Origin of the sequence: Kitasatospora sp. NPDC086791, assembly GCF_040685975.1 — a bacterium.
Classification (GTDB): domain Bacteria; phylum Actinomycetota; class Actinomycetes; order Streptomycetales; family Streptomycetaceae; genus Kitasatospora.
In genome coordinates this window covers 83,860-139,307 of the sequence record NZ_JBFBOC010000014.1, presented here as the reverse complement: position 1 = coordinate 139,307, position 55,448 = coordinate 83,860, and the positions used below count along the sequence as shown (strand labels likewise).

Below are 55,448 nucleotides of genomic sequence, written 5' to 3'. Positions count from 1 at the left end.
TTGCAGAGCAGGCTCCAGCCCTGCTCCGGGTGGCAAGCCACCGACTCGGCCGCTTCGCGGTCCTCGGACTCGGCCGACGGGCACTCAGGACGGTGCTGGCACATACGCGTACCCTCGCTTCGCTCTGCGATCCTCCCCGTGGTGCGGCCGCCGGAGGTCGTGCCGTCCGGGGCCGCCGCGGTGGTCGGATCCTGTCCGCACGCCGACCAGGTGTTGACCGGCGCTCAAGTGGGTAGGACAGGTGGTCCTTCCACGCTGGTTCCCAGTGTCGGCATCTCCGGACGTGCGCGCAGGTATTTCGTGACATGCGCCACAACTCCCGGGCAGAGATCACCCGTTCAGGTGGGGCCGGAGGGAAATCGCGCACCGGTGGGTCACTCGCAGGATGACCCGAACGGGCCATGGCGGGTGCCTCGTTCGGGTGGTCGCCGTTCGGGTGAAGCGCTCCGGGCCCGGGTGACGCTCCCCGGGCCCGGACGTGCGGACACGGCTGAGGGCCGCCGGGCGGGTGGTCCGGCGGCCCGTGCGGAGGTGGGTGCTTCAGGAGGAGCCGAGCAGCAGCGGCCTGACGAGCGGGGCGCGGGCGAGCAGCGGCAGCAGCTCGGCGGCCGGGTAGGCGCGGTGGGCCGTGACGCCGAGCGGGGCCGGGGCGAGCGGGATCAGCAGGTCGGCGGCCGGGCCGGTGTCGGGGCTGTGCAGCCAGAGCGCCGTCGCGTACTGGCCGGGGAAGGTCAGCAGTCGGGGCTGTCGGCGGATCCGGGAGCTCTGGGCGAGCTGCCAGGCCTCGCGCAGCGCCCGGACCGTCGAGTCGAGGTAGGGGCCGGCGGTGAAGTGGGAGAAGGTGTGGCCCTCGACGGCCTGGACCACCTCGGCGGCGGCGGCCACGTCGGCGCCGTCCTTGATCAGGAAGCGCCACCCGGTGCGGCGGGCGGCGGGGAGCTCGGGGCGCGGGCCGTCCAGGACGTGCACCGCGAGCGGATGTGCGGGGACCAGGGGGCCGGCCGGATGACGCAGCGCGGCGGCGGCGGGCTGGCGCAGCGCGGTCTCCGAGTCGAGTGCGCCCAGGACCGCGCGCAGGGCGCTCGGTGGGGGCTGTGGGGTCTGCAGAGTCATGGCGGGGTCCGCCTCTCCAAGCGAGATCGGCGTGCGAGTGCGGCATACCGGCATGGCGCGGCGCGTCATCGGTGACGGGGGCCGACCGGGTCCGGTTGTGCAGGATCGCGGCGCCGGCGCGGTCGCCGGCCTCGACGAGGCTTCGGGGCGGGAGCGAACCGGCCGGAGTGCTGTGCGAATTCCATCGAACAGAAGCGCAGGGTGATCTGTTTATCACAGGCCGTGGCGCCGGGCAAGTCTGCAGATGGCCTGAAAAGCCGTCAGTTTCCTTGCATTGTAAGCCAGTACAAGCATTCGGGTATCGATCTTCGAGGTGGGCATGATGCTTGCACGGTCGGTCGGCCGGGTGGCTCAACGGGGTGTCTCAGGAGGAGGAGGGGACCGTGGGCGAGAAGGTCGTGGCGACTCGGGCGGATCTGGCGGACCGGCAGCTGTACCGACGCAAGCTCCAGGCCTGTCAGGAGGCGCTGGGGCGGATGCTGCGGGAGGAGCGCTTCGACCGGCCGCGGGCGGTGATGGGCCTGGAGATCGAGCTCAACCTGGCCGACGAGCAGGGCCTGCCGGCCATGAACAACGCCCAGGTGCTGAGCGAGATCGGCTCCAGCGACTTCCAGACCGAGTTGGGCAGGTTCAACATCGAGGTCAACATCACGCCGCACCGGCTCTGCGGGCACGTCTTCGAGGAACTGCGCGAGGAGATCGACACCGGGCTGCGCTACGCCGACCGGCGGGCCGCCGAAGCGGGCGCCCGGATCGTCATGGTGGGCATCCTGCCGACCCTGGAACACGCCCACACCGGGCTCGACGCGATGAGCCACAACCAGCGGTACACCCTGCTCAGCGACCAGATCCTGGCCGCGCGGGGGGAGGAGATCGCGCTCGACATCGAGGGCGTCGAGCACCTCCAGCTGGAGTCCATCACCATGGTGGCCGAGGCCGCCGCGACCTCGCTGCAGCTCCACCTCCAGGTGACCCCGGAGCGCTTCTCCTCGGTGTGGAACGCCGCCCAGGCACTGTGCGGGCCGCAGCTCGCGATGGGGGCGAACTCCCCGTTCCTGTTCGGGCGGGAGCTGTGGCGGGAGACCCGACCGGTGCTCTTCCAGCAGGCCTGCGACACCCGTTCGGCGGAGCTCAAGGCGCAGGGCGTGCGCCCGATCACCTGGTTCGGCGAGCGCTGGGTGGACTCGGCGTACGAGTTGTTCGAGGAGAACCTGCGGTACTTCCCCGCGCTGCTGCCGATCTGCGACGACGAGGACCCGCTCAAGGTGCTGGCTTCCGGCGGCGCGCCCAAGCTCGCTGAGATGCGGCTGCACAACGGCACCATCTACCGCTGGAACCGGCCGATCTACGACGTCGCGGGCGGGGTGGCGCACCTGCGGGTGGAGAACCGGGCGCTGCCGGCCGGGCCGACGGTGGCCGACACGCTGGCCAACGCCGCCTTCTACTACGGGCTGGTGCGGGTGCTCGCCGAACAGCCCCGGCCGATCTGGACCCGGCTGCCGTTCGAGCGGGCGGACGAGAACTTCCGGCAGGGCGCCCGGTACGGCATCGACGCGGTGTTCCAGTGGCCGCGTCCCGGACGGGCCGGGCGCGGCGGCGGGCTGCAGACGGTGTCCGCCGTCGACCTGGTGCTGGGCGAGCTGCTGCCGATGGCCTACCAGGGCCTCGACGAGTGGGGCGTGGAGCCCGCCGACCGGGACCGCTACCTGGGCATCATCGAGCAGCGCTGCCTGCGCCGCACCAATGGCGCGGCCTGGCAGAGCACGACCTTCCACCGGCTGCGCGAGCGGTACGGGATGGACCGGCCGGCGGCGCTCGCGGCGATGACCCGGCGCTACGCGGAGCTCATGCGCGGTGGGGAGCCGGTGCACACCTGGCCGGTCGGTTGACCCGGCCGGTCGGCCGGTGCGCACCTGGCCGGTCGGCCGGCCGGGGCGCTGTGTCAGGATGATCGCTCCGGCGGTCGGCCGACGGCCGGAGCGACCGCCCGTCCGCTGGAGCCCCCGTGACCACCGTCCCGACCGCGCCGCAGGCCGCGCCGCCCACCCGACGTCAGCTCGGGGCGGAGCTGCTGATCGTCCTCGGTCTCTCGCTCGGGGCCAGCGGGATCAGCGCGCTGATCAGCTTCGCGGGCTCGCTCACCGAGCCGATCAAGCTCGGCCGGCAGGTCGCCGTGCTGAACGGCTCACGGGCGCCTGGCCGGCCGTGGCTGGACCTGGCCTGGCAGCTGTACTACATCGGGCGCGGCCTGATGCCGGTGGTGCTGGTCGGGTACCTGCTGGTGCGCGAGGGCGTCACGCTGAAGGTGCTGGGCTTCGACCTCGGGCAGAAGCTGCGCGACCTCGGCCGGGGCACCGCCGTCGCGGCGGCGATCGGCGGGTCCGGGCTGGTGCTGTACCTGGCCTCGCAGGCGGCCGGGTACAACCTGACGGTGGCGCCCTCCGGGCTGCCGGACGTCTGGTGGCGGGTGCCGGTGCTGGTGTTGTCGGCCTGGCAGAACGCCATCCTGGAGGAGGTCGTCGTCCTCGGCTACCTGCTGCGCCGGGTGGGGCAGTGGGGGTGGTCCTGGCCGGCGGCGGTGGTGACCAGTTCGGTGCTGCGCGGCTCGTACCACCTGTACCAGGGGGTCGGCGGGCTGGTCGGCAACATGGTGATGGGGGTGGTGTTCTGCCTGCTGTACCGGCGCTGGGGGCGGGTGATGCCGCTGGTCGTGGCGCACGCGCTGATCGACACGGTGGCCTTCGTCGGGTACGCGCTGCTCGCCGGTCACGTCAGCTGGCTGCCGACCTCCTGAGCGCCGGGTCCTCGGGTGCGGGGATCTCGGGTACGGGGTCGACGGGTGCCGGCCCGACGGTCGTCCGCCTCCTGGCCGACAAGGCCCGGACGCGTGGCGGGCGGGCGAGCAGGCGGTCGACGTGCCGGCGCTCCAGGCCCTGGCCGGGGTCGATCGGCAGCAGCAGGCGGTCGCGGCGCCAGAGCGACCTGCGGAACAGCCGGCCGGGGATGACGTCGTCCACCCAGGCGAACGGACGGCCCGCGGCGTAGCGCAGCAGCGGGGCCCACTTGGCGGCGGAGAACAGCTCCATCAGCGGGATGCGCGGATCGCCGGGCTGCGGGACGTAGCCGCTGAAGCGGACCACCGGGAGCGGGTCCAGGCCGATCGCCGGGGCGACGTGGGTGTTGGCGTGTTCCTCCCAGGTGGTGGCCCAGACCAGTTGGTAGGTCCCGGCCAGCTCGCGCAGCCACTCGCCGTGCCGGGTGGAGAGCAGGACGGTGTAGCCGAACAGCGCGTGGGTGTCGAACCCGGCGTCCGGATCGGGATGGACCGGGTTCAGCACCCCGTCGACGTCCAGGAACAGCAGCGGCTTCGGCACCGGAGGCCTTCCGAGCGGTGGTGTTTGCTACCTGCTCGGACGCCCCGTCCGTCCCGGTGGTTGCTCACCGGCGGGCGCACGCGGGGCACGCGGGGCGCACGGGGCGCTCACGGCGCGGGCCCGGTGGCGGGCCGGTCCGTCAGCCGAGGTGGCCCCAGAGGAAGGTGAGGGTGCGGCGCCAGGCGATCCGGGCCTGGAGGGGGTCGTAGGTGCCGAGCGGGTCCTCGTCGTTCATGAAGGCGTGCCCGGCCGGGTAGAAGTGGATCTCGGGGCGGATGTCGGTGGCCTCGCCGATCCGGATCGCGGCCTCGTCCACGGCGGCCATCGGGATCGAGCCGTCCAGTTCGCCGAAGTGGCCGAGGACGTGGGCGGTCAGGCCGCGGTAGTCGAAATCGGGGTCGGGCGGGAGGCCGTAGAAGGGCACCACGGCGGCCACCCGGTCGCCGGCCCGGGCGGCCAGCAGCAGGGCGAAGCCGCCGCCCATGCAGAAGCCGACCACCCCGACGGCGTCGCCGACCACGCCGTCCAGCGAGAGCAGGTGGTCGACGGCCCCGGAGAGGTCCTCGACGGCCCGCTCGACCGGGAGTTCGCGGATGAGCCGGACCGCCTCGGCGGGGTCGTGGGTGGTCGCGCCGCCGAACAGGTCGGGGGCGAGGACGGTGAAGCCCTCGGCGGCGAAGCGGTCGGCCACGGTGGCGACGTGCGAGGTGAGCCCCCACCACTCCTGCACCACCACCAGGCCGGGCCCGGTGCCCTGCGGCGGGTGGGCCAGGTACCCGTGCGCGGTGCGGCCGTTGCTCGGGAAGGTGACGTTCTGTCGGGAGCCGCCCTGATCAGGCATGGCTTCCTCTCCGTGGGTCGGGCCGCGTGCGGCGGGGTTCGGTGGGACGGGCGCGGTCAGCCCATCTCCTCCAGGGCGCGGCCCTTGGTCTCCTTGATGCAGAAGGCCACGAACGGGATGGAGAGCAGGGCGAAGACCGCGTAGATGACGTACGTCGCCGAGAGGTTCCAGTCGGCGAGGTCCGGGAAGCTGACGGTGATCGCCCAGTTGGCGATCCACTGGGCCGAGGCGGCGACGGACAGGGCGAGTGCGCGGATCCGGTTGGGGAACATCTCGCCGAGCAGGACCCATACCACGACGCCCCAGGAGAAGGCGAAGCAGAACACGAAGACGTGCGCGGCGACCAGGGCGACGGTGGCGTGGGTGTTGTCCAGGGTGGCGGTGTCGCCGCTGCCCTGCCGGAAGGAGAACGCCCAGGCGGCGGTGCCGAGCGAGGCGGCCATGCCGACCGAGCCGGCCAGGGCGAGCGGTTTGCGGCCGATCCGGTCCACCAGGACCATCGCGATCACCGTGCCGATCACGTTGATGATCGAGGTGGAGAGGCTGATCAGCAGCGAGTTGGACTCGTTGATGCCGACCGACTGCCAGAGGAAGGACGAGTAGTAGAAGATCACGTTGATGCCGACGAACTGCTGGAACACCGAGGCGCCGATGCCGACCCAGACGATCGGCAGCAGGCCGAAGCGGCCGCCGAGCAGGTCCTTGAGCCGGGGCTTGTGGGCGGACTCCAGCACCTCGCGGATCTCCGCCACCCGGGCGTCCAGGTCCACGGCCTCGCCCTCGACCTCGACCAGCACCTCGCGGGCCTGCGCCTCGCGGTGGTCGGCGATCAGGAAGCGCGGCGACTCCGGGATGGAGAGCGCCATCAGGCCGTACACCAGGGCGGGGATGGTCTCCACGCCGAGCATCCACTGCCAGGCCTGGATGCCGCCGAGGTGGCCGGTGGACTCGCCGCCCGCGGCCTGGTTGAGCGCCCAGTTGGCGAGCTGGGAGACGGTGATGCCGAGCACGATCGCCATCTGCTGGAAGGAGGCCAGCCGGCCGCGGTAGGCGGTCGGCGCGACCTCGGCGATGTAGGTGGGCGCGATCACCGAGGCGATGCCGATCGCGATGCCGCCGACCACGCGCCAGCAGGCGAGGGCCTCGATGTTCGGCGGGAACATCGAGCCGATGCCGCTGGCCGCGAACAGCACGGCGGCCAGCAGCATCGTGCGCACCCGGCCCAGGTGGTCGGCGAGCCGGCCGGCGATCACCGCGCCGACGGCCGAGCCGAGCAGGGCGATCGCCACCACGAAGGCGGTGGTGCCGTTGCCCACCTGGAAGTGCTTCTGGATGCCCGTCACCGCGCCGTTGATCACCGCGCTGTCGTAGCCGAACAGGAAGCCGCCCATCGCGGCGGCCGCCGAGATGAAGACCACGTGACCGAGGTGGGCTTCGCCGGACACCCGCTGGCCGTTGACTGAGGACACGCGCGCTCCCGGGGTGGACGGGCCCGCTCTGACGCCGAGTGGGCAGGGCTCGTCTCACATTCGAGCAGCGCCGGGCTCGACCTGCCCGCGTTCGCGGCCGATCGGGTGACGCGGGGTCAGCCGGCGGCGTGCGGTGCGGTGCTGGGTGGTGCGGTGGCGTGCGGGGTGCTGGTGCTCGCGGTGGGGGCGTGCGGGGTGCCGGTGCCCGCGGTGGGGGCGTGCGACGCGGGCGTGCGCCGTTGGTGACGGCGGAGCAGTTGGGTGCGGGCGGCGGCGTACTGGTCGCGGCCGCGCCCGCCGTCGTCCGCGCGCTCGCCGAGGCGGTCGGCCATCGCGTACTGCGCCTCGGCGGGCTTCTTGTCGTCGTACTTGAACTTGGCCCGCACCTCGTCCACGGTCAGCCGGAGCCCGCGCAGGCCGGGCAGCTGACGGGCCAACTCCCCTTCGCCGGGCACCACTCGGACCTCCGGCGTCTCGGGCTGGAAGTGCGCCAGCTGGCGGTTGAGGATCTCCGCCTTGCCGGCGGCGGACTCCACGACCTCGGCCGTGCAGTGGAAGTGGACCGAGGCGTAGTAACTCGTCGGCGTGCCGGGGGCGCCGCGCCAGTGGCCAGGGGCGAAGGCGTAGCCGTCGGTGACCGCGAGGGTGACCCGGGGGTCGGCCCGGACGGCGGCCAGCAGCGGGTTGGGCGCGGCGAGGTGGAGCAGGATCTCGCCGCGCCCGGCGTCCAGCAGGAAGTGCGTCGGGACGAGCACCGGGCCCTCGCCCGGGGCGCCGTTGGCGGCGAGCAGTCCGAAGTCGCGGCCCTCGGCCAGCCAGGCGCGCCACTCCTCCTCGTCGCCGCGGTCCCAGGACCTGATCAGCATCGGGGCGGTCCTCGTCAGCGGGGGTAGTCGCGCAGGTGCGCGGGGAGCATTGCGGTGCGGTCGTCGTGCGGAACGGGGGTGCCGTGCACGGTGATGACCGGGATCAGGCCGGACCAGTGCGGCAGGTCGGCGTCCTCCGGGTCGTCCTCGGCGCCGTCCGCCCGGGTCTTGGCCGAGACCTCGTCCAGCTCCAGCCGGAGGACGGCGGTCGCGGCGAGCTCCTTGGCGTTGGCCGGGCGGACCTCGGCGGAGCGGCCGGGTACCGCCTGGTCGACCAGGGCGGCCAGCGCGACGTCCAACTCCTCCGGGTCGGTGACCTGGTGCGCGGTGCCGTGGGCGACGACCGAACGGAAGTTCACCGAGTGGTTGAACGCGGACTTGGTCAGCACCAGCGCGTCGACCTGGGTGACGGTGACGCAGACCGGCATGCCCTGCTCGCCGGAGGCGCCGCGCATCGGGCGGCTGCCGGTGGAGCCGTGCACGTAGAGCCGGCTGCCGACCCTGGCGTAGATCGTCGGCAGGACCACGGGGGCGCCGTCGGCGACGAAGCCGAGGTGGCAGACGTAGGCGCTGTCGAGGATGGCGTGGATCGCCTCCTGCTCCCAGGTGGCCCGGTCCCGGTAGCGGGTGGGGGTGGTCCTGGGAGTGCGGGAGTAGGCCGGCGAGCCTTCGGGGGTGTCTGACGGGGTGCCTGACATGACATCCTCTATGTACTAGTGCATAATTTGCTTTGTGCTAGGAGACTATCCGCTGAAAGGGCGACGCGCCAGCGAAATCGCGGCGCACATCGAACAGGGCGTGAGCAGCGGACTGCTCGCCCCCGGAACCGCGCTGCCTCCGCTGCGCGACGTCGCCGCCGAACTCGGCGTCAACCCCAACACCGTCGCCGCCGCCTACCGCCTGCTGCGCGACCGCGGCGTGATCGAGACGGCCGGCCGCAAGGGCAGCCGGATCCTCCCCAGGCCCGCGCTCACCCCGCGCGACCAGATCCGCATCCCCGTCCCCCCGCACGCCCGGGACCTCTCCACCGGCAACCCCGACCCGGCGCTGCTGCCCGACCTCGGCCTCGCCCTCGCCGCCGCCGCCGGGGCCGCCCGCGCCGAGCCGGTGCTGTACGGACACCCCGCCGTCGACCCGGACCTGCTCGCGCTCGCCCGCGCCTCCTTCGAGGCCGACGGTCTGCCCGGCGGCCCGGTCGTCGTCGCCTCCGGCTCGCTCGACACCGTCGAACGCATCCTCGGCGCCCGGCTGCGGGCCGGCGACGCGGTGGCCGTCGAGGACCCGGGCTGGGGCAGCCTGCTCGACCTGTTGCCCGCGATGGGCCTCCGGCAGCTGCCCGTCCGGCTGGACGACGAGGGCCCGCTGCCGGCGGCGCTCGCGGCGGCACTGGCCGAGGGGGCCCGGGCGGTGGTGGTCACCAGCCGGGCGCAGAACCCGACCGGCGCGGCGCTCACCGCGCGCCGGGCCGAAGAGCTGAAGGCCGTCCTGGCCGAGTACCCCGGGGTGCTGCTGATCGAGGACGACCACGGGCACGGCATGGTCGACCAGCCGTACCACCCGCTGGTCGGCGCCGGGTCGCGGCACTGGGCGGTGGTGCGCTCGGCGGCCAAGGCGTACGGGCCCGACCTGCGGGTCTCGGTGGCGGTCGGTGACGCGGAGACGATCGGACGGGTGGCCGGGCGGCTGCGGCTGGGCGCCGGCTGGGTCAGCCACCTGCTGCAGCGCACCGTCGCCGAGTTGTGGCGCGGCGACGCGGCGCCGGTCGCGCTGGTGGCCGCGACCTACCGGGCCCGGCGGGACGCGCTGCTGGACGAGCTGGCGGCGCGCGGGATCGAGGCGCACGGGCGGAGCGGGCTGAACGTCTGGGTGCCGGTGCCGGACGAGACCTCGGCGCTGGCGGCGCTGGTGCAGCGCGGCTGGGTCGCGTCGCCCGGCGCACGGTACCGGATCCAGTCGCCGCCCGGGCTGCGGTTCACCACGGCGCGGCTGGAGGCGGCGCAGGCCCGGGCGCTCGCGGAGGACCTGGCGGCGGTGCTGGGGGCGGACGGGGGCGGATCGCGGCTGGTGTGACGCCCGGCGCCTCGCGCGATGGGGGTGGTGAGTGCGACGGGTGCGGCGGGTGTGGCAGGGGTGAACCCGCGGGCGGCGTCCGGTGATCCGGCGGTCGGTCTGGTCTGAACCCGCCGGTAACAAAAGCGAAACCTGCCGCAGATACCTAGCGGTAACAGGCGGGGGCATGTCATCTTCATCGCGCCACCGGCCGGCGGCCCACCCTCACACAGGCGTCCTCCCGTTCCCCATCCACGGGAAGACCGAGCCGCAGGAGTTCCGTCGTGCCCGAAAACTGTTCGAGCATCACCCGCAGCGCGCCTCGACTCGGACGACGGCTGCTCACCGCAGCCGTCGCCCTCCCGCTCGCCGTCGCGGGTCTGGCCGTCGCCGCACCGGCCTCCGCGGCACCGGCCTCCGCGCCCTCCGCGCCCACCGCCAGCGTCACGCTCGGCGACAGCTACATCTCCGGCGAGGCCGGCCGCTGGAAGGGCAACTCGGCCGGCACCAGCGGCAGCCGCAACGGCAGCGACCGGGCCTGGACCGGCAGTTCGTACGACCCCTCGCGGGTCTACGGCGCGACGGCGGCGAGCGGCTGCGACCGCTCCGACGTCGCCGAGGTGATCAGCGCCTCGACCGGCGCCCAGAACGAGATCAACCTGGCCTGCTCCGGCGCCGTCACGGCGAACGTCTTCCGCGCCTCCAACGGCGGCCAGTCGTACAAGGGCGAAGCCCCGCAGGCCGACCAACTCGCCGGCGTGGCACGGCAGAACAACGTCAAGCTGATCACCCTGTCGATCGGCGGCAACGACCTGGGCTTCGCCGACGTCATCTCCACCTGCGTGCAGGACTACCTGATCTGGTACTCGTACTGCCGCGACTCCGCGCAGTCCCAGATCGACGACCGGATGCCCACGGCGATGGCCGGGGTCGGCAAGGCGATCGACGAGATCCGTGCCGTGATGGCCGGTGCGGGCTACGCGGAGTCGGACTACCGGCTGGTGCTGCAGTCCTACCCGTCGCCGATCCCGCGCGGCGCCGAGATGCGGTACCCGGAGAGCGGCTGGACCCGTTCCAACACCGGTGGCTGCCCGTTCTGGGACGGGGACGCCGACTGGGCCCGCGACTCGCTGGTGCCGCAGATCTCCCAGGCGCTGGCCGGTGTCGCCGCCGCCAAGGGGGCGCAGTTCCTGGACCTGTCGGACATGCTGCAGGGCCGCGAGGTCTGCTCGACGGCCACCAAGCAGCCGACCGCGAGCTCCGGTCCGTCCGCGACCACCAGCGAGTGGGCGCGTTTCCTGGACGGCGGGCTCAACTCCACGCAGGGCGCGCTGCAGGAGTCGATGCACCCCAACTACTACGGCCAGCTGGCGGTCGGGCGCTGCCTGACGCTGCTGTGGGGGCGCCCGAGCGGTGACTACGCGTGCCGCAACACGGCCGGGCAGGACGCGAGCGGGATGTACCTGACCGCGCGGTGACCGCAGGCTCCGGCGCCCCCGCGGGATCGGTCGCGGGGACGCCGGAGTCGTCGTGCGCCTGTTGCCGAGGCGGTGCGGTCGCGATCAGCCCTTGGCGAGCAAGGACTGTGCGTGCGCGCGCACCTGATCCTTCGTCAGGTAGGCGTCGGTGTACTCGAAGTCACGCAGCCGGGCGGGCTGGCGGGCCAGGAAGCCGGTGCGGACGAAGTCGTCCCCGGCGCTCGCGTTGAGCAGCCAGTTGGCACCCACCCGGAACTTGGCCACGTTGGTGCGCATCGCCATCAGGTGGTAGCCGCGCGCGACCAGCTGGGCGGGCACCCCGCGCAGCTCCACGCCCATCGGCTTGGAGACCGCGTCCTTGCCGCCCAGGTCGACCACCAGGCCCAAGTCCTTGTGGTAGTAAGGCTCCAGGGGCTGGTTGCGGAGCGAGGCGATCACGTTGTCCGCCACCACGCGGCCCTGCCGGGCGGAGTGCTGGGCGGTCGGCGGGCAGACCGCGCCGTCGCCCTTGGCCAGATCGGGCACGGCGGCGGCGTCCCCGAGCGCGAACACGCCCTCGAACTGCGGCACCCGCATCTCCGCCGTCACGGCGAGCCGGCCGCGCACCGTCTCGGCGTCCAGCGTGCCGATCAGCGGGCTCGCGGCCACGCCGGCCGTCCAGATCAGCGTGCGGCAGGGGAGCACCCGGCCGTCGGTGAACTTGACCGATTCGGCGCCGACTTCGGCCACCGAGACGCCCAGCGACACCTCGATGCCGCGCCCCCGAAGCACCTCCAGGGCCGCGTCGCCGAGCGGGTCGCCGAGCTCCGGCATCAGCTTCGGGGCGATGTCGACCAGGTGCCACTTGATCTGCCGGGCGTCCAGCCGCGGGTAGCGGTGGGTGGCAGCGGTGGTCAGGCGCTGCAGGCAGGCGGCCGTCTCGGTGCCCGCGTAGCCGCCGCCGACCACCACGAACTGCAGCCGGGACTCGCGCTCCCGCTGGTCCAGGGTGGCCGAGGCGAGGTCGAGCTGGGCGATCACGTGGTCGCGGACGTAGGCCGCCTCGGCGAGCGTCTTCATGCCGCGGGCGTAGTCGGTGAGGCCCGGGATGTCGAAGGTGCGGGTGACGCTGCCGGGGGCGAGGACCAGGATGTCGTACTTCTGCGCGACCACCTCGTCGGTGATCTTGCGGATCACGCAGACCTTGGAGGCCGGATCGACGCCGATGGCACCGCCGGGGACGATGTGGGTGCGGCGGAGCGAGCGGCGCAGGGAGACGGCCACGGACTGCGGGGTGAGGACGCCGGCGGCGACGTGGGGGAGGAGGGGGAGGTAGAGCTGGTAGCCGAACGGCGTGACCAGCGAGATCTCGGCCTCCGAGGGTGACAGCTTGCGTTCGAGGCGGCGGGCGCACTCCAGGCCGGCGAAGCCACCGCCCACGATCAGGATCCGAGGTCGTTCCATCGCTCATCCCTTTGCCGTGAAGGTCCCCAGTTACTGTCCGCCACACTCGCACGGAGCAGCGGGGGCTGCCACCGGGGCGGGGCGGAGGAGGGAGGGGCTTGGGGTCGCGGGTTGGGGTTGGGGATTGGGGCGGAGCGGCGGGTGGTGTCGTGGTGGGAGAGGAAGGGGCGGCGGCACCGATAGGCTGTGGGCGTGCTACCCGAGGTGACGGCGATCCGGTACGTGACGCCACTGCGAGAAGGCGGCTCGATGCCGGGCCTGGTCGAGGCCGACGACCGGCGGCTCTACGCGCTGAAATGGGTCGGTGCGGCGCAGGGGCGCAAGGCCCTGGTCGCGGAGGTGCTGGCCGGGGAACTGGCGCGGCGGCTCGGGCTGCCGGTGCCGGAGCTGGTGACCGTCGACCTGGACCCGGTGCTCGCGCGCAGCGAGCCGGACCACCAGATCCAGGACCAGATGCGGGCCAGCGGCGGGACCAACCTCGGGATGGCCTTCGTCAGCGGTGCGCTCAACTTCGACCCGCTCTGCTTCGAGGTCGATCCCGAACTCGCGGGCCGGGTGCTCTGGTTCGACGCGCTGATCGGCAACGTCGACCGGTCCTGGCGCAATCCCAACCTGCTGGTGGCGACCGGCGGGCTGCGGCTGATCGACCACGGCGCGAGCCTGATCTTCCACCACAACTGGCCCGGTGCCGCCGGTTGGGTGCGCCGCCCGTACGACGCCTCCGACCACGCGCTGCTGGGCGCCCGGCCGGACCTGGGGGCCGCCGACAAGGAGCTCGCGCCGCTCGCGGAGGCGGCGGTCGAGGCGGCCGTGGCGCAGATCCCCGAGGTCTGGCTGATGGACGAGTTCGGCTTCGACTCGCCCGACGAGGTGCGCGCCGCGTACCGTTCCCAGCTGACCGATCGACTGGCCGGTCCGCGTGACTGGCTGCCGGAGGTGCCCGCATGACCGGGTCGTCGACGCACGTGCTGCCGGCCACCGTCGAGCTGCACGACTACGAGTACGCCGTGATCCGCGCGGTGCCGCGGGTCGAGCGCGGCGAGTGCGTCAACGTCGGGGTGCTGCTGTACTGCCGGCAGGGTGCGCACCTGGCGGCGCGCACCCACCTGGACCAGGCGCGGCTGCTGGCGCTGGACCCGGTGGTGGACGTGCAGGGGGTGCGGCGGGCGCTGCACGGGATCGAGGCGGTCTGCGCGGGCGGCCCGCCGGCCGGTCCGGCGGCCGGGGACAGCCCCGGGCAGCGGTTCCGCTGGCTGACCGCGCCGCGCAGCGCGATCGTCCAGCCGGGGCCGGTGCACACCGGGCTGACCGCCGACCCGGACGCGGAGCTGCGGCGGCTCTTCGACCAGTTGGTGCTCTGAGCGGACGCTCCGAGCGCCCCGGCGGGCGGGAGTGTGAGGTGGCTCGCCGACGGTTGCCCCGGTCAAAGCTTGAGTTGCTGAAGCACCTGGTCGTACCCTGACCCCATGGGTTCGACAGCGACGACGACCGTACCGACCAACGCCGAGCTGATGGAGGCGTTGGCCGCCGTCGGCGCCGCGTACTTCCAGGACTTCGCGGCGGCCGCGGCCCGGCACGGGCTCTCCTCCTCGCAGGCCAAGGCGCTGGGCGCGGTGCAGGAGCCGGTGCCGATGCGCGCGCTGGCCGGGCGGCTGGGCTGCGACGCGTCGAACGTCACCGGGATCGTGGACCGGCTGGAGTCGCTGGGCCTGGCCAACCGGGCGGCGGCGGCCGGTGACCGCCGGGTGAAGATCGTGGTCATCACGGACGAGGGCCGGGAGATCCTCAACCGCATCCGCAGCGAGATGGGCCGCACCCACCAGGCCTTCGAGGCGATGACCGACGAGCAGCGGATCGCCCTGCACTCGATCTGCGGGCAGGTCCTGCCGGTGCTGGCCGGCCGGACGGGCGGCGCGCAGTAGGTTCCGCGCCGCCCGCGCCGCCGGTGCTGGTGGTGTCGCCGGTGATCGCCCGTGGTCGCCGCGGTCAGAGCAGTCCGGCGAGTTCCGGCGGCAGCGGCCGGTGGTGGAGCAGGGTGAGCGAGCGGGTCGCCCGGGTGAGGGCGACGTAGCGGTCGCGCGGGGCGAGGGCGGCCGGCTCGACCACCACGACCGCGTCGAACTCCAGGCCCTTGGCGGCCGCGACGGTCAGCGCGCCCAGCTCCGCGGCCAGGTCGTCCGGTGCGATGACACCCGAGGTGCCCGAGGTCGCGGGCAGGCGGGCGAGCGCGGCGGCGAAGTCGCCGTCCGGGACGGACAGCGCGCGCGGGTGCTCGGTGCCCGGCCGGACGGACTCGGGTGGCTGCTGGTCCGGCGCGGCGGTGCGCAGGACGGCGGTGGCGAGCGCCATGATCGGCTCCGGCGTGCGGTAGTTGACGGTCAGCCGCTCCTCGCGCCAGCGGCCGGGCAGGTGCGGGTCGAGCATCGCGGCCCAACTGCGGGCGCCGGCCGGGGATCCGGTCTGGGCGAGGTCGCCGACGATGGTCAGGGAACCGGACGGCACCCGGCGCAGGACGGCACGCCAGGCCATCGCGGACAGTTCCTGTGCCTCGTCCACGACGACGTGGCCGTACGCCCAGGTGCGGTCGGCGGCGGCGCGTTCGGCGGTGGAGCGGTACGGGCCGTCGTCCCGGAAGCGTTCGGCCAGAGCGGCGGAGTCCAGCAGGACGTCGTCGGTCTGCCCGGTGATGGTCAGCACGCCCCGGGCGAAGCAGAGTTCGGCGTCGTCGTCGGCGGCGTCCCCGGAACGAGCGGTGAACGGCCTTTCCTCGCCGAGGAGTTCGGCGGCCTCGTCCAGCAGCGGGACGTCCTCGGCCGTCCACGGGGAGCCGGGCGGACGGAGCAGGGCGGCGGCGTGCTCGGGGGCCGCCTCGGCGAGCAACTCGCCGTCGCCGAGCAGTCGTTCGAGCAGCTGCTGCGGGGTGAGGCGGGGCCAGAGCGGGTCGAGGGCGGCGCGGACGTCCGCCCGGGCCCACAGCTCGCGCGGGGCGTAGTGCGCCTCCTCCTCGTCGTACGGGCGGCCGAGGGAGAGCGCCTGGGCGATGGCGAGGGCGTCGAGCAGGGTGCGCAGGTAGAAGGCGCGGGCCCGGTTGTGCGGGACCCGCAGGCCGCGGGCGGCGTCCAGGGCCTGGACGCAGGCCCGGGCGGGGACGGTCAGCCCCTCGCCGAGGTCGAGGCCTCCGGCGGGGGCCGACTGGTGGGCGGCGAGGGCGCGGCGGAGGACTCCGGCCATCCAGGGACCGCCCTTGGCGACGGCCGTGGCGGGGGAGTCGGTGCCGGTGGCGGCGACGCCGGGGAGGAGTTCGCCGACGGTGCGCAGCACCACCTCGGTCTCGCCGAGGGCGGGCAGCACCTCGTCGATGTACCGCAGGAAGCCGGGGTTGGGGCCGATCAGCAGGACGCCGCGGCGCTCCAGTGCGGCGCGGTGGGTGAACAGCAGGTAGGCGGCGCGGTGCAGGGCGGTGAGGGTCTTGCCGGTGCCCGGACCGCCCTGGACGACCAGGGCGCCGCGCAGCGGGGAACGGATCACCCGGTCCTGCTCGGCCTGGATGGTGGCGACCGCGCTGCTCATCCGGCCGGTGCGGTCGCGGCCGAGGGCGGCGAACAGGGCGGCCTCGCCGACCAGGCCGCGCCGGCCGGACTCGTCCAGCCCGGCGAGGTCGAGCGCCTCGTCGTCCAGGCCGGTGAGGGTGCGGCCGCGGGTGTGCAGGTGGCGGCGGCGGACGACGGGGCCGGGTCGGGCGGGGGTCGCGGTGTAGAAGGGGCGGGCGGCGGGGGTGCGCCAGTCGAGCAGCAGGGGTTCGTACGCCTCGTCGGTCAGGCCGGTGCGGCCGATGTAGCGGACGGTGCCGTCGCGTTCGTCGAGGCGGCCGAAGCATAGGCCGCGTTCGACGGCGTCGAGCCGGGCGGCGTGGCGGGCGGCCTCGTGGGCGCGCACCTCGCGCTCCAGCCTGGCCTGGTGGGTGCCGCCGGGCGTGGCTCCGTCGTGGGCTCCGTCGGCGGTGCGCTGGGCCCGTTCGCGGACGGTGTCCAGCCGGGCGTAGAGCTCGGTGAGTCGGGCCTGCTCGGTGCGCAGGGCCTCGGCGGGGTCGTCGTCGGAGTGCGTCGTGGTCGCTGGAATTCCATCCATAGCTGTGATATCCTTGCGGTGAGAAGTTTCTGGTGCGCCATCTGAAAGGCGCTCAATTGACCCAGCCTACCCCATCCGCCGCCGCCCGGCGTGACCTCGGCTGTTACTCTTGCGAAGCGTGAGCGCGAAGCCCCAGATCCCCAATGTCCTGGCCTCCCGGTACGCCTCGGCGACCCTGGCCCAGCTGTGGTCCCCCGAGCACAAGGTGGTCCTTGAGCGCCACCTGTGGCTCGCCGTCCTGAAGGCCCAGCAGGACCTCGGCGTCGAGGTGCCCGCCACCGCCGTCGCCGACTACGAGCGAGTGATCGACCAGGTCGACCTCGGCTCGATCGCCGCCCGTGAGCGGGTCACCCGCCACGACGTGAAGGCCCGCATCGAGGAGTTCAGCGAGCTCGCCGGCCACGAGCAGATCCACAAGGGAATGACCTCCCGGGACCTGACCGAGAACGTCGAGCAGCTGCAGATCCGCCAGTCGCTGGAGCACGTGCGCGACCGTACGGTGGCCGTCCTCGTCCGCCTGGCCAAGCTGTCCGCCCAGCACTCCGAGCTGGTCATGGCCGGCCGCTCGCACAACGTGGCCGCGCAGGCCACCACCCTGGGCAAGCGCTTCGCGTCGATCACCGACGAGCTGCTGGTCGCCTTCCGCCGCCTGGAGGAGCTGATCGCCCGCTACCCGCTGCGCGGGATCAAGGGCCCGGTCGGCACCGCCCAGGACATGCTGGACCTGCTCGGTGGCGACACCGACAAGCTGGCCGAGCTGGAGCGCCGGGTCGCCGGGCACCTCGGCTTCGACAACGTGCTGACCAGCGTCGGCCAGGTCTACCCCCGCTCGCTGGACTTCGAGGTGCTCACCGCCCTCGTCCAGCTGGCCGCCGCGCCGTCCAGCCTGGCCAAGACCATCCGTCTGATGGCCGGCCACGAGCTGGTCACGGAGGGCTTCAAGGAGGGCCAGGTCGGCTCCTCCGCGATGCCGCACAAGATGAACACCCGCTCCTGCGAGCGCGTCAACGGCCTGGCCGTCATCCTGCGGGGCTACGCCTCGATGACCGGCGAGCTGGCCGGCGACCAGTGGAACGAGGGCGACGTCTCCTGCTCGGTGGTGCGCCGGGTCGCGCTGCCGGACGCGTTCTTCGCCTTCGACGGCCTGCTGGAGACCTTCCTGACCGTCCTCGACGAGTTCGGCGCCTTCCCCGCCGTGATCGAGGCCGAGCTGGACCGCTACCTGCCGTTCCTGGCCACCACCAAGGTCCTGATGGGCGCGGTGCGCGCGGGTGTCGGCCGGGAGACCGGGCACGAGGTCATCAAGGAGCACGCCGTCGCCTCCGCGCTGGCGATGCGCGCGGGCGCCCGGGAGAACGAGCTGCTGGACCGCCTGGCCGCCGACGAGCGGATCCCGCTTGACCGGGCCGCGCTGGACGCGCTGCTGGCCGACAAGCTCTCCTTCACCGGTGCGGCCGGCGCCCAGGTCGCCGAGGTGGTCCGTCAGGTGGAGACCGTCGCGGCCGCCTACCCGGAGGCCGCCAAGTACGCGCCCGCCGACATCCTCTGATCTCGGCGAGCCGCGCGCTCGGGTGCGGATCGCCTGCTGCGCTTCGCCTGCTGCGCTTCGCCTGACGCGCTTCGCCTGACGCGCGTCCCGTGGTGAGCATTGTGCGATGTGCATTCCCTGAAGCGCAGTCGAGTTGACGTGGTGTCAGCTTTCGGGCGAGGGCCCCGCCGCCGGACCGGTGGCGGGGCCCTCGTGCGTGTGGACGTGGCCCGGGTCGAGCGGCGGGGTGGTGCCGCAGATCCACTCGCAGTTCGGCTCGGCCACCGGGTGGTCCTCGGGGGCGAGCACATTGCCCCGGACGGTGGCGAAGGCGATCAGCCCGCCGCCGGCCAGCAGGCCCGCGCAGATCAGCATGGCGGTGTGGAAGGCGGAGTCGACCGCGGCCGGCACCCGGTAGGCGTCGCCGCTCAGCCCGGCCAGCGCCGGGAGGGCGGCCACCGCGAGCAGACCGGCCGCGCGGGCGGCGGCGTTGTTGACCCCGCTCGCGATGCCCGCGTGGCGGACCTCGACGGCGGCCAGCACGGTGGCCGTCAGCGGGGCGACCAGCAGGGTCATCCCGCAGCCCATCACCGTGACGGCGGGCAGCACGTCCGTCCAGTACGAGGAGTCCGGGCCGATGCGCAGCATCAGCAGCACCCCGGCGGCGCACACCAGCGGGCCGACGGTGAGCGGGATCCGCGGGCCGATCCGCTTCCCGAGACGCCCCGCGCGCGCCGACAGCGCCAGCATCAGCACCGTGATCGGCACCAGTGCGAAGCCGGAGAGCAGCGGCGAGAACCCGGCGACGATCTGCAGCTGCACCACCAGGAGGAAGAAGACGCCGCTGAACGCCGCGTACACGCAGAGGGTGACCAGGTTCACGGAGGTGAACAGCCGGGAGGAGAACAGGCCGAGCGGCAGCATCGGTTCGGGCGTGCGGCGTTCGACGGCCACGAAGGCGGCGCCGAGCAGCACGCCGATCACCCCGGTCGCCCAGACCGTGGCGGACACGCCCTCGCCGGCGGCGGTCAGGGCGTAGGTGATCGCGCCGAGGGCGAGCGCGGCGAGCACCGCGCCGAGCACGTCGAAGCGGCCGGAGGCGCTCTCGTCCCGGCTCTCCGGTACGGACCGGGTGGCGACCGCGATCACGGCCGCGGCGAGCGGCAGGTTCAGCAGGAAGATCCAGCGCCAGCCGGGGCCGTCGACCAGCCAGCCGCCGAGGAAGGGGCCGACCGCGGCCGACACCCCGCCGAGGCCGGACCACAGGCCGACCGCCGCCGAACGGTCGTCAGGGTGGAAGACCGCCTGGAGCATGGCGAGTGAGCCGGGAGTGAGCAGCGCCCCGCCGATGCCCTGGACGGCGCGGGCGGCGATCAGCACCTGGATGGTCGGCGCGACGGCGCAGGCCGCGGAGGCGACGGCGAACCAGACCACGCCGATCAGGAAGACCCGGCGCCTGCCGTACCGGTCGCCGAGCGCGCCGCCGAGCAGGATCAGGCCCGCCAGGGTGAGTAGATAGGAGTTCAGCGTCCATTGCAGGGACGCCAGGGAGGCGCCGAGGTCGGCGCCGATCCGGGGCAGGGCGACGTTCACCACGGTGCCGTCGAGCATCGCCATGCTGGAGCCGAGCACCGTCGCCAGTAGTACCCAGCGACCCTGCGCGGTGCTCAGGCGCAGGGTGCCGGCCTCGGAGGTGGCCACGGCCCGATCCTGCGCCCCGCGGGGCGCACGTGACAAGGGTCACCGGCGGGTGTGTCGGTGGCGGGCGCTGCGTGAGCGGGCGACCGCGTGGCGTGGCCGACTTCGGCGCAGGGTCGTGGATCAGTGGCGCGGGGTGAATGGATTGTGTACACACCGTGCCGTGGTCCATTCGGAGGGTCACCGGACTTCCGGGGGTCGTTGCGGGTTCAAGAGATCGACATTGCTTCACCTGAACGGATGGGTTTTAGTTCAGCGACCGCCCGGCCAGTCCGGACGGATCCACCGGGTGGAACGCCAAGTCCTGCCGCTGCCCGGTGGTTCGAACTGAACTCTGTACGGCAGGAGCGGGGGACCCACAGGTAAGTCGCCGGACCGGAGTTCGCGCCTCAGGGCGCGGGCGTCCAGGACCGGCTTGGGGTGAAGCCGCGCATGCGGCCGGGCAACTCCAGCCCGAACCCGACAGCTCACCTCGCAGGCGTCGGAGAGGAAACTTCCATGCCTGCTCAGGCTCGTCGTATCGCCCTGCCCCGCGCCGCCCGCATCGGCATCGCCACCGCCGTCACCGGTGTCTCCTTCGCCCTTCCGCTCGTGACCGCGATGAGCGCCCAGGCGCACACCGCTCCGGCCGCCCCGGCCGCGCCCGCCGCGGCTGCTGCCGCCGTCACCGCCGGTACCGCTGGTGCCGCTGACGCCAAGCCGGCCGCGCAGGCCGCTCCGGCCGCCGCGGCCGCCACGTCCGAGAGCTACCGCGTCGTCAGCGGTGACACCCTGTCCAAGATCGCCGTCGCCAAGCACGTCGAGGGCGGCTGGCACGCGTTGTACGAGCAGAACCGCTCGGTCGTCGGCGCCAACCCGAACCTGATCTTCCCGGGCCAGCACCTCACCTTCGCCGGCCACGCCGCGGCGCCGGCCGCGGACACTGCCCCGGCTGCCCCGGCTGCCCCGGCTGCCCCGGCCAAGCCGGCCGCTCCGGCTGTCGCCGCCAAGCCGCAGGCCCAGGTCAAGACCGTGGCCGCCAAGCCGGCCGCCCCGGTGCAGACCCAGGTTCAGACCGCCGCTCCGGCTTCGGCCGTGACCGCCGCTCCGGTCGCCGCCACCTCCGGCTTCGTCGCGCCGCTGGCCAACCCGAAGCTCGGCACCGCCTACGGCGTGGCCGGCTCGATGTGGGCCTCCGGCCACCACACCGGCCAGGACTTCGTGGCCTCCACCGGCACCCCGCTGCGCGCCGTCGCCAACGGTGTCGTGGTCAAGGCCGGCAACGGCGGTGCCTACGGCAACGAGGTCGAGATCAAGCTCGCCGACGGTCACTACGCCGAGTACGCGCACCTCTCCGTGATCGGTGTGAAGATCGGTCAGACCGTCACCGTCGGCCAGCAGATCGGCCTCTCCGGCGCCACCGGCAACGTGACCGGCCCGCACCTGCACTTCGAGATCCGCACCGGCTCGGAGTACGGCTCGGACATCGACCCGGTCGCCTACCTGCGCGCGCACGGCGTCGCGCTCTGACCCTCCGGGGATCAGGTCCAGGGTTTCAGGAACCACCGCTGCCGCGGAGCGAATCGATCCTCCGGGATGGTCATGTCGGGTGACCGCTCGACCGGGTGATCGCCGTGCAGTGGACATGGGCGCGGGACACGCCCAGGCCGGCCCGGCTCGCGGGAATCACCTCCCTCGCGAGCCGGGCCGGCCGCTGCCGTTTCCGGGGAGCGGGGCGGTGGGGTGGCGGGGGTGGTGGAGGTGGTGGGGTGTGTCGGGTCAGCCGCGGTGGGCCGGCAGGCCGTAGTGGGCGGCGGTCAACAGGTCGTGCATCCGGTGCCCGAAGTCCTCGGTGTCGCCGGCCGGTTCGGGGAAGACCAGGCGGACGTCGCGGTGGCCGTCGGGGTGGTCCAGGCGCAGCACCAGGCCGTGGCGGTCCAGGGCGAGCGGACGGACGTCCGGGTTCCGGGCGAGCAGCGGCGGGTCGAGGAGGCGGGTGAGGGCCTCGACCGCGTCGGCGTGGTCGTCGGCGAAGTGGGTGAGCATCGCGGCCTCGTGGCGGGCCATCGGGTCGGGGGTGGCGCGGGCGAGGTCCTCGGCGGTGACCGCGCCGGTGCCGTACGGGGTGGCGAGGACGGCGTGGGCGACGTCGACGCGCAGGTGGACGCTGAGGCCGTCGTCGGCGAGGTGGGCCAGGTGCAGTCGGCCGGCCAGGGTGAGCCGGGCGCGGACGCGGTCCCGAACGGCGACCGGGGAGACGTCGGTGACGTCGAGGACGACGGCGAGGCCCTCGGTGGCGTGGGCGGCGGCCACGGTGAGCGGGGCGTCCAGCGGGGCGCGCATCCGCAGGCGGGAGCCGTGGACGGAGACCGGGGTGTCCAGGTCGTGGTGTTCGCCCAGGGCGCGGACGGCGAGCGAGGAGGTCGTGCTGAGCAGGCTCCGGATCCGTTCGGCGGTGCTGGGCTCGGGGACCTCGGTGTCGCCGGTGGGCAGGCTCATGGGCGGACCTCCAGTTGGTTAGGTGAGCCTAACCTAATGTTCGTGCGAGGGTTCGGCAAGCGGGCGTCGGGACGTGCCGGAGGGCCCGGACGCGGGTCCGGGCCCTCCGGGGTGGCGGATGTGGGTGGCGTCAGGCGACGACGGCCTGGGCGTCGATCTCGACCAGCATCGGCTCCTGCGGGAGCTCGGCGAAGATGGTGGTGCGGCAGGGCTTCACGCCGCCGGGCTCGATGTTCTCCTCGATGAACTCGGCGTAGACCTCGTTCATCAGCGGGAAATCGGCCCGCTTGGTGAGGTAGACGCGGAACATCACCACGTCCTCGACGGTGGCGCCGCCGGCCTCGATGATGGCCTTGACGTTCTCCAGGGTGCGCCGGGTCTGCGCCTTCACGTCGCCGTGGTGGAGGTACTCGCCGGTCGCCGGGTCCTGCGGGCCCTGGCCGGAGACCTGCAGGATCGGGCCCTTGCGGACGCCCTGGGAGAACATCCAGGCCGGGGCCGGGGCGCCGTCGGTGCGGATCTCGACCTTCGCGCCGATCGGGGGGTGCTCGGAGGACATGGGGCTCCTTGGGGCTCGTGACAGTTCGTAATGGTTCGTAGGGGTTCGCGACGAATCGTGACGGTTCGTCAGCGGTGGTCGGGGCGGCCGCAGTCGGCCGAGACGGCGCGGGCGGTGGCGAGCAGCTGCGGGAGGAGGTCCAGCACCTGCTCGTACGGGAGGACGACGTCCGGAACGGAGATGGAGGCGGCGGCGACGACCCGGCCGCTGGCGTCCCGGACGGGCGCGGCCACGCAGTTGATGAAGGACTCGTGCTCCGCGTGGTCCTGCGCCCAGCCCTGGGCGCCGACCTTCTCCAGCTCGGCGAGCAGCGCCTCGGGCGTGGTGAGGGTGCGTTCGGTGTGCGGGGTGAAGTCGATCCCGGCCACCACCCGGCGCCGCTCGGGCAGCGGCAGGTCGGCCAGCAGCACCTTGGAGACGGCGGCGCTGTGCAGGGCGGCGCGCAGGCCGATCCGGGAGTACATCCTGACCGGGTGGCGGGAGTCGAACTTGTCGATGTAGACCACCTCGCCGCCCTCGTACGCGGCCAGGTGCACGGTCTGGCCGGTGGCGGCGTTCAGCTCGGCCAGGTGCGGGGCGGCGATCCGGCGGATGCCGCGCTGCTCCAGGGCCAGGCCGGAGAGGGCGAAGAGGCCGGCGCCCAGGTGGTAGCGGTAGGCCGCGTCGCGGTAGACGAATCGTTCCTCTTCGAGGCTCTGGAGCAGTCGGAGCACGGTCGTCTTGTGGACGCCGAGCACCTCGGCGAGCTGGTCGAGGGAGCGTTCGCCCTCGCCGAGCTGGGCGAGGATGCGCAGGGCGCGGGTGACGGTCTGGCTCATCGTGCTCCGCTTCGAGGGCTGGGGTTCCCGCTCATTGTGCCCGGGCCCGGTCGGCGGGCGGCGTCCGGTCGGCGGGGTGCGCGGGGGCGGGGGCGTGGGCACGGTCGGTGGGGTGCGCGGGGGTGTGAGCATGGTCGGCGGGCAGGGCCGGGCCGGCGATGCCGTCCGCGGTGACCCGGGTGGCGGCCCAGTCCGCGGGGGAGGCGTCGAGCAGTGCCGTCACCACGGCGGCGGGTGGCAGCTCGGCCTGGTCGCCGTGGGCGGTGAGCGCGCAGGCGGCGCTCAGGTGGCCGAGCCGCAGCCGGCGGCGCTGGTCCAGGCCCCGGACGGTGGCGGCCAGGTAGCCGGCCGCGAAGGCGTCGCCCGCGCCGGTGGCCTCCACCACCTCGACGGTGAGGGCCGGCTCGGTGACCGCCGTACCGTCCCGCTCCAGCGCGGTGACGTGCCGGTCGGCGTCCTTGACCACGAGGGTGGCGGGCGAGGGGAAGCGGCGGCGCAGGGCGGCGGGGTCGCCGGTGCCGAAGGCGGCCTGCGCCTCGTCGGCGCCGAGCAGCAGCAGGTCGGCGGCGTCCAGCAGCGGCGGCAGCACGGCCGGGTCGCGGTCGCGCCAGAGCGCGGGGCGCCAGTTGAGGTCGAAGCTGACCAACCGGCCCGCGCGGTGGTCGGCCAGCAGAGCGCGCAGCAGGGCGAGACAGTCGTCGGAGAGCGCGGCGGTGATGCCGGACAGGTGCAGGAGGCGGGCGGTGGCCAGCAGCGGGGCGGCGGCCGGGTCGGTGAGCAGCGCGGGGGAGAGCGCGGCGGCCGCGGAGCCGCGCCGGTGGTAGTGCAGCCGGCTGCGGCCGGGGCCGAGGTCGTGATCCCGGCCGGTGCTGCCGCCGACCTCCTTGAGGTAGAGGCCGGTCGGGCGGTCCGGGTCGACCGTGACCGCCGAGACGTCCACGCCGCGGGCGGCGACCTCGGTGAGCAGCCGCCGGCCGAAGCCGTCGGCGCCGACCCGGCTGATCCAGGCGGTCGGCACGCCGAGCGCGGCCAGCGCGCCGGCCACGTTGGACTCGGCGCCGCCGACGGAGAGCCGGAAGTTCTCCACCGACTCCAGCGGGCCCGGGCGGTCCGGGAGCAGGACGGCCATCGACTCGCCCACGCACACGGCCGTCGGGGGAGGGCCCGGCCGGGTCGGGCCCGGGGTGTCCTGTCGCGGCATCTGCTGGGCTCCTCGTCTGCGGCCGTTCCGTGGGGAGCGGGCCGACTCCGTTGACCGTGATCCGGCGCCGATGCTAGAACCGTGCTGCCAGCATGTGCAACCCGCGTTGCACATGCTGCAACATGGCACGATGGAGGAGAACCGTGGAGCAGACCTTCGCAAGCAGCGGCACCGGGCCGGGCATCGCCGGCGGCGCGGTGGCGGCCCTGGCCGACGAGCCGTTGGACTGGCGGTTCAAGGCCGCTCCCCCGGAGTCGTGGGGCCGCACCGTACGGGAGTGGCTGGCCGACGGCCCGACCCTCTCCTCGCTCGGCACACCGCTGCTCACCCTCGACGGTGCCGCGCTGGAGCACAACGTCCGCACCATGGCCGACTGGTGCGCCAAGGCGGGCGTCGCCCTCGCCCCGCACGGCAAGACGACCATGGCGCCCGCCCTCTGGCAGGCGCAGCTCGCCGCCGGAAGCCACGGCATCACCCTCGCCAACCTGCCCCAGGTGCGGGTCGCCCGGGCCTTCGGCGTCCAGCGGATCCTGCTCGCCAACACCCTGCTCGACCCGGCCGGGCTGGCCTGGCTCGCCGACGAACTGGCCGCCGACCCGGGCTTCGCCTTCCTCTCCTGGGTCGACTCCGCCGAGAGCGTGCGGCTGATGGACGAGGCGCTGCGTGCCGCCGGCGCCGAGCGGCCGGTCGAGGTGGTGGTCGAACTCGGCGGCCCCGGCGGACGGACCGGTGCCCGCGGCGTGGACGCCGCCGTCGAGGTCGCCGCCGCCGTGCTGCGTGCCCCCACCCTGCGCCTCGCCGGGGTCGGCGGCTACGAGGGCGCGCTCGCGCACGACGCCACGGCCGACGGGCTGGCCGTCGTCCGCGGCTACCTCCGGACCCTGGCCGAGCTGCACGGCCGGCTCGCCGGCGCCTGCCCGGACGACGCGCCACCGGTGGTCACGGCCGGTGGCAGCGCCTACTTCGACCTGGTGGTCGAGGAATTGGCCGGCCTGCCGGACGCCCTGGTGGTGCTGCGCTCGGGTGCCTACATCGCCCACGACGACGGCTTCTACCGGGGCATCTCGCCGCTCGCCCGGGCCGCCGGCGAGGTGCCGTTCCGCGGCGCGCTGCACGGCTGGGCCCGGGTGGTCTCCCGGCCCGAGCCGCAACTCGCGCTGCTGGACGCGGGCAAGCGCGACCTGCCCTTCGACGAGGGCCTGCCCGAGCCACAACGAGTGCGCGGCGGAGCCGAGTTGACCGGCACGACGGCACGGATCACCGCGCTCAACGACCAGCACGCCTTCCTGCGCGACGCGGGTGACCTCGCGCCGATCGGCGCGGTGCTGCGCCTCGGGGTGTCGCACCCGTGCACGGCCTTCGACAAGTGGACGGCGATCCCGGTGCTGGATTCCGCGGACGCGGCCGAGCCGAAGGTCACCGGGCTGGTCAGGACGTTCTTCTGATGGCCGGGGAGAGAGCGGGCGGCGCCGATGCGGGTGGGACGAGTGCGGGTGGGTCGCGGGTGGCCGGGGCAGGAGGCGGCGGGGCGGGCCCGACCGTCTTCCGGGGCGCCACCGTGGTGGACGGCACCGGCGCGGACCGCTACCGGGCGGACGTACGGATCGCCGACGGCCTGATCACCGGGATCGGCGACCGCCTCGACGCGTCCCACGTGGTGGACGCCGACGGACTGGTCCTGACCCCGGGCTTCATCGACATGCACGCCCACTCCGACCTCGCCCTGCTGCTCGAACCCGAGCACCCGGCCAAGGTCACCCAGGGCGTCACCTGCGAGGTCCTCGGCCAGGACGGCCTGTCCTACGCCCCGGTGGACGACGCCACCCTGCCCGTGCTGCGCCGCCAACTCGCGGGCTGGAACGGCGATCCGGCCGAGCTGGACTGGGACTGGCGCGACGTCGCCGGCTACCTGGACCGGATCGACCGCACCGGTGTCGCCGTCAACGCCTGCTACCTCGTCCCGCACGGCACGCTGCGCACCCTCGTCATGGGCTGGGCCGACCGCCCGCCCACCCCGGCCGAACTCGACCGGATGCGACAGGTGTTGGCGAAGAGCCTGCTGGACGGCGCGGTCGGCATGTCCAGCGGCCTCAGCTACACCCCCGGGTCGTACGCGGACACCGCCGAACTGGTCGCGCTGTGCACCATCGTCGCGGCCTACGGCGGCTTCCACGCGCCGCACCAACGCTCGTACGGTGAAGGGGCGTTGGAAGGCTACGCGGAGATGGTGGAGATCTCCCGGCGGAGCGGCTGCGGGTTGCACCTGACCCACGCCACGATGAACTTCGGCGTGAACCGGGGCCGGGCCGGCGAGCTGCTGGAGCTGGTCGACCGGGCGCTCGCCGACGGCGTCGATCTCACCCTGGACAGCTACCCCTACCTGCCCGGATCCACCACCCTGGCCGCCCTGCTGCCGAGTTGGGCCACCGAGGGCGGGCCGGCGGCGACCCTGGCCAGGCTCGGCGAGCCGGCGGTGTGCGCCCGGATCCGGTACGAGGTGGAGGAGAAGGGCAGCGACGGCTGCCACGGCGTGGTCACCGACTGGGCGACGATCCAGATCTCCGGCGTGCGGTCGGCGGAGCTGGCGCCGACCGTCGGCCGGACGGTCGCCGAACTCGCCGCCGAGGAACGGCGGACCGGCACCGAGGTCTTCCTGGACTTGCTGCGCCGGGACGAGCTGGCCACCACGATCCTCCAGCACGTCGGTCACGAGGAGAACGTCCGGGCGATCATGCGCCACCCCGCGCACACCGTCGGCAGTGACGGACTGCTGGTCGGCGCCCGGCCGCACCCGCGGGCCTGGGGCACCTTCCCACGGTATCTCGGCCACTACAGCCGGGAGTTGGGCGTGCTGACGCTGGAGGAGACGGTCGCCCGGATGACCGGCCGCCCCGCCGCCCGGCTGGGCCTGCACCGGCGCGGGCTGATCGCGCCCGGTCACCACGCCGACCTGGTCCTCCTCGACCCCGAACGGGTCCGGGACGCCGCCACCTTCGAGCACCCCCGGCGGCCCGCCGAGGGCATCGAGTCCGTGTACGTCAACGGCACCGCCGTCATCCGGCAGGGCCGCACCACCGGCGCCCGCCCCGGGCGCGTCCTGCGCCGCACCGACCGAGGAACCCGAGCCGCATGAACTCCTTCTCCCACCCGGGCGATCGCTCCGACCTGCGTGACGCGTCCGACCCGCACGATGTCGCGGACCTGCGCGACGTCGCGGACCTGCGTGACACCTCCGGCCCCCGGGACTTCGCCGACCTGCGCGACGACCGGGTGATCGCGGTGGTCCGCGCGCCGCGCATCCCGGACGCCTCCGCGCTGTGCGCCGCGCTCGCCGAGGGCGGCATTCGGTGGACCGAGTTCACCTACACCACGCCGGATGTGACGAAGCATCTGGAACGCGCCGCACGGGCCGGCCACCGGGTCGGCGTCGGCACCGTGCTGACCGCGGAGCAGGCCGGGCGAGGGGTCGCGGCCGGGGCGTCCTTCCTGGTCACCCCGGGCTGCCGGCCCGAGGTCGCGGAGGCGGCGGAGGCCGCCGGGGTGCCGGTGGTGCTCGGAGCGCTCACCCCGACCGAGGTGGCCCGGGCGGTGGACCTGGGGGCGGCCGCGGTCAAGGTCTTCCCGGCCCGGGCGTTCGGCCCCGGCTACTTCAAGGACCTGCGCGGCCCGTACCCGGACGTCCCGCTGGTGGCCTCCGGCGGGGTGAACGCGGGCAACGCCGCCGAGTTCCTGGGGCAGGGCGCGCTCGCGGTCTGCGCGGGGACGGACGTGGTGCCGCCGGACGCGGTCGCGGCGGGGGACTGGGCGGAGATCACCCGGCGGGCCCGGGCGTTCACGGAGGCGTGCGGGGCCCCGTAGCGACGGTCGTGCGGGCCTCGTAGCCACCGGCGCACGGTCGGGCCGGGGCGCACCGGTGGACCGGGTGGAGAGGGCTGTCGGGACGGCCGGGTTTGGGCGAGAATCGGTGGCACCCGGTTCGGCCCCGGCCGATTCCGGCCCGGCTCAGCCCCGCCCGGTGCACCCGGGCCCCGGACCCGGCAGGAGGACCCACCCATGACCTCGACCCGCCCCGGCCCCGACTGGCTCGCCGACGCCGTCCTCTACCAGATCTACCCGCAGAGCTTCGCCGACTCCGACGGCGACGGCATCGGCGACTTCGCCGGCATCACGGAACGCCTCGACCACCTGGCCTGGCTCGGCGTCGACACCGTCTGGCTCAACCCCTGCTTCGCCTCGCCGTTCCGCGACGCCGGGTACGACATCACCGACTACTTCGCGCCCGCCCCGCGCTACGGCGGCACCGAGGACCTGGCGGCGCTGGTCGAGGCCGCCCGCCGCCGGGGCATCCGGATCCTGCTGGACCTGGTCGCCGGACACACCTCCGACCGGCACCCCTGGTTCCTGGCCGCCGCCGAGGACCCGTCCGACCACCGCTACATCTGGTCCGACCGCCGGGTGGACGGCTTCGTGGCCTCGCCCGGCAGCCGCCCCGGCTGGTACCGGCCGAACTTCTTCGACTGCCAGCCCGCCCTCAACTTCGGCTACGCGCGCAGCAGTCCGGACGAGCCCTGGCGCCAGCCGGTGGACGCCGAGGGCCCGCGGGCCAACCGGGCGGCGCTGCGCGACATCATGGCGCACTGGCTCGGCCTCGGCGTGTCCGGCTTCCGGGTCGACATGGCGTACTCGCTGGTCAAGGACGACCCGGGCAGGGCCGAGACCGCCAAGCTCTGGACCGAACTGCGCGACTGGCTGGACCGCGACCACCCCCAGGCCGCGCTGTTCGCCGAGTGGGGCGACCCGTCCGCCGCCGTCGCGGCCGGCTTCCACGCGGACTTCTTCCTGCACTTCGGCGGCGAGGACCACGGCCTCCCGCTGCGCTGCCTGTGGAACAACAACGGCGGCACGGTCGAGGAGTTCTGGCAGCAGGAGTCCTGTTACTTCGAGGCCGAGGGCCGGGGCACCCCGCAGCCCTTCCTGGACGCCTGGCGCTCCGCCGCCGAACTCACCGAAGGCAACGGGCACATCGTGCTGCCGACCGCCAACCACGACTTCTCCCGGCTGGCCGCGGGCTCGCGCACCGCCGAGCAACTCGCCCCCGCCTTCGCCTTCCTGCTCACCTGGCCGACCCTCCCGGCGGTCTACTACGGCGACGAGATCGGCATGCGCTACCTGCCCGGGCTGCCCGACACCGAGGGCAGCGTGCTCGGACCGCGCTTCAACCGGGCCGGCTCGCGCACCCCGATGCAGTGGACGCCCGGCCCGACGGCCGGCTTCTCCAGCGCGCCCCCCGAGCGGCTGTACCTGCCGGTGGACCCGGACCCGCGCCGCCCGGACGTGCTCTCCCAGCGGGCCGACCCGACCTCGCTGCTGCACACCGTCCGGCGGCTGATCGCGCTGCGCCGGGCGCACCCGGGGCTGGGCTCCGCCGGCGGGGTGGAGGTCCGGCGGGCCGGGTACCCGCTGGTGTACACCCGGGCCGGGCGGTACCTGGTGGCGGTCAACCCGCGGCGGGAGCCGGGGGCGGTGCGACTGTCGGACCTGCTGCCGGGGTCGTCGCAGGGGTCGTCGCAGGGGTCGTCGCGGGGCGTCCGGCCGCTGGACGTGCGGGGCGTGCGGGTCGCGGACGGGGAGCTGCGGGCGGACGGGTTCTCGTACGGCGTGTTCGAGCTGGACTGAGGGCGCTCGGGCGGCAGCCGGTCTTTGGGCCGGGTTCCGCCCGCGGGGATCAGTGGTCCCGCCTCCGCGGGGCGGGCGGCGCGCTGAAGCAGCAGTCCCCGCAGAGCCCGGCGCCGGGCCCGACCCGGTAGTAGAGGCAGCAACTGTTCCGCCGGAACGCCGTGCCGCGCGGGCCGGTGTGCAGCGTGCCGGACCCGGCCAGCGGCGGACGGTCCAGCAAATCCGCGACCAACGCCCGGGCCGCGCCCGGCGCGTGGGCGTCCAGCACCCGCAGCGTCCCGGCCAGCGCGGAAGCGGTGTTGCCGAGCAGCAGGCGCGGGGAGAGCGGGGCGGCGGCCCGGACGGCAGCCGCCAGCGGCTCCAACCGGCCCACCAGGACGGCGGTGTGGAGCTGGTCGGCGAGCCGGCCCGCGTCCGGCCGGACGGGCTCCGGCGGCGTCCAGAGGTCGAGCGGGCCCTGGTCGGGGATCCGCACCCAGGCGCGCTCCAGTGTCGGGACGGTCCCCAGCAGGACGGCGGACCCGAGGCCTACCGACCAGAAGCGGGCGGCCAGTCCCAGGTGCAGGATCGAGGCGGCGACCCGGGGTTCGACGGTGCCGAGCCGCTGCGCCACCACCCGGAGGCGCGCGGCCAGCGGCGCGTCCGGCCCGGTGCCGTACAGCTCGGGCAGTGGGCGGAAGCCCTCGGGTGGGGCGTCGCCGGGCGAGGTGTCCAGGGCGAAGTACGGGCCGACGGCGGCGAGCCGGCGGTAGTCGGGCGGCGGCGGCCCGGGCGTGGCGCGCGAGGGGTCGGGCCCGTGCTGCGAGGGGTCGGGCGCGGGGTTCAACGGCCCTCCCCTGTGGGGCCGTTGAACCCCGCGCCTGCTTCGGAGGGCCCGGGGGCGGTCGGGCGGTCGGGTGACATCGGGGCCTCCAGGGTCCGGGTGCTCGGGCGGCAGCGGCGTGCCGGGCGATGGCGCGGCGGGGCGGTGGTGTGCGGGCCCGTGCGGACCCCGGTGGTCCCTGGTCGGGCGGTGTCAGTCGTGCACGGTGACGTCGCCACCGGTCGTGCGGATGAACGGTACCGTGCCCCGGCGGTCCGCCACCGGGACCGGTGCCTTCCGGCCGACGGCCACCTCCGGGCCCGGGAACCGCGGCGCCCAGCCTTCGGCGGTCACGCCGGTGGCGAGTCGGCGGGTCATGGGGTTCGTCCTCCTTCGGGGGCGGCTGCTTCGACGACCACGAGTCTGCCGCCCCGCGGCCGGGCAGTCCTCACGCTGTGGAGGGGAGTCGACGGCGATCGGCTCCCTCCCGGGAAGGAGCCCCGGCTCCCCCGGGAGAGCTGCCCCGTGGGCTCGGCCGGGTCCGACGCGCTCGGGGCCCGGCGGGTTCGCGGTCCGACGCGCTCGGGGTCCGATGCGTTCGGGGCCCGGCGCCGGTCGAGGGGGCTCGACCGGCGCCGTGGCGGTGCGTGCGGTGCGTGCGGTGCGTGCCGTGCGTGCCGTGCAGGCCGGGGAAGGGGGTGGGTCAGTGGCCCCGGCCGCCGCCGCGGGCGCCGCGCGGGCGGGTGAGGGTGAAGCGGTCGACGGGGACGAGATCGCCGTACGGGCCGCTGACGGAGTAGTAGGTCACGTCGATGGTGGTCGGTCCGCCGCGCTGGCCCGGGTTGACGTCGAAGGACGCGAAGCCGTAAGGGTTGTCGGCGTCGCGGAAGGCGGACCAGGGGGCGTCCTCGATCACGTACACCGGCGGGCGCTTGCCGGTGGCCGGGTCGACGGCGCCGACGCCGGTGATCACCCGGGCCTTGGCGGGGCTGAAGAAGAGCTGGTTGGACGGGGCCGAGGTGCCGCCGCCGCCGATCACCATGTGGACGGTGCCCTTGGTGGTGTCGATGGTCCGGGTGTCGGTGGCGACCGGGATCGGGGTGCGGGTGTCGGTCGGCTGCTGGCCGCGGATCGGGTGCGAGCGCTCGTAGTGGTGCTCGTGGCCGCAGACCACCAGGTCCACCCCGTACTTGTCGAACAGCGGCACCCAGGCCTCGCGCAGGCCGAGGTCGGCGCCGTTGAACTTGTCGGCGGTGGAGATCACCACCTGGTGCATGCAGACCACGATCCAGTCGATCCCCGGGTCCGCGTTCGCCGCCGCCAACTCCCGCTCCAGCCAGCGCTGCTGGGCGCCGCCGGAGTAGCCGTGGACGTAGGAGTTGCCGCCGTCCTGGTAGGCCACGTCGTCGTTGTTGAGGCTGATGACGCGCACCGAGCCGGCGGTGAACGAGTACCAGAGGCCGCGCAGTTCCCCGTCCGAGCCGGAGTCCGGCAGGTCGAAGTAGGCCTGGTAGGCGCCGTAGCCGATCGGGCCGTTGCCCTTCTCGTTCTCGTGGTTGCCGGCTGCGGGCATCCACGGGCGGTGGCGGGCGGAGCGGGTGTTGTTCTCGAACCAGTCCGACCAGGTGCGGACCCGGTCGGTGGAGATGTTCGCGTAGCAGAGGTCGCCGTTCAGCAGGTGGAACAGCGGGGCGATCCGCTCGACCCCGGCGGTGGTGTCGCCGGCGGCGGGGCTGCCGAGGTTGTCGTTGACGTAGCCGTTGGCGGTCTTCCTGCCGAGGGTGGGGGTGCCCTGGTCGCCGAAGCTGGTGAAGGTGAACGCGGACCGGCCGCGCGGGGCGGTGCGGACGGTGCCCAGCTCGGGGGTGGTGCCGTCGTGGACGGCGGCGTAGACGTAGTCCGTGTCGGGGTGCAGGCCGGTCAGCCGGGCGTGGTGCGCCTGGACCTCGGTGCCGGAGGCGGCGTCCCGGTAGGTGCGGGTCACGGCCTGGGTGGTCCGGCCGAAGCCGCCGTTCGAAGTCCCGTACATCACCCGGGGGTTGGCGACGGACCGGGTGGTGTGCCAGGACACCACCACCTCGCGCGAGGCGTCCGAACCGAACTGGAGGTGCAGACCGCCGACCCGGGGGGCGCCGGACCGCCCGGGCCGCTGCCAGAGCAGCGGCGAGGCGGCGGGATCGGTGGGGGTGGCGGGGGCGGCCGCGGCGGGGGCGGCCGCGAGGCCGGAGAGCGACACGGCGCCGCCGAGGCCGAGGCCGGAGGCGCCGGCCAGGAGCCCGCGCCGGCTGACGGGGAGACGTCCACTGGAAGCGTTCATGGCGGTCAGCTCACCGTACGGAGGTGAACCGTGCCGGGGTCGCCGCGTGAACTTTCCCGCCGGGGCCGGGCCGGGTCGGTGGCCCGTTCGGCCGGTGCCGGCCGCGGACCTGGACAGCGCGTCCACGGAACCGAGGGGATGTTCCGTGGACGCGCGGAACCTGCGAGGTGGGGGAGGCCTCCGGACTCGCGTCCTCCGGCCTGTAGTTCGATCGTCGACCGAGGTAGAAATCCAGCGGCAGACCCTGATCCGTCTCGATCTGTCGCCACTGCCTCCTGCGGTCGAACTTCCTTCAGCTACCTCGCAGGTCCACCTCCCATCATGCGCCTCCCACGCCGGGTGCACCAGGGGTGAACGGCATGAATTCGGGTAATTTTCGCAAATCGACCACCGGGTGCCCGGCGTTGATCGCCGGGCGCCCGGCGCCCCGGTTCAGGGCGCCGGCCACCCGTCCACGAAGCTCAGCGTCCGGTGGTACGGCCCCTCGGGCCCGGTGCTGCGGTAGTCCTCCGTGCTGCTGCCGGTGCGGACGGTGCGGTCGCCGTCGTGGCGCCGGGCGGTGGGGCGCAGGGTGTGGTCGACGGTGGCGCGCTCGGTGACGTGGCCGCCGGTCGCCGTGGTGGCCTCGCGGTGGTAGCCGAGGTCCATGGCGGTGGTCTGGTCGGTGTTGCCGGCCGCGTCGTGGTTCACCCGGTAGCTGACGTCCAGCGGTTCGCCCTCGTGGACGGTGGTGGTGCGGTGCGGCCCGCCGCCCCAGGTCGAGGTGGTGCGGGTGAGGTCGGTGCCGTTGTGCAGCGTCACGTCGTTGCCGCTGTCGCGCAGTTGCTGGCCGGAGCGGAAGGAGAGGTCGTCGCGGACCTCGGTGGTGATCCGGCCGTGCGAGGTCTGCACCCAGCCCCGGGCGAGGTCGTGCCGGGCGGCGGTGACGGTCCAGTCGCCGCTGCCGCCGCCGTGGTCGGCCAGCACGGTGCCCACGGCGGCCTCGGGGGCGACCCGGTGGTCGGTGAGCCGCCCGGTGGTGCGGGCGCTGCCGTGGTCGACCTCGGCGAACAGGTTGACCTGTCCGGTCCACACGTCGTTGCTCTGCGCCTCGGCCGCGTTCACCGTGACGCCGAGGGTGTGCGGGCGGCCGTCGAGCAGCAGGCCGACGTACGGGGTGAGGTCGAGGCGGTAGGCGGGCAGGTCGAAGGCGAAGACGCCGGGGACGGGCCGCCAGAGCAGCGGGTCCCAGCCGCCGGTGTAGATCACCGGGTACGGCCAGACCGCGCCGGCCACCCGACCGTCGACGGTGAGCCGCAGCTCGCGGAACGGGCCGTTGCCGCACAGGCCGAGGCCCGGGTTCGCGGCGACGAAGGCGTCCGGCGCGGAGGCGTAGGCGAACTCCTCGCAGGCGCCGCCGCCCCGGGTGTAGACCTCGGCGGTGAGGCGTTCGAGGTTCTGCGGGAAGGTGAGTGCGCTCCCGGCGGTGGGGGTGGCCCGGGTGAGCGCGAACGGCCCGGTGGTGAGCAGCCGGTCGGCGCCGCGGGCGGCCGGGTGCCGGTGGTCCGCGGTGTAGAAGGTCAGGCTCGCGCTGATCGTGAAGACACCGGTGTAGGTGGCGTCGGTGACGTTGGCCAGGTCGAAGGAGAAGTCCTGCGGGCCGGCGGCGAACAGCGGGGCGTAGCGGGTGACGTCGCGCTCGACGTTCCACTCGATGCCGTCCTTGGAGGGCTCCGGGGTGGAGGAGAGGAGCACCTGGACGCCGCCGACGCGGACGCTGAAGATCCGGTCGAACTGCCGCCCGGCGACCTCCCCGTGGAGGTCCAGCACCACCGCGGACCACGGCCCGGCGCAGCCGGCGGGCGGGGTGAGGGCGGCGGTGTACGGGGTGTCGGGCGGGTTGCCGTACCCGTTGCGGAACTCGCGCCGGTGCATCGCCTCGACGGTGCAGGAGCGGGTGTCGGGCCGGGCGAGGGGCTTGGTGGCGGTGACCGGGTCGTGGTAGTCGGTGCCGAAGTCGGCGTGGGCGGGGCCGGCGGCGGTGAGGGTGCCGGCGAGGGTGAGGACGGCGGCCGCGAGTAAACCGGCGGCGCGGCGGAGCAGCGGGCGCAGGGCCAAGGCGGATCCCCGGGGTCGGGCGGCCCGGGGCGCTGCCGCGGGCCGGAGGGATGATCCGGCATCCTTCCGGCGGTGGCATGCCAGCGTCAAGGGTGACGGGTCGAGGTGGTACCGGGGTGGGGCGGTGCGGCGTCCGGGGCGCCGCTACTGCTCCTCCAGCGCCGCCGCCTCCTGCCGGATGAGGTCGCGCAGGGTGGCCAGCCGGGCCCGGCGGTCGTCCAGCCGCCACTGCATCTCCAGCGGCAGGGTGGCCCGCCCCTCCAGCCGTACGGTGGCCACGTCCTCGGTGAGGTGGCCGGTCATCGAGCCGGGCACCAGCGAGAACGCCCGGTTGCGGGCGAGCAGGTAGAGCCGGGAGCCGACGATCCGCGGCGGGCTGACCAGCACCGGCGGGTCCACGCCCTGCTCCCCGCAGAGGCCGAGCACGTGGTCGTAGTAGCGGGGGTGCTGTTCGCGCGGCCACAACAGCAGGGGCAGGTCGCGCAGTTCGGCCAGGCGCAGGCCGGTCCGGCCGGCCAGCGGGTGGTCCCGGCCGAGCGCGACCAGCACCGGCTCGTCGGCGATCCGCTCCAGCCGGTAGCCGTCCACCTCGTCCAGGAAGCGGCCGAGCCCGATGTCGGCCAGTTCGGCGGCCAGGGTCGCGGACACCTGGCCGGTGTCCACGGCGAGTTCGGCCGTGTCGAGCGCGGGCAGTTCCTGTTCGGCCCGGCTGACCACGGCGGGCAGCAGCCGGTTCGCCACGCTCGGCGAGGCGACGATCCGGGCCGTGCGCAGCCGGGACTCCTCGTGCAGCCGGACCCGGGTCAGCAGCGCCTCGGCCTGGCCGAGCAGCCGTGCGCTCTCGGCGGCCATCACCTCGCCCGCCTCGGTGAGCGCGACGGAACGACGGCTGCGGTCGAACAGCTCGACGCCGACGGTCCGCTCCAGCCGGGCGATCTCCTGGCTGACCGTCGGCTGCGAGATGTGCAGCCGTTCGGCAGCCCGTCCGAAGTGCAGCGTCCCGGCGACGGTCAGGAAGACCTCCAGCTGACGCAAGGTGAGACCCATGCCCGTCAGGGTAGACGAGGGGTGGACGAACTGATAGGCGTGGGCCTATCGGAAGCCCCAGGACTCATTCTGGTTTCCGATGTGAACCGTCCATACGCTGAGCACCACGTTGCCCCACCGCAGTGGCATCTCACAGAGAGTTCGCATCATGACCGGACTTCCGCCCAGCACGCCCTCCGTTCCCGCCTCCGCCGCTCCCGCCCCCGTTGGTTCCGCCCCCGTCGGTTCCGCCGCTCCCGCCGTTCACGTCGCCGAGGAGGTCGCCCGGGCCCTCGCCGACGGCCGGCCCGTGGTCGCGCTGGAATCGACCATCTTCACCCACGGCCTGCCGCGCCCCCGCAACCTGGCCGTCGCGCTGGAGGCGGAGGAGCGGCTGCGGGACGCGGGGGTCGTCCCGGCGACCATCGGCGTGCACGCGGGGGTGCCCACGGTCGGTCTGAGCACCGAGCAGATCACCGAACTCTCCGCCACCGACGGCCTGGACAAGGTCAGCCTGCGCGACCTCCCGGTGGTCGCCGCGCTCGGCCGGCACGGCGGCACCACCGTCGCCGCCACCGCCTTCCTGGCCCACCGCGCGGGCATCCGGGTCTTCTCCACCGGCGGCCTCGGCGGCGTCCACTTCGGCGCCTCGGAGAGCTTCGACGAGTCCGCCGACCTGACCACCCTGGCCGCCACCCCGGTCACCGTGATCAGCGCGGGCGTGAAGTCGATCCTGGACATCCGGGCCACCCTGGAGCGCTTCGAGACCCTCAACATCCCGGTCATCGGCTACCGCACCCGCAAGTACCCCGGCTTCTACGTCACCGACTCCGGCCACGAGATCAACTTCCGGGTCGAGTCGCCCGAGGAGGCCGCCAGGGTCATCGACGCCCGCGACCGGCTCGACCTGCCGCAGGCCGTCCTGATCGCCAACCCGGTCGACCCCGCCAAGCAGCTGCCGCCGGAGGAACTGGAGGGCATCCTGGCCCGTGCCTGGGCCGAGGCCGAGCGGCAGGGCATCACCGGCAACGCCGCCACCCCGTTCCTGCTCGACCACATCCAGCGTGACACCGGGGGCCGCAGCCTGGAGGTCAACGTCGAGGTCTACCGGGGCAACGTCCGCCTCGGCGGCGAGATCGCCACCGCCCTCGCCGCTTCCGCTGCCGCTTGGGGTTCTGCTGCCGCGGGCGCTGCCGGAACCGGGGCCGCTGCCGGAACCGGGGCCTGAGCCGTGCTGGGGGTGCTCGGCGACCTCGTCGAGGACGTCGTGGTCTGGGTCGACGGCCCGCTGCGGCACGGCACCGACTCCGCCGCCCGGGTCTTCCGGCAGCGCGGTGGCAGCGCGGCCAACGTCGCCCGGTTCGCCGCCGGGCAGCACCCGGTGCGCTTCCTCGGCTGCGTCGGCGAGGACGCGGTCGGGGACGGCCTGGTCGCCGAACTCGGCGGCCACGGCGTCGACATACGGGTTTCCCGGCGCGGGCGGACCGGCAGCGTGGTGGTGCTGATCGACCGGGACGGCGAGCGGACCATGCTGCCCGACCGGGGCGCCGCCACGCTGCTGGAGCGCGTCCCGGACGAGTGGCTGGCCGGCCTGACCCACCTGCACGTGCCGGCCTACTCCTTCGACGGCGAGCCGGTCGGCGCCACGGCGGTGGACGCGCTCGCCCGGGTCCGGCAGGCGGGCGGCACCACCTCGGTGGACGCCTCCTCGACCGGCATGCTGGAGCAGTTCGGACGGGAGCGCTTCCTCGCCCTGCTGGCCGAGTTGGCGCCCACCTTCGTGTTCGCCAACCGCTCCGAGTCCGGCTACCTCGGGCTGCTGGTCGACGGCCTGCCCGGGCCGGAGCGCGCCCGGCTGGCGGCCACCACGGTGGTCACCAAGGCGGGCGCCGAGCCGACCACCGTCGACGTGCCCGGCGAGGGGCCGTTCACGGTGCCGGTGCCGCCGGTGGCGGAGGTGCGCGACCTCACCGGGGCCGGGGACGCCTTCGCGGCGGGGTTCCTGGCCGGGTTCCTGGAGAGCGGGGACCTCGGGTCGGCGGCCGGGCTCGGGCACCGCAACGCGGCCCGGGTGCTGGCCTCGCCGGGGGCGTCCTGCGGCGAGGGGTAGCGGTCCGGGGAGGGGAACGGTCCGGGGAGGGACGGCGGTTCGGTACGGGGGAGCGGTACGGGGAGCGGGTATGCGTCGGGTGCGGGCGCGGGACGCCCTCGCCCGGCGTGCTCAGCGCAGGGCGTCCTTGCGCAGGAAGTGCTTCAGCTTCTGCCAGGTCCAGGTGTTGACCACGTCCCCGGCGGTGAGCCAGCCGCGCTGCGCCGTGCCGATGCCGAAGCGCGGGTAGGCGAGGTGCGGGGTGGCGTGGGCGTCGCTGTCGACGCTGAACCGGACACCGTGGCGCTTCGCCCGCAGGACGTCCTCGTCGCGCAGGTCGAGCCGCTGCGGGGAGCTGTTGATCTCGATCGCGGTGCCGGTGCGCGCGGCGGCCCCGAACACCGCGTCCAGGTCGACGTCGATCGGGCCGCGGCTGCCGATCCGCCGGGTGGTGAGGTGGCCGATGACGTGCACGTACGGGTTCTCGCAGGCGCGGATCAGCCGGCGGGTCTGGGTGGCGCGGTCGAGGGCGAAGTGCGAGTGCACCGAGGCGACGCAGACGTCGAAGCCGGCCAGGAATTCGGGTGGCCAGTCCACGTCGCCGGCCGGGTCGATGTTCAGCTCGGTGCCGTGGAGCAGCCGCAACGTCCGGTGCCGGTCGGCCAGTCGGCGGAGCCGCTCGCGCTGGGCGAGGATCTTCTCGTCGGTCATCCGCTGCATGACCAGGTTCGGCGCGTGGTCGGTGACGGCGAAGTAGGAGTAGCCGCGGGCGGCGGCGGTGTCGACCATCTCCTCCAGCGTGGCCAGCCCGTCGGTCAGGTCGGTGTGCGTGTGCAGGTCGCCGCGCAGGTCGGACTCCTGTACCAGGTCAGGGAGTTCACCGTTCAGGGCGGCCTCGATCTCGCCCCGGTCCTCGCGCAGCGGCGGCGCGATCCACGGCAGACCGAGCGCCGCGTACACCTCGTCCTCCGTCCCCGAGACCACCTTGGCGCCGCCCTCCACCTCGAACAGCCCGTACTCGGAGAGCTTCAGTCCGGCCCGCACGGCCATCGTGCGCAGCTTGATGTTGTGCGCCTTGGAACCGGTGAAGTAGACCAGCGCCGCGCCCCAGTCCTCCTCCGGGACGACCCGCAGGTCCACCTGGACACCCCGGGTGGTGCGCACCGAGGTCTTGGTCGTCCCGCTCCCGATCACCTCGGCCACGTAGGGGAGTCCGGTGAGCGCGGCCATCAGCGGGGCGGAGTCCTCGGCGGTCGCCAGCACGTCGATGTCGCCCACCGTCTCGCGCATCCGGCGCAGCGAGCCCGCGTACGCGCAGCGGGTGCAGCCGGGTACGGCGGAGAGCGCGGCGACCAGCTGCTCGGCCAGCTCGGTGGCGGTGTCCAGCAGGATCCGGCCGCCGGACTGCCGCATCAGCTCGATGCCGTGCAGGATCTTCTCGCCGCTGCGCTCGCCGAAGCCGGCCACGCCGGACAGCCTGTCGGCGCGGACCGCCTCGGCGAGCTCGTCCACCGAGGCGATGCCGAGGTCGCGGAAGAGGGCCAGGGCGCGCTTCGGGCCGACGCTGGGGACGGCCATCATCTCCCGTACGCCGGCCGGGATCTCGGCGCGCAGGGACTCCAGGGCGGCGATCCGTCCGGAGGAGAGGTATTCGGCGATCTTCTCGGCGGTGGACCGGCCGACGCCGGGGATCTGCTGCAGGCCCTTGACGTCCAGGCCGGCGACGTCCTCGGGGTGGCCGCCGACCGCGCGGGCGGCCTTCTCGTAGGCACGGGCCCGGAAGGCGTCCCCGCCGGTGATGTTGATCAGGTCGGCGTACTCCTGGAGGAGGTCCCTGACCTGGTCGTTGAGCCGGGGCATGGGCCAAGTCTAGGTGCGGCGGGGCGGGTTCGCCGGGTGTGCGGGGGCGGTGCCGGCGTTGGTGCCGGCGTCGGTGCCGGGGGCGCTTCGGGGGGTGTCGCGGGCGTTCGAGGTGCCCGGGGCGTGGTCCGACGGCGGCCGGGGCGTGCCGTCAGTCGTGGGCGACGGTCAGCAGCAGGACCACGGTCAGCCCGCCGCCGGGGGTGGACTCGACCGCGAGCCGGCCGCCCGCCGCCAGCACCAGGCTGTGCAGGGCCGGTCCCACCGGGCCGTCCGGGCGCACGCCCGCGAGCAGCCACTCGCGGGCCTCGGGCAGCTCGTGGGCGCCCCGGTCCGAGATCCGGATCTCCACCCGGCGGTGTCCCCGCGAGCCGTCCCGATCGCGTCCCCCGGTGCGATCCCGGCCGTGCCCCCGCGCGCCCTCCCGGCCCCGGGCCGGCACCGCCGGGCCCGGTCGGCCGCCGCGTGCCACCTCGGCGCGGACCAGCACCCGGCCGCCCACCGGGCTGCGCCGGATCGCGTGGTCGACCAGCCCGGCGAGTGCCGCCTCCAGCCGTCGGGCGTCCCCGGCCACCACCGGCAGCCCCGGCGCCACCCGGACCGTGACGGCCGCCGAGCGGCCGCCGCCGCGCACCACCCGGCGGACCACGTCGGCCACCTGGACGTGCCGGGCCATCGGTTCGCAGCCGGCCTGCCGGCCGGTCCACCGCAGCCGTTCCAGTTCCGCGCGGGTGAGTGCCCTGGGCGCGGCCATGGTGCCGGACTGGAAGGGCCCGGAGCCCTCCTCGGCCTCCACGGCGAGCGGGCCGCCCGCGCGTCCGGTGCCGCTCCCGCGTCCGGTTCCGCCGCTGCCGGTGCGGCCACCGCGGCCGGTGCGGCCCGGGCCGCCGAAGGCCGCGAGCGCCCGGGCCCCCGACGCGACGTAGCCCCAGAGCCTCCCGCGTGTCATCGCCCTGCCCCTCGTGCCTCACCGGCGGCCGTCATCGGTTCCGCGGCCGACCGGGGCGGGCCGCGTTCCGGGCCCTCCTGCCAGCCTGCGCCTCACCCGCCCGGGTGACAATCCCGCTCCGGGGCGCGAACCGGGCCCGGGCCCCCGCCGAGCGGCCGGTCGTGCACCCCCCGACCGGCGGGGCGGCTCCAGGGGCGGGCCGGCGGGGCGCTGGTCCACCCCGGGAGGGAGCCCTCCGGGAACCGCAAAGAACTCTTCGCAGAAAACCCTTTGCAAAGGACCCTTTGCGGTTCTAGGCTCCTGCCATGACCGAAGACCAGGGCTGGAAGCACAGCGACGACCCGCACACCGCCATCACCGCCAAGGGCATGCGGGCGATGGCGCACCCCGTGCGGATGCAGCTGGTCGGGCTGCTGCGCAAGCACGGCCCGTCGACGGCGACGAGGCTCGCCGCGCAGCTGGGGCTCAACTCCGGGGCGACCAGCTACCACCTGCGCCAGCTCGCCGCCGCGGGCTTCGTCGAGGAGGACCGGGAGCGCGGCAACGCCCGTGAGCGCTGGTGGCGTTCGGCCCACCGGCTGACCGTCTGGACGGGAGACGACCTGGCGGACGAGGAGCCCGACACGGCCGTCGGCTTCCTGCGGTCCGTCCTGGCCGCACACACCCTGACCGGCCAGCGCACGCTGGACGCCTTCGAGACCATGCCGCGCGAGTGGCGCCGGGTGACGGACCTCAGCGACTTGATCCTGCAGCTCACCCCCGCCGAGGCGGAACAGCTGACCGGTGAGCTGTCCGAGGTGATCGGGCGCTACCGCCGGGTCGACACCGAGGGGCCGGTCCCAGAGGGCTCCGAGCACGTCTCCGTGATCGTCCACGTCCTGCCGGACGCCCGCGCCACCACGACCGAGGGGGAAACCACATGACCACCGCCGCCGCCGATCCGCCCGCGCGCAGCTACCGGCCGCTGGCCGGGGTGCTGACCGCCACGGTCGTCTCCGTGACCGGGACACGCGTCTCGGCCATCGCCCTGCCCTGGTTCGTCCTGGCCACCACCGGCAGCGCCACCATGACGGGTCTGGTCGCCTTCGCCGAGATGGCGCCGTACGTGCTGGTCAAGGCGCTGACCGGGCCGGTGGTCGACCGGCTCGGGCCGCGGGTGGTGTCCTGGACGACGGACGCGGTGAGCGCGGCCGCGGCCGGACTGGTGCCGCTGCTGCACGCGCAGGGGCTGCTCCCGTTCTGGGCGCTGCTGGCGATGGTCGCGGTGATCGGCGCGATGCGCGGCCCGGGAGACCTCGCCAAGTCGGTCATGGTCCCGGAGGCGGCCGACCGCGCCCGGGTCCCGATGGAGCGGGCCACCGGGCTGTCGGGCGTCACCGAGCGGCTGGCCTCCACGATCGGTCCGGCGGTCGGCGGCGGGCTGGTCGCGCTGATCGGGCCGCTGGCCGGGCTGGCGGTCAACGCGGTCACCTTCGCGCTCGGGTCGCTGGTCATCGCCCTCGCGCTGCCGCGCGGCATGGGGCGTCCGGCGGCGCCAGGCGCGACCGCCGCGAATCCCGGGTCGGCGGCAGCGCACGAGCAGGACGGCGGCTACTGGCGGATGTTCCGGGAGGGCTTCGTCTTCCTCCGGTCCGACCCGCTGCTGCTCGCCGTGACGGTGATGGTCGGCATCACCAATCTGATCGACGCCGGGTTCATCACCGTCCTCGTCCCGGTCTGGGCACGGGAGTCCGGCAACGGTCCGGCCGCCATCGGCCTGGCCGCCGGTGTCATGGGTGCCACGGCCGTCGTCGGCAGCCTGATCGCGGCCGCCGTCGCCTCGCGCCTGCCCCGCCGGACGGTCTTCTTCGTCGGCTTCCTGCTGTGCGGCGCGCCCCGCTTCCTGGTCCTCGCGCTCGGAGCGCCGATGTGGGTGGTGCTCACGGTCTTCGCGATCGGCGGGTTCGGCTCCGGTTTCCTCAACCCGATCCTCGGCGCGGTGCTCCTCGAGCGGGTGCCCCGCCATCTGCTCGGCCGCGTGCACGCCCTCGGCGACTCCCTCGCCTGGGCCGGGATCCCGCTCGGCGGCCTGGTCGCGGGTGCGTCGGTCGCCCTGGTCGGCCTGATACCCAGCCTGCTCGCGGCCGGCGCCCTCTACTTCGCCACCACGACCCTGGCGGGCCTCCGGTCCGAGTGGCGCGAGATGGACCGCCACCGGGGCCACGCGGGCAGCCCCGCCGACACACCGGCCGTGCCGCAGGCAGCGGGAGCCGAGGAGGCACCGACACCGGCATCGGTACCGGCGCACTCCTGACTGATGGACGCCAGGGTTCGCGGCACGCAGGACAGGAAGCGAGAGGGGCCGGAGACCGGTTGTGGCGCCGGGTCCGGACTTCCACGCCACCGCACTCGATGGGAGGACCGATGATCTGCTGACGGCATCGCCCCGTCATGCGCTCCCTGACCGCCTACGACCACCAAGACCGCCCACGACCACCGACCCTCCGCATCAATCGTCCAGGGAGCGTTCATCGGTCCGGCGGGTGGTCGGTCCGGCGGGCTCGGCGACGGGTGGGCGGCCCGCCCACCGGCGCAGCAGGAGGGCGGACAGGGCGGCGAGCGCGCACCAGGTGGAGACGAAGGCGAGGCGCCGGAGCAGGGCGCAGGCGAAGGCGCCCGCGCCGGTGGCGAGGCCGAGGCGGCGGAGCGACGGGTCGCCGCTCGCGAGGAGTGAGCCGACGGTGGCGAGGAGGTAGCCGGTCAGGAGGAGGGCCGGGTGCGGGATGCCGATGGCGTAGCCGAGGGTGTGGCCGTGCGCGGTGGCCGTCACCGGACGGGAGGCGACGGCTGCGGCGAGCGGGGCCGCGACGGCCGCGCCGAGCAGGGCGAGCCCGCCGAGCACGCGCCGTCGGGGGCCGGTGGTCGCGCACCACACGGCCGCCGGGACCAGCACGGGCAGTAGCGGGAGGGCGATCACCGCCCAGGCGGTGCGGGCCGCCCCGGCGAGGGCGGCGGGCAGCTCACCGTCTGTACCGAGCCAGACCAGCGCCTCGATCAGCTGGTGCAGACCCAGCACCACGGGGAGCGCGGCGAGCGGTAACCGCTGGGGCCGGCCCGCCCGGTGGGCGCGGACCAGGCACGCCACCCCGGCGGCCGCGACCACCCCGCCGACCACGGCGTCCGCCTGCGCGCTCCAGCACATCGGGACCTCTAGCCGGACTTCCCGGGGACACCGTCCGATCCCTCTCCGGGACTGCCGCCGGGTCCGTCCCCGGGACTGCCCTCGGGTTCGCTCCCGGACCGCCTCTCGGCGCCGCCTTCGGATTCGTCCTCCGGCGCGACCCCGATGCTCTCCAGGGTTTCGCGCACGGTGCCGGGCATCGCCGGGTGGCGGCCGATCACGATCACCCCGACCACGATGGCCAGCATCCCGGCCGACTGCCAGGCCAGCGCACTCGGGGTGACCCGAAGGCGGTCGCCAAGGAAGCCGACCGCGCAGGCGATCCCGGCCAGCGGCTGGGCGGCGGTCAGCGCCGGCAGCGACATCCGCAGCGGCGCGGCCTCGAAGGCGCTCTGCACCAGCAGCAGCCCGACCACGCCCGCCACGATCACCGCGTACGGCTGCCAGCTGCGCAGCACCGCACCCAGCCCCTCGTGGTCGAGGCGCTGGGTGGTGGTCCGGGTGAGCGCGTCCTGGAGTCCGTAGAGCAGTCCGGCGGCGAGCGCCAGCAGGGTCGCCTCCTCGAACAACGGCAGCCGCCGGGCCATCGAGACCAGCAGCACGACCAGCCCCACCACCGTGCCGACCACCAGCCAATGTCGCAGCTCTCCGGCGGGCGCCCCACCGCCCGTCGGCTTCCCGGCCACGATGAAGGCCGTCACCCCCAGGCCGAGCAGCAGCACCCCCGCCCAGCCGGAGCGGCCCAGGGTCTGACGGGTCAGCACCCGGGCGAGGGCCATGGCGAACAGCAGATTGGTGGCCAGCAGCGGCTCGACCAGGGACACCTCGCCCTGGTTGAGCGCGAGCGCGGAGAGGATCAGGCCGCTGACCATGAACCCGGTGCCGAGCAGCCACTGGGGCATCCGCATCAGGTCCAGCAGCAGCCGCCAGCGCAGGAGATCGGAACGGGGAGCCTGCTGCGCCGCGTGCTGCTGGAGGACGAAACCGAGCCCCAGACAGCAGGCCGCGCCGAGGGCGAGGAGGAAGACCGCCACGGAGGGACCACCAGGTTGTCGCTGCCCGCGCCGCGCCGACGGGTCCGGGGAGGGTCGGCCGTCGCGGCCCGCTCCCGTCAGCGTACCGCCGGGGCGGCGGCCGGGCCGATCGGACGCGGTGCGCCGCACTGCGGTGCGGACCACCGGCCGGCGCTGCGGAGCTGGGGCGTGGCGGTGTGGCGGCACTGCGGCGTGGCGGTGCGGACCCGCGTCGCGCGCCCGGTGCCGTCGGCAGCGCTTGCCGCTATCGGCGGGGCAGGCGCACGCTGGTGTGAGCGGCCGCCACGGTTCACCGTCCGTGCCGGTCAGGACAGCCACGGACGGGGGCCGGCGCCAGGAGGTGTGGCAATGCACAACCAGTGGGACGTGGAGCTGACATTCGACGAGGACGGCGTGCACACGGCGTGTGACGCCAGGTTGACGGGCGCGAGGGCGCCGGGCCTGAGCGCGCGCGGCGAGGCCGTGAAGAGCGCCGACGACCGTCCGCTCGCCAGGATCGGCGAGGAGGTCGCGGCCTCCCGCGCCCTGGAGGAGCTGTCCCGCAAGCTGCGGGTCCAGGCCACCGGGGAGATCGAGGACGAAGGACACCGCCCGAGCTACCTGATCTACTGACGGCGGCGATGGCGTCGAGCGCGGCGACCGCCACGACGTCGGCCGTGGAGGCGGCGGCGGTCACGGTCCGGGGCGGAGGCGGCCGCAGGGTTTCGGCCGCCTCCGCCCGGCTTGGTCCGCCCACCCGGTTCACCGCCCGACGAGGCCTGCCCACCGGGCCGTGAACCGGATGCCTGGACCGGCCCGGTGCCGTACTGCCGGGCAGGGAGGGGCAGTTGTTCCGTACCCGGCGTGCTCCGGCATCGGACCGCGCGGCAGGAGACATCACGCAGCAGGAGACGGAGGGTGGATCCGGCGGGGCGATGCCCGGGCGGGTGCCCTGCCCTCTGGGGAGTCCGCGACGGCCCGGTGCGGGTCCGGATCCGGATCTGGCACGCCCGGCGCTGACCCCCCACCGGCTCCTTCGACTCGCCGTTGCCCAGGCGCCGGTGGCGACGGCCGGCCCCGCCGTCAGCGCTGGGACAGCCGTCAGCCCTGGGACAGGAAGTCCAGGACGCGCCGGTTGACCTCGGGCGCACCCGCCATCGGCAGGGCGTGATGGGCGACGTCCGGGAGGATCGCCACCTCGGCCGACGGGAGGGCGTGCCGCGCGGCTTCGGCGACGCGGACCGGATCGTGGGCGCGGCTGCGGCCGGCGAGGAGGGTGAGGACGGGAGCGGCGAGGGTGCGGAGGCGTTCGGGTGAGGGCCGTGGGCCGGTGACGACGCGGGAGGCGGGGAAGCCGGCGTAGCCGAGGGCGTAGAGCTCCCGCCAGTCGGGGTCGAGACGGGGGCCGCCGCCGCTCTCCCCGTCGAGGTAGGCGCGGGCGCGGGCCGGGGTGCGGCCCGGGAGGAAGAGGGGGAGCACGCGCAGCAGGTAGCCGGGGCGGAAACCGGCGAAGCACTGGGTGGGGTCGAGCAGCGCGAGCCGGCCGACCCGGTCGGGCGCGTGCAGGGCGTACTCCAGGGCGATCCAGCCACCGTACGAGTGGCCGCAGAAGTCGGCCCCGGGAACGTCGAGTCCGTCGAGGACGGCGTCCAGCCAGCCGAGCAGTCCGGGCACGCCGTCGAGGGCGGCGCCGTCGTGGACGCTGCGCCCGGGGTCGCCGATGAGGTCGACGGCGAGGACGCGGTGCCCGGCCCCGGCCCAGGCGGCGGCGTTGGCGAACCACAGGGCGGAGGTGGCACCGCCGCCGTGCAGGAGGACGAGGGGGCGTCCGTCGCGGGGGCCGCAGGCGTTGATCCGGGTGGTGCCGTGGGCGGTGCGCACGGTGAGGGCCTCGACCGGGACGGGCCAGCGGGCCAGCAGGGCGTCGTAGGCGGCGAGGAAACGGGCGGCCGGGACGGAAGAGGCGGGTGAGGGGGCGGTGCGGGCGGACATCATGGGCCTCCGCGGGTGTGGTGTGATGGCGTGCGGAACCACTCGCCCGGCAAGCATCTTGCCCGACGAGTATCCCGCTCAGCGATTATCTCGCTGAACGAGAGAAATGATGGCACGAGTGTGCCCGAGGAGGGACGACGGGGTGTCCGAGGTCGAGGAGCCGATGCGGCTGGTCCACCTGCTGCGCGGTCTGACGGTCGAACTCGACTTGTTCGGGGCCGAGTTCGCGTCCCGCAACGGTCTGCATCCGACCGATCTGCGGGCGTTGATCCACCTGCTGGACGCCGCCCGGGCCGGGGAGGTGGTCACCCCGGGCCGACTCGGCGAGGCGCTGCACCTGAACTCGGCGGGGACGACCGGCCTGGTGGACCGGTTGGAGCGGCTCGGGCTGATCCGCCGCGAGCGCGACCCGCAGGACCGCCGCAGGGTGCTGCTGCGGGTGGAGGAGCGGGCGATGGAACTGGGGCAGGGCTTCTTCGGTGGGTTGATCGGCGACCTGCTCGGGGCGATGCGGGGGTTCGACCCGGCGGAGCTGGACGTGGCCCGGCGCTTCCTGGAGGCGATGACCGGGGTGGTCACCGCCGCCAGGCGGGCCGGGCCGGAGTAGGCGGGGGGCTGCGCCGGGCCCGGTGGGGACGGGTGACGGGAGCTACGCCGGGCCGAGGCCCCAGCTGATCACCGACAGCGTCGCCATCGACACCAGCGTCGACCAGAGCACCGCGTCCCGGGCGAGTTCCGTGCCCTGTCCGTACTCGCGGGCGTAGGTGTACACGTTCTGCGCGGTCGGCAGCGCGGAGAAGAGCACGACGGTGAGCAGTTGGTGGGCGGGCAGGTGAAGCAGCGGGCCGGCCACGACGAGCGCGGCGAGCGGCTGGACCAGGGTCTTGACCGCGACGGTCAGCCCGACCTCGGCACGGCGCGAACGGCCGTCCGCCGGCGGCCGGTTGTGCAGCGATATGCCGAGGGTGACCAGGGCGGTCGGCACGCCGGCACCGCCGAGCAGTTCGCAGGAACGATTCAGCTCGGCGGGCAGGTGCACTCCCGTCGCCGAGACGACGGCGCCGAGCGCGGTGGCGAGCAGGATCGGGTTGCGCGCCGGCAGGGTGAGCAGGGCCCGGCGGCCGGCCGCACCGCCGTCCAGCACGGCGAGGACGGCGGGGGTGACCAGCAGGATCTGGAACAGCACCACGGGAGCCACGAAGGAGGCGTCACCGAGGACCTGCATGGTCACCGGGATGCCCAGGTTGGCGGAGTTGACGTACCCCGAGGCCATCGCGCCGATGGCCAGCTCGCCGGGCTTGCGCCGGAAGAGCAGCCGCCCGGCGAGCAGCCCGAGGCCGGTCGCGACGGCGGTGCCGGCGGCGAAGGCGAGCATCGACGGGTTGGCGAAGCGGTCCAGCGGGGTGCGGGCGATCATCAGGAAGAGCGCGGCCGGCATCGCCACGTGGAAGACGAACCGGTTGAGCACCACCTCGGCGTGCGGCCCGAGCAGTCCGGAGCGGCCGACGACGTAGCCGACTCCGGTCAGCGCCCAGATCGGGGCGAAGCCGGACAACAACGGATGCAGGGATGGCATGGTTCCTCGGATCGCTCGGACGTGTCTGCCGGGTGCGGCGGGGGTCTCCCGCCGGGGGCGTCGACTTCCGGGCTCCCGGGCCGGTGGACCCTCGAAGCCGTGAACCCCCGGGGCAGTAAACCAGTGGCCGTCGGAGCGTTGATCACGGGCCTAGGATGAGCCGATGGATGAGCCGGAGGGTGAGCCCGTGGACGACGAGTACCTGAGCCTGGCCGAGGTGGAGGCGATCGCCCGCCGTGCCCACCGGGGGCAGGTGGACAAGAACGGGCACCCGTACAGCGAGCACATCGCGGCGGTCGCGCGCGGGGCGGCCGCACGCGGTGGCAGCGAGGCGCAGATCGCGGCGGGCTGGCTGCACGACACCGTCGAGGACGACCGGCTCAGCCGGGAGTGGCTGGCGGTGGCCGCGCTGCCCGAGGAGACCAAGGCGATCGTGGACGCGCTCACCCGGCGTCCGGACGAGCCGGTCGAGGACTACACCGCGCGCATCCTGGCCACGCCCGGCGCGCTGCTGGTCAAGCGCGCCGACCTCGCGCACAACTCCGACCCGGCCCGGCTGGCCTCGCTGGACCGGGCGACCGCCGAGCGGCTGGCCGCCAAGTACGCGCGGATGCGCGAGCTGCTGGGGCTGACGGGCGAGCTGTGACGACCGGACGGCCGGGCCGATCGTGACGGACGGACGGACGGACGGACGGTCGGTCGGGCCCGGCCGCAGCGGAGTGCCGGTCAACCACGAGAGGGCCCGGGCCACGCGGATCGCGCGGGTCCGGGCCCTCTCGGGCACCCCGGTGGTCCCTGTCCGACCCCCGGGGTGAGGGGGAGTGGTCAGGGGGCGGGAGGGGATCGGTGAGCCGACGGGGCCGGCTTAGTACCAGTGGTGGTTCTGCCAGAAGGCCCAGGCCGCGTTCGGGCTGCCGTAGCGGGAGTTCATGTAGTCCAGCGCCCACTTGATCTGGGTGGCGGGGTTGGTCTTCCAGTCCGAGCCGGCGGAGGCCATCTTGGAGCCCGGCAGCGCCTGGGCCAGGCCGTACGCGCCGGAGCTCGCGTTGGTCGCGGTCACGTTCCAGCTCGACTCGTGGGAGATGATCTGGCTGAACGAGGCCAGCTGGTTCGCCGGGACGATCTGGGCGGCGATCGCCTGCGGGGAGGCGGTGGCGGCGTTCGCGGTGGCGGGCAGGACACCGGCACCCAGAGCGGTCAGGCCGGCGGCGCCGGCAAGAATCGCGGCCGAAGTACGCATACGGAGCTTGAAAGCGGGCATAAGGAACAAGACCTCAATCGGGTTGGGCCGGGTCACGCCCCGCCCATGACCACGGGCCGGACAGGGGCCGTTACGGTCACGGGGCGTGACTCGGCGATAAGCCGTTCACCGGCGGGACAGGTGCCGGTGCGGCTGGCGACGGAGACATTGTTGCCAGACGGGATCGGCGCTCGCCAAGACCCCCTCGTTACGACCGACGGTCGTACGCGGGCCGGTTGCCGTGGATTCGAAGGGTCGGTCGCGCGGAGCGCGCCGACCCCTTGTGACGTGGGCGAACGTGCGGGTTCCGGGGGAGGGCCGGAGGGGCCGGCGGTGTCTACTACGGTCCGTCGTGGGGGCTGATTTCGTGTGAGCGCACTCACCGTGCGGGCCGCCGCGGCCGTCACCGGCGGATCCGGAGACGGCACTTTGGGTACAGACGATCAATCCGCCGCTGAGACCGGCACCACACCGGGGGCGGATGGCGGGCGGAGGTCGCCCAGTCGCCGGTGCCGCGCCGCCCGGGCCGCGAGCCGCTCCGCTTCGGAAGCCGTCCCGAGGGCGCCCAGCGCCGCGCCGACCGCCCGGCCGAGCCGCGCGCAGAAGGCCTCCGGTTCGTCGGCGGCGTCCGGCAGCTCCGGGACCACCTCGTCCACCAGCCCGACCTCCGCCAGGTGCCGCGCCCCGATGCCCTGCGCGCGGGCCAGCTCGGCGGCGTGCCCGCCGTCGCGGTGGACGATCGCCGAGGCACCCTCCGGCGGCAGCGGCGCCAGCCAGGCGTGGCTCGCGGCGAGCACCCGGTCCGCCGGGAGCAGCGCGAGCGCTCCGCCGCCCGAGCCCTGGCCGAGCAGCACCGCGAGGACGGGGGTGCGCAGCGCGAGCAGGGTGGTCAGGCAGTACGCGATCTCCACCGCGATGCCGTCCCGCTCGGCCTCGGCGGACAGCTCGGCCCCGGCGGTGTCCACCACGGTGACCAGCGGCAGCCCGAGCTGCTCGGCCAGCCGCGCGGTGCGCCGGACGGCCCGCAGGTCGGCGGCGGTGAAGGGGCGCTCGTGCTCCGGCGTCCGCCGCTGCTGGCCGACCACCAGGACGGGCCGGCCGCCCACGACGGCGAGCGCCCGGACCAGTGCGCCGCCACGGCCGCCGGGGGCGTCGAGCAGCACCAGCTCCTCGGCGGAGTGCCGCAGCAGTTCGCGGGTGCCCGGGCGGTCGGGGCGGCGGGTGCGGAGGACGGAGTCCCAGGCGTCGGTGGGCTCGGGGGCGGCGGGCCCGGCGGTGCGGGCCGCGGAGGGGTCGATGGAAGGGGCGCCCGTAGAAGGGGTGTCGGTGGAAGGGGTGCCCGTAGGAGAGGTGGGGCTCGTCGGCGCCGGGGGCGGCGTGCTGAGCACGGTGAGCGTGCGGCGGACCAGCTCGCGCAGCTCCTGCGGCGGTACGACGGCGTCCACCAGCCCTTGCTCGGCCAGGGTCTCGGCCCGCTGGACGTCCGGCGGCAGCTCCACGCCGCGCAGCTCCTCGTACACCCGCGGGCCGAGGAAGCCGAGCCGGGCGCCCGGCTCGGCGAGGACCAGCTGCCCGAGCGTGCCCCAGGAGGCGAAGACCCCGCCCATGGTGGGGTTGCGCAGGTAGGTGAGGTAGGGGAGGCCGGCCGCGCGGTGGGCCTGGACGGCGGCGGTGATCCGCAGCATGCAGAGGAAGGCCGCCGAGCCCTCCTGCATCCGCGTGCCGCCGGAGACCGGCAGGGCGAGCAGCGGCAGCCGCTCGGCGGTGGCGCGCTCGACGGCCCGGGTGATCCGTTCGGCGGTCGCGACGCCGATCGATCCGCCGAGGAAGCCGAACTCGGAGGCGATCAGCGCGACCGGCCGCCCGTCGATCAGGCCGAGGCCGGTGAGGACGGCCTCGTCCAGACCGGTGCGCTCGCGGGCCCGGTCGAGCGAGGCGCGGTAGCCGGGATCGGCGGGTGGGCCGGGCGGCGGTTCGTCCCAGCTGTGGAAACCGTCGGGGTCGACCAGCAGGCCGATCAGCTGATGGGCGGTCAGCGCGGCCCGCCGTGCGAGCGCCGGTGGAGCGGTCCGTGCGCCGTCCTCGTTCGTCGCCATGTCCACCCCGTCAGAGCTCGTTCCGGTCCGTCGTGATCCGTCACTCTATGCGGCGGGGGCCGGGCGCGGCGAGAGCCCGCGGAGCGGGGCGGGAGGGCCTCGGCGCCAGTTCGATGACGGTCGACCCTTGTACCGTCCGGACGGTTCGTGGACGGCACCGGGGAGTGTCGGCGGGGAGTGGCGTCCGGGCTGGGATACGGGTCAAGTCGCCGCAGGTAAAGGGGAGTTACTCGCTGGTTAATACTTCGGTGGAGGGCTTCCGGAGTTGACGGTGTCTCGCCACACTGGGGGGCATGACTCGCACTCTACGCGCGTGGAAGACCCGCGCCGCCGCCGTCACCGCCGTCGCCCTGATGACCCTCGCACCGGTCGCCGTCGCCACCGAGGCGCACGCCACCGTGAGCGGCACGGTGTGCCTCTCCGCCCTCCCGCCGGAGGCCGCCGACACCCTCGACCTGATCGCCTCGGACGGGCCGTTCCCCTACTCCCAGGACGGTGTGGTCTTCCAGAACAGAGAGCACGTCCTCCCCGGAGAGTCCTACGGGTACTACCACGAGTACACCGTCGTCACCCCGGGCTCCCCGACCCGCGGCGCCCGCCGGATCGTGACCGGCCAGGGCTACCAGGAGGACTACTACACCGGCGACCACTACGCCACGTTCTCCCTGGTCGACCAGACCTGCTGACCCTCCCGGCAGCACGGTGGCCCCGGCGCACTTCCCCGTCGGGGCCACCGTCGTACCGTCGCCCGGGGCATCAGGGACGCGTACGGAACGTCGGGCGCCGCATCAGGACCCCGTCAACGGGAGGCGGCCGCACGGTCGCGGGGCGCTTTGCTGGGGTGCGACGGGAGCGCGGCACGACGCTCCGAGGGTTCGGGCTCCGAGGGTTCGGGCTCCGGCAGTTCGGGCTCCGACGGTTCGGGCCGTGGCGGGGAAGGCAGGGGCGGGCATGGCGGACAGCGCGCGCGGTGGTGCGGACGAGCGCCGGATCGTGGTCGGTCTCAGCGGCTCGCTCGGCAGCCTCGCGGCCCTGCACCACGCCGTCGCCGAAGCCCGCCGGACGGACGCCGAGGTGCTCGCGGTGCTCTGCTGGGTCCCGCCGGGCGACGAACTCGGCTACCGCCGCACCCCCTGCCCACCGGTGATCACCGCCGGCCGCGACGCCGCCGTGGCCCGGCTGCGCCAAGCCCTCGACGAGGCCTTCGCCCGCCGCTACGCGGGCGTCCGGCTGCGCTGCCAGGCCGTCCGCGGCGAGGCCGGCCACACCCTGGTGCGGTGCGCCGACCGCCCCGGCGACCTGCTCGTCCTCGGTGCCGGGCGCGAACGCGGCCGCCTCGCCCGGCTGGTGCGCCCGTCGGTCACCGCCTACTGCGTCCGGCACGCGGCCTGCCCGGTGCTGACCGTCCCGCGCCCGCCGCTGCAGCGCGACCTGGAAGCACTCGAACGGCACGGGCGCGGACTGCGGGCACCGGCCGCGCCGAACTGACCGGCGGCCCACGGCCGGTGCGCGACGACGGGACCGTTGCCGCGCACCTTCCCCGCTACGCCACCCCGGCCGCCGCGGCGAGGACGGCGGCGGTGCGGCGGCCGGCCGCCAGGGCGTCGGCGGCCGTGGCGGGGAGGCAGCGCCGGGCCTCCGGGCTGTAGACGGTCATCACCACACCCGCGTGGTCGGTGGGGAGTTCGACCAGTGCGGCGGTCGGTACGGCGGCACTCAGCTTGCGGGTGTGCTCGACGTCCACGATGTCGTCCGCCGTGCCGTGCACCAGCCAGAGCGGGACGGGGGAGGGGGCCGCGGCCAGGTGGTCGAGCGGGGCCGCGCCGGTGGTGACGGCCGGGTCGGCGTACGTCGAGGCGATGCCGACCGCGGCGGCGGGCCGGAGTTCGACGGGGGTGTCCGGGTGGGTGGCCACCGAGACCGCCTCCCGGCCGCCGAGCGACCAGCCGGCCAGCACGAAGCGGGCCGGGTCCCCGCCGTGGTCGGTGGCGATCCGGTGGGCCCGAGCCAGCGAGGCGAGCAACTCGGCGGCGCCGCCGTCCGGCTGCTCGGAGCTCCAGTCCGGGACGAGCACCAGCAGCCCGAGGTCGGCGGCCGCCCGCGCCAACGGCCGCAGCACGTCCCGCTCGTTCGGCCCGCGTCCGTGCCAGAGCAGGACGACGGGCGCCGGCCCGGCCGCCTCGGCGTGGGCGGTCGGCCGGTGGACGTCCATCAGCCGCCCGTCCGTGTACGGAACGACCTCGGGTGGAGCGCTCGTCATGCGGGGTTCGCCTCCGGTTCGGTGACTGATCATCGAGCTGGTACTGTACTTCTTGTCGCGAGGGAGATGATTCCTCGTCAGGCGTCAGTGGTGCTACCAGAGCACGTCCTACTTTCAGTAGGGAGAGTCCGTGCGACCCGGGCCTGGCGCTCTACCGTCGGATGGGGTTCGGTGCCTTTATGGGTGCCGGGCTCCATTCGCGTTTCGGGGTCGGTCGGGGCCGGTTGGTGGGTGGTTCGGCGTTTCGGTGCG

At 74.4% G+C, this 55,448-nt stretch carries 50 protein-coding genes and 1 riboswitch (1 of these 51 running past the window's edge); of the genes, 22 read left to right on the top strand and 28 right to left on the bottom strand.

Translation table 11 applies throughout. From position 1 onward, the window contains the following. A protein-coding gene (locus AB0Q99_RS20585; RefSeq protein ID WP_363573789.1) for a DUF5999 family protein crosses the window boundary here: on the bottom strand, positions 1–104 show its 5' portion. 88 nt of this gene lie to the left of the window's left edge; 104 of the gene's 192 nt are visible here — the first part of the coding sequence; it begins with the start codon at positions 102–104; the stop codon falls past the left edge of the window. Between the two features lie 436 nt (positions 105–540). After that, positions 541–1,113 carry a hypothetical protein gene (locus AB0Q99_RS20580; protein WP_363573787.1) on the bottom strand — a complete coding sequence of 191 codons (573 nt, stop codon included), beginning with the start codon at positions 1,111–1,113 and terminating at the stop codon, positions 541–543. Between the two features lie 383 nt (positions 1,114–1,496). Between AB0Q99_RS20580 and AB0Q99_RS20575 the strand changes: the two genes are divergently transcribed. After that, positions 1,497–3,002 (top strand): glutamate--cysteine ligase, encoded by a 1,506-nt coding sequence (locus AB0Q99_RS20575; RefSeq protein ID WP_363573785.1) that lies wholly within the window; start codon positions 1,497–1,499, stop codon positions 3,000–3,002. A gap of 116 nt (positions 3,003–3,118) precedes the next feature. Continuing rightward, positions 3,119–3,907 (top strand): CPBP family intramembrane glutamic endopeptidase, encoded by a 789-nt coding sequence (locus AB0Q99_RS20570; protein WP_363573783.1) that lies wholly within the window; start codon positions 3,119–3,121, stop codon positions 3,905–3,907. Here AB0Q99_RS20570 and AB0Q99_RS20565 read toward each other — a convergent pair. The 5 genes from AB0Q99_RS20565 to AB0Q99_RS20545 all read right to left on the bottom strand — a co-directional run bounded on the left by AB0Q99_RS20565 (position 3,885) and on the right by AB0Q99_RS20545 (position 8,361). Next, positions 3,885–4,487: an HAD domain-containing protein gene (locus AB0Q99_RS20565; RefSeq protein WP_363573781.1), complete on the bottom strand. Its 603-nt coding sequence runs from the start codon at positions 4,485–4,487 to the stop codon at positions 3,885–3,887. The genes AB0Q99_RS20570 and AB0Q99_RS20565 overlap by 23 nt on opposite strands. Positions 4,488–4,626: 139 nt before the next feature. Then, on the bottom strand, positions 4,627–5,328 hold the full coding sequence (locus AB0Q99_RS20560; protein ID WP_363573779.1) for an alpha/beta fold hydrolase: 702 nt from the start codon (positions 5,326–5,328) through the stop codon (positions 4,627–4,629). A gap of 56 nt (positions 5,329–5,384) precedes the next feature. Continuing rightward, positions 5,385–6,797 carry a sugar porter family MFS transporter gene (locus tag AB0Q99_RS20555; RefSeq protein ID WP_363573777.1) on the bottom strand — a complete coding sequence of 471 codons (1,413 nt, stop codon included), beginning with the start codon at positions 6,795–6,797 and terminating at the stop codon, positions 5,385–5,387. Between the two features lie 116 nt (positions 6,798–6,913). Further along, complete coding sequence (locus AB0Q99_RS20550; protein ID WP_363573775.1) at positions 6,914–7,663, bottom strand: FMN-binding negative transcriptional regulator; 750 nt, start codon at positions 7,661–7,663, stop codon at positions 6,914–6,916. A gap of 14 nt (positions 7,664–7,677) precedes the next feature. Further along, the gene (locus AB0Q99_RS20545; protein WP_363573773.1) at positions 7,678–8,361 is read right to left on the bottom strand and encodes a pyridoxamine 5'-phosphate oxidase family protein; all 684 of its coding nucleotides are present in this window, start codon (positions 8,359–8,361) and stop codon (positions 7,678–7,680) included. 34 nt (positions 8,362–8,395) lie between these two features. On the opposite strand from AB0Q99_RS20545, the gene AB0Q99_RS20540 reads away from it, so the two are divergent. Together AB0Q99_RS20540 and AB0Q99_RS20535 are read left to right on the top strand one after the other, a co-directional pair. After that, positions 8,396–9,733 carry an aminotransferase class I/II-fold pyridoxal phosphate-dependent enzyme gene (locus tag AB0Q99_RS20540; protein ID WP_363573771.1) on the top strand — a complete coding sequence of 446 codons (1,338 nt, stop codon included), beginning with the start codon at positions 8,396–8,398 and terminating at the stop codon, positions 9,731–9,733. A 263-nt stretch (positions 9,734–9,996) separates the two neighbouring features. Further along, complete coding sequence (locus AB0Q99_RS20535; RefSeq protein WP_363573769.1) at positions 9,997–11,190, top strand: GDSL-type esterase/lipase family protein; 1,194 nt, start codon at positions 9,997–9,999, stop codon at positions 11,188–11,190. A gap of 84 nt (positions 11,191–11,274) precedes the next feature. On the opposite strand, the gene AB0Q99_RS20530 is transcribed toward AB0Q99_RS20535, so the two are convergent. Then, positions 11,275–12,633: an NAD(P)/FAD-dependent oxidoreductase gene (locus AB0Q99_RS20530; protein ID WP_363573767.1), complete on the bottom strand. Its 1,359-nt coding sequence runs from the start codon at positions 12,631–12,633 to the stop codon at positions 11,275–11,277. 192 nt (positions 12,634–12,825) lie between these two features. Between AB0Q99_RS20530 and AB0Q99_RS20525 the strand changes: the two genes are divergently transcribed. The 3 genes from AB0Q99_RS20525 (at position 12,826) to AB0Q99_RS20515 (ending at position 14,555) form a co-directional block, all read left to right on the top strand. Beyond that, the gene (locus AB0Q99_RS20525; RefSeq protein ID WP_363573766.1) at positions 12,826–13,581 is read left to right on the top strand and encodes a HipA family kinase; all 756 of its coding nucleotides are present in this window, start codon (positions 12,826–12,828) and stop codon (positions 13,579–13,581) included. Beyond that, positions 13,578–13,994 (top strand): DUF3037 domain-containing protein, encoded by a 417-nt coding sequence (locus tag AB0Q99_RS20520; protein ID WP_363573764.1) that lies wholly within the window; start codon positions 13,578–13,580, stop codon positions 13,992–13,994. Before AB0Q99_RS20525 ends, AB0Q99_RS20520 begins: the two co-directional genes overlap by 4 nt. Before the next feature lie 105 nt (positions 13,995–14,099). After that, positions 14,100–14,555, top strand: a complete 456-nt coding sequence (locus AB0Q99_RS20515; RefSeq protein WP_363573762.1) for a MarR family transcriptional regulator — start codon at positions 14,100–14,102, stop codon at positions 14,553–14,555. A 64-nt stretch (positions 14,556–14,619) separates the two neighbouring features. On the opposite strand, the gene AB0Q99_RS20510 is transcribed toward AB0Q99_RS20515, so the two are convergent. After that, positions 14,620–16,761: an AAA family ATPase gene (locus tag AB0Q99_RS20510; RefSeq protein ID WP_363573760.1), complete on the bottom strand. Its 2,142-nt coding sequence runs from the start codon at positions 16,759–16,761 to the stop codon at positions 14,620–14,622. Between the two features lie 118 nt (positions 16,762–16,879). On the opposite strand from AB0Q99_RS20510, the gene purB reads away from it, so the two are divergent. Further along, positions 16,880–18,310: an adenylosuccinate lyase gene (purB, locus tag AB0Q99_RS20505; RefSeq protein WP_363573758.1), complete on the top strand. Its 1,431-nt coding sequence runs from the start codon at positions 16,880–16,882 to the stop codon at positions 18,308–18,310. A gap of 144 nt (positions 18,311–18,454) precedes the next feature. Here purB and AB0Q99_RS20500 read toward each other — a convergent pair whose 3' ends face one another. Further along, a complete protein-coding gene (locus AB0Q99_RS20500) occupies positions 18,455–19,990 on the bottom strand; it encodes an MFS transporter (RefSeq protein ID WP_363573756.1) in 1,536 nt (511 codons plus the stop codon). Positions 19,991–20,302: 312 nt separating this feature from the next. Continuing rightward, positions 20,303–20,483, top strand: a riboswitch (cyclic di-AMP (ydaO/yuaA leader). A 2-nt stretch (positions 20,484–20,485) separates the two neighbouring features. On the opposite strand from AB0Q99_RS20500, the gene AB0Q99_RS20495 reads away from it, so the two are divergent. Continuing rightward, positions 20,486–21,496, top strand: a complete 1,011-nt coding sequence (locus AB0Q99_RS20495; protein WP_363573754.1) for a LysM peptidoglycan-binding domain-containing M23 family metallopeptidase — start codon at positions 20,486–20,488, stop codon at positions 21,494–21,496. A 249-nt stretch (positions 21,497–21,745) separates the two neighbouring features. Here the strand turns inward: AB0Q99_RS20495 and AB0Q99_RS20490 are convergent, their stop codons facing one another. The 4 genes from AB0Q99_RS20490 to AB0Q99_RS20475 form a co-directional block, all read right to left on the bottom strand. Further along, entirely contained in the window at positions 21,746–22,465 is a 720-nt protein-coding gene (locus AB0Q99_RS20490; protein ID WP_363573752.1) for a DUF2470 domain-containing protein, read from the bottom strand. Positions 22,466–22,595: 130 nt separating this feature from the next. Next, entirely contained in the window at positions 22,596–23,024 is a 429-nt protein-coding gene (locus AB0Q99_RS20485) for a RidA family protein (RefSeq protein ID WP_363573750.1), read from the bottom strand. Between the two features lie 68 nt (positions 23,025–23,092). Continuing rightward, on the bottom strand, positions 23,093–23,842 hold the full coding sequence (locus AB0Q99_RS20480) for an IclR family transcriptional regulator (protein WP_363573748.1): 750 nt from the start codon (positions 23,840–23,842) through the stop codon (positions 23,093–23,095). 31 nt (positions 23,843–23,873) lie between these two features. Then, entirely contained in the window at positions 23,874–25,043 is a 1,170-nt protein-coding gene (locus AB0Q99_RS20475; RefSeq protein WP_363573746.1) for a sugar kinase, read from the bottom strand. 143 nt (positions 25,044–25,186) lie between these two features. Between AB0Q99_RS20475 and AB0Q99_RS20470 the strand changes: the two genes are divergently transcribed. The 4 genes from AB0Q99_RS20470 (at position 25,187) to AB0Q99_RS20455 (ending at position 30,719) form a co-directional block, all read left to right on the top strand. Beyond that, positions 25,187–26,488, top strand: a complete 1,302-nt coding sequence (locus AB0Q99_RS20470; RefSeq protein ID WP_363573744.1) for an alanine racemase — start codon at positions 25,187–25,189, stop codon at positions 26,486–26,488. A 59-nt stretch (positions 26,489–26,547) separates the two neighbouring features. Next, a complete protein-coding gene (locus tag AB0Q99_RS20465; RefSeq protein ID WP_363573742.1) occupies positions 26,548–28,176 on the top strand; it encodes a D-aminoacylase in 1,629 nt (542 codons plus the stop codon). Beyond that, a complete protein-coding gene (locus tag AB0Q99_RS20460; RefSeq protein WP_363573740.1) occupies positions 28,173–28,901 on the top strand; it encodes a bifunctional 4-hydroxy-2-oxoglutarate aldolase/2-dehydro-3-deoxy-phosphogluconate aldolase in 729 nt (242 codons plus the stop codon). Before AB0Q99_RS20465 ends, AB0Q99_RS20460 begins: the two co-directional genes overlap by 4 nt. A 195-nt stretch (positions 28,902–29,096) precedes the next feature. Then, the gene (locus tag AB0Q99_RS20455; protein WP_363573738.1) at positions 29,097–30,719 is read left to right on the top strand and encodes an alpha-amylase family glycosyl hydrolase; all 1,623 of its coding nucleotides are present in this window, start codon (positions 29,097–29,099) and stop codon (positions 30,717–30,719) included. A gap of 49 nt (positions 30,720–30,768) precedes the next feature. Here AB0Q99_RS20455 and AB0Q99_RS20450 read toward each other — a convergent pair whose 3' ends face one another. From AB0Q99_RS20450 to AB0Q99_RS20430, 5 genes are all read right to left on the bottom strand, one after another. After that, complete coding sequence (locus AB0Q99_RS20450; RefSeq protein ID WP_363573736.1) at positions 30,769–31,545, bottom strand: (2Fe-2S)-binding protein; 777 nt, start codon at positions 31,543–31,545, stop codon at positions 30,769–30,771. Between the two features lie 189 nt (positions 31,546–31,734). Then, positions 31,735–31,899 (bottom strand): hypothetical protein, encoded by a 165-nt coding sequence (locus tag AB0Q99_RS20445; protein WP_363573734.1) that lies wholly within the window; start codon positions 31,897–31,899, stop codon positions 31,735–31,737. Between the two features lie 325 nt (positions 31,900–32,224). Continuing rightward, entirely contained in the window at positions 32,225–33,838 is a 1,614-nt protein-coding gene (locus AB0Q99_RS20440) for a metallophosphoesterase family protein (RefSeq protein ID WP_363573733.1), read from the bottom strand. A gap of 432 nt (positions 33,839–34,270) precedes the next feature. Next, entirely contained in the window at positions 34,271–35,935 is a 1,665-nt protein-coding gene (locus tag AB0Q99_RS20435) for a peptide-N4-asparagine amidase (RefSeq protein ID WP_363573731.1), read from the bottom strand. Positions 35,936–36,079: 144 nt separating this feature from the next. Then, positions 36,080–36,982 carry a LysR family transcriptional regulator gene (locus tag AB0Q99_RS20430; protein ID WP_363573729.1) on the bottom strand — a complete coding sequence of 301 codons (903 nt, stop codon included), beginning with the start codon at positions 36,980–36,982 and terminating at the stop codon, positions 36,080–36,082. Positions 36,983–37,130: 148 nt separating this feature from the next. Between AB0Q99_RS20430 and AB0Q99_RS20425 the strand changes: the two genes are divergently transcribed. Continuing rightward, positions 37,131–38,189 carry a pseudouridine-5'-phosphate glycosidase gene (locus tag AB0Q99_RS20425; RefSeq protein WP_363573727.1) on the top strand — a complete coding sequence of 353 codons (1,059 nt, stop codon included), beginning with the start codon at positions 37,131–37,133 and terminating at the stop codon, positions 38,187–38,189. A 3-nt stretch (positions 38,190–38,192) separates the two neighbouring features. Further along, a complete protein-coding gene (locus AB0Q99_RS20420) occupies positions 38,193–39,071 on the top strand; it encodes a PfkB family carbohydrate kinase (protein WP_363573725.1) in 879 nt (292 codons plus the stop codon). A gap of 111 nt (positions 39,072–39,182) precedes the next feature. On the opposite strand, the gene polX is transcribed toward AB0Q99_RS20420, so the two are convergent. Both polX and AB0Q99_RS20410 read right to left on the bottom strand, forming a co-directional pair. Beyond that, complete coding sequence (polX, locus tag AB0Q99_RS20415) at positions 39,183–40,910, bottom strand: DNA polymerase/3'-5' exonuclease PolX (RefSeq protein ID WP_363573723.1); 1,728 nt, start codon at positions 40,908–40,910, stop codon at positions 39,183–39,185. Positions 40,911–41,061: 151 nt separating this feature from the next. After that, positions 41,062–41,859, bottom strand: a complete 798-nt coding sequence (locus AB0Q99_RS20410; protein ID WP_363573721.1) for a hypothetical protein — start codon at positions 41,857–41,859, stop codon at positions 41,062–41,064. Between the two features lie 305 nt (positions 41,860–42,164). Between AB0Q99_RS20410 and AB0Q99_RS20405 the strand changes: the two genes are divergently transcribed. Both AB0Q99_RS20405 and AB0Q99_RS20400 read left to right on the top strand, forming a co-directional pair. After that, on the top strand, positions 42,165–42,782 hold the full coding sequence (locus tag AB0Q99_RS20405) for a helix-turn-helix domain-containing protein (protein WP_363573720.1): 618 nt from the start codon (positions 42,165–42,167) through the stop codon (positions 42,780–42,782). Next, the gene (locus AB0Q99_RS20400) at positions 42,779–44,152 is read left to right on the top strand and encodes an MFS transporter (RefSeq protein ID WP_363573718.1); all 1,374 of its coding nucleotides are present in this window, start codon (positions 42,779–42,781) and stop codon (positions 44,150–44,152) included. The genes AB0Q99_RS20405 and AB0Q99_RS20400 overlap by 4 nt, the downstream gene beginning before the upstream one ends. A 195-nt stretch (positions 44,153–44,347) precedes the next feature. Here the strand turns inward: AB0Q99_RS20400 and AB0Q99_RS20395 are convergent, their stop codons facing one another. Beyond that, positions 44,348–45,040, bottom strand: a complete 693-nt coding sequence (locus AB0Q99_RS20395) for a DUF6629 family protein (protein ID WP_363573716.1) — start codon at positions 45,038–45,040, stop codon at positions 44,348–44,350. Positions 45,041–45,048: 8 nt separating this feature from the next. Further along, complete coding sequence (locus tag AB0Q99_RS20390; RefSeq protein ID WP_363573714.1) at positions 45,049–46,053, bottom strand: DMT family transporter; 1,005 nt, start codon at positions 46,051–46,053, stop codon at positions 45,049–45,051. A 348-nt stretch (positions 46,054–46,401) separates the two neighbouring features. Between AB0Q99_RS20390 and AB0Q99_RS20385 the strand changes: the two genes are divergently transcribed. Next, the gene (locus AB0Q99_RS20385) at positions 46,402–46,665 is read left to right on the top strand and encodes a dsRBD fold-containing protein (protein ID WP_363573712.1); all 264 of its coding nucleotides are present in this window, start codon (positions 46,402–46,404) and stop codon (positions 46,663–46,665) included. A gap of 468 nt (positions 46,666–47,133) precedes the next feature. Here the strand turns inward: AB0Q99_RS20385 and AB0Q99_RS20380 are convergent, their stop codons facing one another. Beyond that, entirely contained in the window at positions 47,134–48,024 is an 891-nt protein-coding gene (locus tag AB0Q99_RS20380) for an alpha/beta hydrolase (RefSeq protein ID WP_363573710.1), read from the bottom strand. Positions 48,025–48,187: 163 nt separating this feature from the next. On the opposite strand from AB0Q99_RS20380, the gene AB0Q99_RS20375 reads away from it, so the two are divergent. After that, the gene (locus tag AB0Q99_RS20375; RefSeq protein WP_363573812.1) at positions 48,188–48,631 is read left to right on the top strand and encodes a MarR family transcriptional regulator; all 444 of its coding nucleotides are present in this window, start codon (positions 48,188–48,190) and stop codon (positions 48,629–48,631) included. Positions 48,632–48,673: 42 nt separating this feature from the next. On the opposite strand, the gene AB0Q99_RS20370 is transcribed toward AB0Q99_RS20375, so the two are convergent. Further along, entirely contained in the window at positions 48,674–49,600 is a 927-nt protein-coding gene (locus tag AB0Q99_RS20370; RefSeq protein WP_363573708.1) for an AEC family transporter, read from the bottom strand. Between the two features lie 163 nt (positions 49,601–49,763). On the opposite strand from AB0Q99_RS20370, the gene AB0Q99_RS20365 reads away from it, so the two are divergent. After that, complete coding sequence (locus AB0Q99_RS20365; protein WP_363573706.1) at positions 49,764–50,246, top strand: HD domain-containing protein; 483 nt, start codon at positions 49,764–49,766, stop codon at positions 50,244–50,246. 219 nt (positions 50,247–50,465) lie between these two features. Here AB0Q99_RS20365 and AB0Q99_RS20360 read toward each other — a convergent pair whose 3' ends face one another. Further along, a complete protein-coding gene (locus AB0Q99_RS20360) occupies positions 50,466–50,840 on the bottom strand; it encodes a transglycosylase SLT domain-containing protein (protein ID WP_363573704.1) in 375 nt (124 codons plus the stop codon). 443 nt (positions 50,841–51,283) lie between these two features. Beyond that, positions 51,284–52,936, bottom strand: a complete 1,653-nt coding sequence (locus tag AB0Q99_RS20355) for a carboxyl transferase domain-containing protein (protein WP_363573702.1) — start codon at positions 52,934–52,936, stop codon at positions 51,284–51,286. 353 nt (positions 52,937–53,289) lie between these two features. On the opposite strand from AB0Q99_RS20355, the gene AB0Q99_RS20350 reads away from it, so the two are divergent. Both AB0Q99_RS20350 and AB0Q99_RS20345 read left to right on the top strand, forming a co-directional pair. Continuing rightward, positions 53,290–53,622 (top strand): ribonuclease, encoded by a 333-nt coding sequence (locus AB0Q99_RS20350; RefSeq protein WP_363573810.1) that lies wholly within the window; start codon positions 53,290–53,292, stop codon positions 53,620–53,622. Between the two features lie 265 nt (positions 53,623–53,887). Then, positions 53,888–54,424, top strand: a complete 537-nt coding sequence (locus tag AB0Q99_RS20345; RefSeq protein ID WP_363573700.1) for a universal stress protein — start codon at positions 53,888–53,890, stop codon at positions 54,422–54,424. 55 nt (positions 54,425–54,479) lie between these two features. Here AB0Q99_RS20345 and AB0Q99_RS20340 read toward each other — a convergent pair whose 3' ends face one another. Beyond that, a complete protein-coding gene (locus AB0Q99_RS20340; RefSeq protein WP_363573698.1) occupies positions 54,480–55,196 on the bottom strand; it encodes an alpha/beta hydrolase in 717 nt (238 codons plus the stop codon). Between the last annotated feature and the right edge of the window lie 252 nt (positions 55,197–55,448).

Excerpts from the sequence above, each read along its gene's own strand:
- AB0Q99_RS20580 (WP_363573787.1), bottom strand. The coding sequence starts at position 1,113 with ATGACTCTGCAGACCCCACAGCCCCCACCGAGCGCCCTGCGCGCGGTC.
- AB0Q99_RS20560 (WP_363573779.1), bottom strand. The coding sequence starts at position 5,328 with ATGCCTGATCAGGGCGGCTCCCGACAGAACGTCACCTTCCCGAGCAAC.
- AB0Q99_RS20550 (WP_363573775.1), bottom strand. The coding sequence starts at position 7,663 with ATGCTGATCAGGTCCTGGGACCGCGGCGACGAGGAGGAGTGGCGCGCC.
- AB0Q99_RS20545 (WP_363573773.1), bottom strand. The coding sequence starts at position 8,361 with ATGTCAGGCACCCCGTCAGACACCCCCGAAGGCTCGCCGGCCTACTCC.
- AB0Q99_RS20530 (WP_363573767.1), bottom strand. The coding sequence starts at position 12,633 with ATGGAACGACCTCGGATCCTGATCGTGGGCGGTGGCTTCGCCGGCCTG.
- AB0Q99_RS20520 (WP_363573764.1), top strand. The coding sequence starts at position 13,578 with ATGACCGGGTCGTCGACGCACGTGCTGCCGGCCACCGTCGAGCTGCAC.
- AB0Q99_RS20515 (WP_363573762.1), top strand. The coding sequence starts at position 14,100 with ATGGGTTCGACAGCGACGACGACCGTACCGACCAACGCCGAGCTGATG.
- AB0Q99_RS20510 (WP_363573760.1), bottom strand. The coding sequence starts at position 16,761 with ATGGATGGAATTCCAGCGACCACGACGCACTCCGACGACGACCCCGCC.
- AB0Q99_RS20495 (WP_363573754.1), top strand. The coding sequence starts at position 20,486 with ATGCCTGCTCAGGCTCGTCGTATCGCCCTGCCCCGCGCCGCCCGCATC.
- AB0Q99_RS20490 (WP_363573752.1), bottom strand. The coding sequence starts at position 22,465 with ATGAGCCTGCCCACCGGCGACACCGAGGTCCCCGAGCCCAGCACCGCC.
- AB0Q99_RS20485 (WP_363573750.1), bottom strand. The coding sequence starts at position 23,024 with ATGTCCTCCGAGCACCCCCCGATCGGCGCGAAGGTCGAGATCCGCACC.
- AB0Q99_RS20480 (WP_363573748.1), bottom strand. The coding sequence starts at position 23,842 with ATGAGCCAGACCGTCACCCGCGCCCTGCGCATCCTCGCCCAGCTCGGC.
- AB0Q99_RS20475 (WP_363573746.1), bottom strand. The coding sequence starts at position 25,043 with ATGCCGCGACAGGACACCCCGGGCCCGACCCGGCCGGGCCCTCCCCCG.
- AB0Q99_RS20460 (WP_363573740.1), top strand. The coding sequence starts at position 28,173 with ATGAACTCCTTCTCCCACCCGGGCGATCGCTCCGACCTGCGTGACGCG.
- AB0Q99_RS20455 (WP_363573738.1), top strand. The coding sequence starts at position 29,097 with ATGACCTCGACCCGCCCCGGCCCCGACTGGCTCGCCGACGCCGTCCTC.
- AB0Q99_RS20445 (WP_363573734.1), bottom strand. The coding sequence starts at position 31,899 with ATGACCCGCCGACTCGCCACCGGCGTGACCGCCGAAGGCTGGGCGCCG.
- AB0Q99_RS20440 (WP_363573733.1), bottom strand. The coding sequence starts at position 33,838 with ATGAACGCTTCCAGTGGACGTCTCCCCGTCAGCCGGCGCGGGCTCCTG.
- AB0Q99_RS20430 (WP_363573729.1), bottom strand. The coding sequence starts at position 36,982 with ATGGGTCTCACCTTGCGTCAGCTGGAGGTCTTCCTGACCGTCGCCGGG.
- AB0Q99_RS20425 (WP_363573727.1), top strand. The coding sequence starts at position 37,131 with ATGACCGGACTTCCGCCCAGCACGCCCTCCGTTCCCGCCTCCGCCGCT.
- polX (WP_363573723.1), bottom strand. The coding sequence starts at position 40,910 with ATGCCCCGGCTCAACGACCAGGTCAGGGACCTCCTCCAGGAGTACGCC.
- AB0Q99_RS20410 (WP_363573721.1), bottom strand. The coding sequence starts at position 41,859 with ATGACACGCGGGAGGCTCTGGGGCTACGTCGCGTCGGGGGCCCGGGCG.
- AB0Q99_RS20405 (WP_363573720.1), top strand. The coding sequence starts at position 42,165 with ATGACCGAAGACCAGGGCTGGAAGCACAGCGACGACCCGCACACCGCC.
- AB0Q99_RS20400 (WP_363573718.1), top strand. The coding sequence starts at position 42,779 with ATGACCACCGCCGCCGCCGATCCGCCCGCGCGCAGCTACCGGCCGCTG.
- AB0Q99_RS20395 (WP_363573716.1), bottom strand. The coding sequence starts at position 45,040 with ATGTGCTGGAGCGCGCAGGCGGACGCCGTGGTCGGCGGGGTGGTCGCG.
- AB0Q99_RS20385 (WP_363573712.1), top strand. The coding sequence starts at position 46,402 with ATGCACAACCAGTGGGACGTGGAGCTGACATTCGACGAGGACGGCGTG.
- AB0Q99_RS20380 (WP_363573710.1), bottom strand. The coding sequence starts at position 48,024 with ATGTCCGCCCGCACCGCCCCCTCACCCGCCTCTTCCGTCCCGGCCGCC.
- AB0Q99_RS20375 (WP_363573812.1), top strand. The coding sequence starts at position 48,188 with ATGCGGCTGGTCCACCTGCTGCGCGGTCTGACGGTCGAACTCGACTTG.
- AB0Q99_RS20370 (WP_363573708.1), bottom strand. The coding sequence starts at position 49,600 with ATGCCATCCCTGCATCCGTTGTTGTCCGGCTTCGCCCCGATCTGGGCG.
- AB0Q99_RS20365 (WP_363573706.1), top strand. The coding sequence starts at position 49,764 with ATGGATGAGCCGGAGGGTGAGCCCGTGGACGACGAGTACCTGAGCCTG.
- AB0Q99_RS20360 (WP_363573704.1), bottom strand. The coding sequence starts at position 50,840 with ATGCGTACTTCGGCCGCGATTCTTGCCGGCGCCGCCGGCCTGACCGCT.
- AB0Q99_RS20355 (WP_363573702.1), bottom strand. The coding sequence starts at position 52,936 with ATGGCGACGAACGAGGACGGCGCACGGACCGCTCCACCGGCGCTCGCA.
- AB0Q99_RS20350 (WP_363573810.1), top strand. The coding sequence starts at position 53,290 with ATGACCCTCGCACCGGTCGCCGTCGCCACCGAGGCGCACGCCACCGTG.
- AB0Q99_RS20345 (WP_363573700.1), top strand. The coding sequence starts at position 53,888 with ATGGCGGACAGCGCGCGCGGTGGTGCGGACGAGCGCCGGATCGTGGTC.
- AB0Q99_RS20340 (WP_363573698.1), bottom strand. The coding sequence starts at position 55,196 with ATGACGAGCGCTCCACCCGAGGTCGTTCCGTACACGGACGGGCGGCTG.